This window comes from Lysobacter sp. Soil_N_23, from assembly GCF_057656135.1.
Window position 1 is genome coordinate 166518 of the sequence record NZ_JBDGKY010000003.1, and the last position, 57671, is coordinate 224188.

A 57671-nucleotide genomic window follows, 5' to 3' on the forward strand; every position below is an offset into this window, starting at 1 on the left:
CGGCAATGGTCTCAGTGGCTGGCGGCGAGCGTTGCCGCGCGCGGGTCCTGCACGCGCAGCACGCACAGGCCGGCGACGAACAGGCTGGCGGCACCTATCGTCAGTGCCTGGATCGGCTGTCCACCGAAGATGGTCTTGAGCAGGAAGCCGAGCAGGCTGGCCGCGACCAGCTGCGGGATCACGATGAAGAAATTGAAGATGCCCATGAACACGCCCATCTTCTCCGCCGGCACGCTGTCGGCCAGCAGGGCGTAGGGCAGCGACAGGATCGAGGCCCAGGCGAAGCCGACGCCGACCATCGACAGCAGCAGCCAGTGCGGGTCGCGGATGAAGAGGAACGAGATCAACCCGAGGCCGCCGAGCCACACATTCACCAGGTGGCTCATGCGCAGGCCGATGCGGCGCACCATCCACGGGATCACCACCGCTGCCAGCGCGGCGAAGCCGTTGTAGGCGGCGAACAGCACGCCGACCCAGTTGGCGCCTTCGTTGTAGAGGGCCGAACCGGTGTCGCTGGTGCCGTAGTGGACGCCGGTCACCGCACCGGTGGTGTAGATCCACATGCCGAACAGCGCGAACCAGGAGAAGAACTGCACCACCGCCAGTCGGCGCATCTCGGCGGGCATGTCGTGCATGTCGCCGATGATGTGGGCGAAGGCGCTGTCGCGCCGCAACAGCGTCACCACCAGCAGCGCCAGGCCGTAGCCGCCAGCCAGTCCGGCGAGCACGTAGAGCTGGCGGTCGAGGTTGTAGTGCATCACCACGTAGGCACCGGCCGCGCCGAGCAGCAGCCACAGCGCGCCGTTGCGGCGTGCGCGTGCGTGGTCGAGCGTGCGTTGCGGCGCGCGCTGCAGCGTGTCGTGTGCGCGCAGCACCTCCGGCGGGTACTCGCGGGTGCGGATGATCGTCCAGCCCACCGACAGCATCAGCACCGCGCCACCGAAGTAGAAGGCGTAGCGCACGGTGTCGGGCACCTCGCCCGGGCCGGCGGTGTTGCCGACGCCGACCTGCGCCAGGAACCAAGGCAGCAGGCTGGCGATCACCGAGCCGATGCCGATGAAGAAGCTCTGCATGGCGAAGCCGCTGGCGCGCTGCGAGGTCGGCAGCTGGTCGCCGACGAAGGCGCGGAACGGTTCCATCGAGATGTTGATCGATGCGTCCAGCACCCACAGCAGGCCGGCGGCGATCCACAACGTCGGCGAGTTTGGCATCGCGCACAGCGCCAGCGTCGCCAGCACCGCACCGATCAGGAAGTAGGGGCGGCGCCGGCCGAGTCCCGTCCATGTCCGGTCGCTGAGATAGCCGACGATGGGTTGCACGATCAGCCCGGTCAGCGGCGCGGCGATCCACAGCGCCGGGATCTCGTCCACGCTGGCGCCCAGGGTCTGGAAGATGCGGCTGACATTGGCGTTCTGCAGGGCGAATCCGAACTGGATGCCGAGGAAGCCGAAACACATGTTCCAGATCTGCCAGAACGACAGCTGCGGTTTGGTGGTCATTGGCTGGCCGGTCTCGTTGGAGTGGATGCGCGTCATGGGATGGCTTGCGGGGGAACCCGTAATTTGGATAACCCGTCGATGACGGCGGAAGTCACTGGGTCCCCGCCTTCGCGGGGATGACGGTCAAGAGCCAAAGTCACTGGGTCCCCGCCTTCGCGGGGATGACGGTCATGAGCCAAAGTCACTGGGTCCCCGCCTTCGCGGGGATGACGGTCAATGGCCAAAGTCACTGGGTCCCCGCCTTCGCGGGGATGACGACCAGCGAGGTGTCAGTGGGACCAAGCTGCACTACGTGCAGCTCCCCCAACTCCGCCGAGTTCAACGCCCCCGTCGCGCCACCGCTGCCGCCGGTGTAATGGGAAAAGTGGCTCAGATAACTCATGTTGAACCCGTCGCGCAGGTCGAAACGGCATTTCGCGCCGACCTTGGCGTCGAACACGACTGCGCTGGAAAGCTGCCGGGCCGGACCGTGCGGCATCACCAGTGTTCCGCTCTGCTGCGGCCGTCCAGGGCACTCCACCACCAGCGTCTTCACCGCCGCGGTGATGCCGGTGTTGATCGGACCGTGCGGATTGACGAAGTCCAGGCGCACCGAGAAGCGTCCGCCCGACGTCGCGGTCCATAGGCGCGGCCAGTCACCGGCGACCCGGGTCTCGTCTGCGATGCAATGGGTCGGACCGTGCAGCGACTCCACGCCGCTCTCGCCGATCCGCGTCAGGCTGAGGCACTGCTGGTACGGCTGCCTGGCCAGCGTCACCGCGGTCGATGACGTGCCGGCATCGGCGCGGCGCTGGCCATCGACGTACAGCCGCGTGCCCGGTGGCAGTGTGACCCGCCATTGCGCGCCGGCCGAGTGCACCAGCGGCGCCTGCGGCGACGCAGGCGCGAATGCCGCCGCGTCCGTGGCAAGCGTCGCCGGCGTGCTGCGGGTGGCGACCAGATCGACGACCGTGTCGGGGCCATCGACGTGCGTCGTGCCGGCGACCAGCAGGTCGCCCTCGATCGCACGCGGACGGCGCAGCGTGACCTTGCGCTGGGCAAGCTGCAACGAGATCTCGTCGCGGTCGCCGAACAGCATCGGCACCAGCTCGGCCGGCAGCATCGGCTTGACGCTGCCGTCCTCGCCGACGCCGAAGACGCCTTCGATCACCATGTCCAGGTACGCCGCCACCGACCACAGCTGCCGCGGCGAGTTGACCACCGGCCCGCTGAGCGCACCGTCGTCGGCATGCACAGCCTGGGTGACCAGCTCGAAGTTCTCCATGTTCGAACCGGCCAGCGCGGCACCGCGCATCAGCGAGCGGATCTCGTGGGCGATGCGCGGCGCGTGCCCGACCGAGCGCGCGGCGCGCAGCGAATACGCGCTGACGAACGGCCAGATCGCTCGGTTGTGATAGATCGCGGTGTCGGGCTGCTGCGGCCAGATCACCGGGCTGCCGCTTTCCAGCGCGGGGTAGCGCGACAGTGCACGGCGCGCGCGATCGGGCGGCGCGATACCGCTTTCGATCACCAGCGCCAGGCCGAGCAGGTCATACGCCTCGAACGGGACGCGATGCTCGGCCGTGCCGATGTAGCTCATGTACAGGCCGCGATCCTCGCGCCAGAACGCGCGGTCGATGGCCTTGGCCAGCGCATCGGCCTGGCGCGACCAGGTCGCCGCGCGGGCATCGCCACGGCGCTTGGCCATCTGCTCGCCCAGGCGCAGTGCCTGGTACTGCAGGACGTTGGTGGACAGGGCGAACGACTGCGCGATGAAGCCGACGTCGTTCGCGGTCCAGCGCGGGTAGGACTGCTCGCGCCAGTCGAGGTACGAGGTTTCGCCGCGATACAGCCCGACGTTTTCGTCGAAGACGAAGGCACGGTCCTGCGCCAGCGTGTCTGCCAGCGCGCGCCAGGTCTCGTCGGCGAAGCGGCGGCTGTCTGCGTCCGTGCCGTCGATCAGATGCCGCGCCGCCAGGAACCACACCACGCGGTCGCTGCTGATCGGCCAGCTGCCGCCCGAGCCGGTGTCCTGGGCGACGAAGAATCCGCCGGCGGCCGCCGGCGGCCTGACGCCGGACAACTTGAAGCGCAACGAGGCGCGCGTGCGTTCAGGCGACACCCGCGCCAAGGCAAGGTCTGCCGCATAGGAAACGTCGCGGGTCCAGACGTAGCGCCATTTCTCGCCGGTCTCGAAGCACGGACAGGCGATTGGCTTGCCGTTGTCGAAGGCGCCGTCGGTGATCGATTCCACCTGCGCCTGCTGCAACTCGAGCTGGGCCAGGGCGAACAGGCCGTCGAACAAGGGGCTTGCGGTCTGGCTGCGCAAGGACTGCGCCGGGATCGTGCGCGGCTTGGCAGCACCGGAAAGCACGTACCCCTGGCCACCGTCCACCATTTCGACGGACTGTGCGCGCCACGACAAACCGTGTTGCCATGCAGCATCGGATGGCGCGGCGGGAGGCTGCGCCAACGCGACCGAGCAGGCGATGGCGAGCGCACCCGCGACAAGCCCCGGAACCAAGGCCTGGCAGCGTGCGGTTGCGGCTTGACTCATGCATCGCCCCTTCTCGAACAGCGGCCATGGTAGTTCGCGGCGCGGATGCGCATGGGTTTGCTGCATACGTATTCATCGCCAAGCAGGCGGACCTGGCAATCCCAGCGGCTACCCGTCATGGAATAGTGCGCACCAATGCGTGCCCCCGGCGCGCCCAACGACACACAAGCGGCGCGCGGATGACGATGGCGGCAGTCACAACGGACAGGCAGGTGGCAATGTTGCAGGACGCAGCATGGTGGCGCGGCGCGGTGATCTACCAGATCTACCCGCGCAGCTTCCTCGACACCAATGGCGACGGCGTCGGCGATCTGCCCGGCATCATCGAGCGGCTGGACTACGTCGCCAGCCTCGGCGTCGATGCGATCTGGATCTCGCCGTTCTTCAAGTCGCCGATGGCCGACTTCGGTTACGACATCGCCGACTACCGCGATGTCGACCCGCTGTTCGGCACCCTGGACGACTTCGACCGCCTGCTGGCCAAGGCGCACTCGCTCGGCATCCGGGTGATGATCGACCAGGTGCTCAGCCACACCTCGGTCGAGCACGCGTGGTTCAAGGAGAGCCGCGAGAGCCGCGACAACGCCCGTGCCGACTGGTACGTATGGGCCGACGCGAAGCCCGACGGCACCCCGCCCAACAACTGGCTGTCGCTGTTCGGCGGCGTCGCCTGGCGCTGGGAACCGCGCCGCGGCCAGTACTTCCTGCACAACTTCCTGTCGTCGCAGCCGGACCTGAACTTCCACCACCCGGCCGTGCGCGAGGCGACGCTGGACAACGTGAGGTTCTGGCTCGACCGCGGCGTCGACGGCCTGCGCCTGGACGCAATCAACTTCTGCTTCCACGACCGGCAACTGCGCGACAACCCGCCCAAGCCGGCGGAACTGCGCACCGGGCGTGGCTTCAGCCCGGACAATCCGTACGCGTTCCAGTACCACCACTACAACAACACGCAGCCGCAGAACCTGGACTTCCTCGAGGACCTGCGCGCCCTGCTCGACCGCTACCCGGGCGCGACCACGCTGGGCGAGATCTCCTCGGAAGACTCGCTGGCGACGATGGGCGAGTACGTCAACGAGCAGCGCCTGCACATGGGCTACAGCTTCGAGCTGCTGACCGACGACTTCAACGCTGCCTACATCCGCGGCACGGTCGAGGACCTGGAAGCGAAGATGACCCGCGGCTGGCCGTGCTGGGCGATCTCCAACCACGACGTCCGTCGCGCGGTGACGCGCTGGGGCGGCGATGGTGCGTCCGACGACCTCGCCAAGCAGCTGGTGGCGCTGGTGTGCTCGCTGCGCGGCTCGGTCTGCCTGTACCAGGGCGAGGAGCTGGGGCTGACCGAAGCGGAGGTTCCGTTCGAATCGCTGCAGGATCCTTACGGCATCGCGTTCTGGCCGACCTTCAAGGGCCGCGACGGCTGCCGCACGCCGATACCGTGGAACGGCGGCACGCATTCAGGCTTCAGCGACGGCAAGCCGTGGCTGCCGGTGGCCGACACGCACAGCGCGCGCAGCGTCGCCGTGCAGGACGCGCAATCGGATTCGGTGCTCAATGGCGTGCGTCACCTGATGTGCTGGCGCAAGGCGCATCCGGCGCTGGTCGCAGGCGACATCGCCTTCGTCGATGCACCCGAGCCGGTGCTGGCCTTCACCCGCGGCAGCGAGGACGAATCCCTGCTGGTGGTGTTCAACCTGTCGGCGCAGCCACAGCAGTGGGAGATTCCCGCGCATCTGGGCGCGCTTGCGCCCGTCGACGACCACGGGCTGCTGGCCGGGCGCGTGGACGCTGGCCGGCTGCACCTGCCGGCGCACGGCGTGTTCTACGCACGCATTGGCTGATCGATTGGTGCGCGCGCGTGCTGCCCTCGCCGCGCGCGCACTTGCCACGTTCGTGCTGACCGCATCGCTCGCGCTGCCGCTGCGGGCCGAACCGGTCCGCGTGCAACTGGACGCGCCGGCCTTCGCGCCGGAGCAGGTGAAGGTCTCGCTGTACCTGCCGCCGGGCTACGACGACCAGACCGACCGCCGCTATGGCGTCCTCTATATCAATGACGGCCAGGACATGCCCGCCGTCGGGCTCGAAACGACGCTGTCGCGGTTGTACGCGCAGCAGGCGATCGAACCGGTGATCGTGGTCGCCATCGACATGCTCACCGATCGCATGGGCACCTATGGCCTGTCCGACCGCGCCGCCGGCGCCAGCCTCCCCGGCCGCTCGCGCTTCGGTCCGATCGGAACGCGCGCGCACGGCTACGCGCAATGGCTGGCGGGCACGCTGGTGCCGTACATCGATGCCCACTACCGCACCGTGCCGGACGCCTCCGGCCGCACCATGCTCGGTTGGTCGCTGGGCGCGTTGCAGGCCTTCGACATGGGCTGGCAGTACCCGGAGCTGTTCGGGCGCGTCGGTGCATTCTCACCCTCGTTCTGGCTACCGCCGCTGCAAGCCGGCGGCGATGATCGCCTCGCCCAGGGGCAGGTCGAGCGCGGCCCGAAGCGCGATGGCCTGCGCATGTTCATTGCCGTTGGCAGCAGCGAAGAGACCGACGACCGCGACCGCGACGGCGTGTTTGATGCCCTCGACGACGCCTTGACGCTGATACGGGGTGGCCGCGACGGCGCGCGCGACCAGCGCGGACTGGTCGGATCGGGTTACTCGGTGTCACTGGCGTATGCACCGTGCCGGCAACACTCCGACGTCGATTTCTTCCTGCTCGCCGACGGCCGCCACCAGCAGGCGTCGTGGGCGCGCATGTTGCCGGTGTTCCTGCATTGGGCGTACGCCACGCCTGCGGCCGCCGCGATGCCGCGCTGTCGCGATTTCCTGCCTGCGCCGGAGGCGCCAGCGACCTAGCCGCTGCACGGATGCAACCTGGCGTCCCCGGCGCCGCCAGCCCTGCGGCCGGCGGCAGGGGGCGAATTTGTCCCGGAAAACGATTGCACACGCTTCCTGTCTGCGCGCGCCGGCGATGAATACGTATGCAATGGAATTTGTGCAGCGATGCGGGCGTCTACCATCGCGCTACGTTCTGGAACGGTCTTTCATATTGCCAATCCTGGCGCGCGGGCTTCGACGATCGGCGGCGCAATCGCCGCGACGTACGCAAGCCGACTATAAAAACACTATGCAGTGGGAGGGGAGATGCAACTCAAGCGCAATCTGCTGAGCGTGGCACTGGCATCGGCGACGATGCTGATCGCCGCAGGCGCCCAGGCGCAGGAAACGAGCCAGCCGGGCACGCCGGGCCAGGACGCCACGACGCTGGACTCGGTGGTGGTCACCGGCATCCGCGCCGGTATCGAAAGCTCCATCTCGACCAAGAAGGAATCGACCTCGATCGTCGAAGCCATCTCGGCCGAAGACATCGGCAAGCTGCCTGACATCAGCATCGCCGAATCCATCGCCCGCCTGCCGGGCCTGGCCGCCCAGCGCGTGGCCGGCCGCGCGCAGGTCATCAGCGTCCGCGGCCTGTCGCCCGACTTCGCCACCACGCTGCTCAATGGCCGCGAAGTGGTCAGCACCGGCGACAACCGCAGCGTCGAGTTCGACCAGTACCCGTCGGAGCTGTTCAACGGCGTGACCGTGTACAAGACCCCCGATGCATCGCTGGTCGGCCAGGGCCTGTCGGCCACCATCGACATGCAGACCGTGCGCCCGCTGAGCTACAGCGAGCCGGTGGCCGTGTTCGGCGCCCGCTACCAGAAGAACTCGCTGGGTTCGGCCGCCGACAGCGATGGCGACGGCAACCGCATCAACGCCAGCTACATCGGCCAGTTCCTCGACAACACCCTGGGCTTCTCGATCGGCTACTCGCACCTTGAGACGCCGATCCAGGAAGAGCAGGTGGGTCTGTACGAGCCGTGGAAGGACCGGAACGATGATGGTTCGCCGCTCGATCGCCCCGGCGTTGCCGACTTCACCTACTACTCCGACGGCATCAAGGCCCTGCGCCGCACCGGCTATGCCGAACGCGACGGCATCATGGCGACGGTGCAATACCGTCCGTCGAACGCGTGGACCAGCACGCTGGACCTGTTCCACACCGAAGCTGAGCAGGTCGACACCGCCAACCAGTTCGAGGTCAACCTCGGCAACTATCCGAGCGGTCTGTTGATCAACGGCGCGCGGATCAATGGCAACGGCACTTTCGTTGGCGGCAGCGCCACCGGCATCTACCCGCTGGTGCGCGGCATGTACAACAAGCGCGAAGACGAAATCAACGCGTTTGGCTGGAACAACGACTTTGCCGTGGGCAATGCCCGCGTCAACGCAGACCTCAGCTATTCGAAGGCCAGCCGTGACGAGCTGAGTCTGGAAAACAACACCCAGCAACTTCCCTCGACGCTGCGCGACACGTTGAACCTGGCCTACTCCAGCAGCAACTTCTCGCAGCTGGCGCCGGGCTTGGACTATTCCGATCCGAGCGCTCTGTTCCTCTCGAACACGATCTACGGTTCGGGCTACGGCAAAGTGCCCAGCGTGGAAGACGAGCTCAAGGGTGCGCGCGTCGTCGTCTCGCTGCCGGCTCCGTCGGCGATGGGCTGGTTGTCGAACATCGACATCGGCCTGAACTATGCCGACCGCGAGAAGCAGAAGGCACAGCCCGAGGGAAACATCAACATCTGCCAGGATTGCGCAATCGCAATCGCACCTGACCTGCAGTACGACCCGGTCAACCTCGGTTTCGCTGGCATCGGCTACATCCCCGCGTGGAATGTCCCCGGCGCTGTCGGTCGTTACATGACCTTCAATCCGCAGTCCGACCTGTCGTATCTGGTCTCGAAGGCCTGGACGGTCAACGAGAAGATCACCACCGGCTACGTGCAGGCCGACATCGACACCGAATGGGGCTCGGTCGGTGTTCGCGGCAACGTCGGCGTGCAGATCCAGCACACCGACCAGTCGTCGAATGCGAACTACTGGGACGGCACGGCACCCGGCGGCGGCGCGCCCAAGCCGTTCGAGGACGGCACGACCTACACCGACGTGCTGCCGAGCCTGAACCTGGCGTTCTCGTTCGAGCATGACCAGACCCTGCGCGTCGCCCTCGCCCGCCAGGTGGCGCGCGCACGCGTGGACGACATGCGCGCCTCGCTCGAGTTCGGCGTCGATACCTCGACCGGCATTCCCGGCGCGACCGGCGGCAACCCGCGCCTGGATCCGTGGCGTGCCAATGCGTTCGACCTGTCGTACGAGAAGTACTTCGGCGACAACCGGGCTTACGTGGCTGCTGCCTACTTCTACAAGGACCTGCGCAGCTATATCTACAAGCAGACCCAGGACGGCTACGACTTCAGCGCCTTCGTCGCCGACTACGTGCCGCCGGAGAATGGCCTGCCGGCCCAGCCCACCGGCAACTTCACTGCGCCGTACAACGGCCAGGGCGGCATGCTGCAGGGCCTGGAGCTGAGCGCGTCGCTGCCGCTGGACATGCTGTGGGAGCCGCTGCAAGGCTTCGGCATCGTCGCCAACGCCAGCTTCAACGACAGCGACATCGAGATCGTCGATCCGGACAGCGCGAGCAGCGTCGGTTCCCAGCCGATCACGTTGCCGGGCCTGTCGGACGAGGTGTACAGCTTCACGGCGTATTTCGAGCGCGGCGGCTTCGAGGCCCGCGTGAGCCAGCGCTGGCGTTCGGACTTCATCGGCGAGATCGGCAACTTCAACGGCAACCGCACGCTGCGTTACGTGGTGGGCGACGACCAGCTCGATGCGCAGATCAGCTACGAGTTCGGCGAAGGCACGATGTCGGGCCTGAGCCTGTACCTGCAGGGCAGCAACCTGACCAACTCGCCGTACCAGACCTACGCCAGCAGCAAGGATCGTCCGCTCGAGTACATCGAGTGGGGCCGCACCTACCTGGTGGGCGCGTCGTACAAGTTCTGATCCCCCTCCCGGGCTCCAGAACACACCTCCGCCGGAGCGATCCGGCGGGGGTTTTTTATGGGCTGCCCGGCCTTCACCGTCATCCCGGCGAACGCCGGGACCCAGGCCGGTAGCCCATCAGCAATGTCACGTCGTCCCGGCGAACGCCGGGATCCATCTTGACGTTGCCTTTGCTCCGGAGCGGCGTTGTCCGCAGGGGCGGGGAGTGCTCCGCCCCTTCGTCGGACATCCTGTCCGAAGGCGGGGCGCGGGACATCCATGTCCCGCCGCGAAGCACTCCCCGCCCCTGCGGACAACGCTCTGGCGATTCGTTGCACGGTCTTCGGCAAGCGAAAAGCAACGACGCTGGGTTCCCGCCTTCGCGGGAATGACGGGCGGCCAACCGTCATCCCCGCGCAGGCGGGGATCCAAGGACGTTGGCTTTCGCTTTCGGCTTTGCCGCTCTGATGGCGGAAGCTGTTGCTGCCTTCAAGGGGCGAGAGCAACGGCAACAGCAAAATGGGATCCCGGCATGCGCCGGGATGACGTGACGATGCTGATGGGGGGCGGGTCTGGGTCCCGGCGTTCGCCGGGACGACGGGAGGCTTCAGAGGCCCAGCCAGCCAGCGACCACGGCGCGCGTCTCTTCCACACCCTGCTTCGACTCGCCCGAGAACGTCTGCACACTCACCGTGTCGCCAAAGGCACTGAACAGATCGCGCCTTACCGCATGCAGCGTCTGCGTCTGCTGCCCGCGCCCCAGCTTGTCGGCCTTGGTCAGCAACGCATGCGCCGGCAGGCCACGATTGACCGCATAACCGAGCATCTGCCGGTCGTACTCGCGCAGCGGATGGCGGATGTCCATCACCACCACTAGCCCCTTGAGCGACTCGCGGGTCTGGAAGTACTGGTGGATGAAGGCCTGCCAGTGCGCCTGCAGATCCTGCGGCACCTTGGCGTAGCCGTAGCCGGGCAGGTCGACCAGGTAGTTGCCGGGGACCGGCTCCTCGCTGGGCGGGGTGATGTCGAAATAGACCAGCTGCTGGGTCCGGCCCGGGGTCTTGGAGACCCGCGCCATCGCGTTCTGCTGGCACAACGCATTGAGCGCGCTGGACTTGCCGGCGTTGGAGCGGCCGGCGAATGCGACCTCGGTCCCGCCCTCGGGCGGCAGCTGCTTGTGGTTATGCGCCGCCAGCAGGTAGCGGGCGCGAACGAAGGGATTGGCCATGCCATAGGATCGCATGGCGACGCCCCCGACCGCCGGAATTGCCTCCCAAGCCAGCGACCCAGGCCCGCGCAAAAGGCCGAAAACACAGCAAAACGCCTGACTCGGGCAGCTCGTGCGCTTAATCCGCGTTGACCCGACCGGGAGCGGCGACGATAATTCCGCGGTTCCGGCGTCCGCAATCCTGGGCGCCTCTTGAAGTGTTTCGGAGCCCAGCTACATGAGCCAAGCCCGCGTCCTCGGCATGATCGGCCTCGCCGCAATGGCGGCCGCTGCCGTCGCCTATGCCCAGACCACCGTCACCCCGGTCCCGGACAACGCGCCGGTCCAGGCCGCCGCGCTGAACACCGCGCCGGAAAAGGTCGTCTGGGGCGACGCCAAGGCCGGCGCGACCAAGGCCGGCACCTGTGCCGCCTGCCACGGCCTCGATGGCAACCCGACCGATCCGCAGTACCCGCGCCTGGCCGGCCAGAGCGAGCGCTACATCGCCCACCAGATCGCCCTGTTCAAGAGCGGCGAGCGCAGTACCGGCATGGCCGCGGTCATGAAGCCGTTCGCCGACGCCCTCAGTGCCCAGGACGCGCGCGACATCGGCGCCTACTTCGCCACCCAGAAGGCCGGCGCCGGCGTCGCCGACGACACCGTCGTCGCGACCGGCCCGAACTCGGGCAAGAAGTTCTTCGAGGTCGGCCAGCAGCTGTTCCGCTCGGGCGACAAGGCCCGCGGCATCCCGGCCTGCATGGCCTGCCACGGCCCCGACGGCGCCGGCAACCCCGGCCCGGCCTACCCGCACATCGCGGGCCAGCAGTCGGCCTACACCCAGCGCCGCCTCGAGGAGTACCGCGCCGGCACCACGCCCCAGCGCGATGCGCACCTGTTCAACGTGATGGCCACGGTCGCCAAGCAGCTCAGCGACGAGGAAATCGGCTCGCTGTCGAGCTACCTGCAGGGCCTGCACCCGAGCCACGACGACCTGGCCGCGGCCAAGTCGCCGGAGCCAGCCGCCGCAGCGCCGGCTCCGGTCGCCCCGGCGGCGACGCCCGCTCCGGCGCCCGCCCCGACCCAGGAGCCGGCGGCACCCGCCACCGGTTCATAAAGGCGGAACTTTCGCCGCTGACCCACGGTCACAGCGATCATCTCCTCCTGTTGTTCGCTTGCGCCGGTCGTGTCCACACGACCGGCGTTTTGTTTTCATGTAGATGAGATCCGTCCCCCTCAGCCCTGACGAGACCCCGATCGATGAGCCGTCGTCCGTTCCTGCAGTCACTGCTTCTGCTTGCCCTGCTGCCCGCCGCGACGCTGGTCTCCGGCGCGATGGCGGCCGATGCCGCACCGGTCCCGGTCGAGGGCAGCGATTACGAGGTCATCGACGGCGGCAAGCCGTTTGCGCCGGTGAAGGGCAAGGTCGAGGTGGTGGAGGTGTTCGGCTACACCTGCCCGCACTGCGCGCACTTCCAGCCGCAGATCGCCAAGTGGCAGGCCAGCAACGCCAGGCAGGTCAGCTTCGTGCCGATGGCGGCGCCGTTCGGCGGCTTCTGGACGCCCTACGCCAAGGCCTTCTATGCCGCGCAGGAGCTGGGCGTGGCCGACCGGAGCCATGACGCGATGTTCCTGGCGCTGCACACCGACGGCACCCTGCCGTTGCGCAATCCGTCGGTCGACGAGATCGCGTCGTTCTATGCGCGGTACGGCGTCGACGCGCAGCGCTTTGCCAGCACCTACGACAGCCCGCAGGTGCAGGCACGCATGGACAAGGCCGAGCAGTTCATCCGCAGCAGTGGCGTGGAGAGCACGCCGACGCTGGTCGTGAACGGCAAGTACCGCATCCTCGGCCGCAATTTCGACGACACCCTGCGCATCGCCGACCAACTGGTCGCGCGCGAACGCGCCGCGACACGCTGACTGCGCACCGCGCAATACCGGTCAGCCCCGGCGGCCGGTATTCTTGCGGCAACACCTCTTGCATGGCCCGGACGCACACGCGCGCCGGCCACACCTTCCAGCCATAGCCACCTGCGGAGAATTCGATCCATGACCTCGCGCCTGCCCCACCTTGCCGTGGTTCTGACCGGCCTGCTCGTCCTGTCCGCCTGCTCCAAGCAGGCCCCGGCACCGGCGGATGCCGCTGCCCCGGCGGCCCCGGCGGCCACCACCACGGCACCGGCCGAGACCGCCCCCGCCGCACCAGCGGCACCGACCGAAACCGCACCTGTCGAGACCGCGCCTCCAGGAGCCCCGGCTCCGGCGGCCCCGGCGGCTGCCGCCACCCCGCCGGAGGGCCCGGCACCGGTCGCCGGCACCGATTACGTCGAGATCGCCGGCGGCCAGACCTATGAGCCCACCAGCGGCAAGATCGAAGTCATCGAAGTGTTCGGCTACACCTGCCCGCACTGCGCGCATTTCGAGCCGCTGGTCGAGGCCTGGAAGGCCAAGCAGCCTGCTGACGTGAAGTTCGTGCCGCTGGCCGCGCCGTTCGGCGGTTACTGGATGCCGTACGCCAAGGCGTTCTACACCGCGCAGGCGATGGGCGTGCTCGACAAGACGCACGAGGCGATGTTCAACGCCATCCACGTCGACCACACCCTGCCAGTGCAGCCGCTGCCGACCGACGCCCAGATCGCCGGCTTCTACGCCAAGTACGGCGTCGATCCCAAGCAGTTCGAAAGCACCATGAGCAGCTTCGCGGTCGATGCCAAGCTCAAGCGCGCGGGCAACTTCATCGCCCGCAGCGGCGTCGACTCGACCCCGTCGCTGGTGATCAACGGCAAGTACAAGGTCGTCGGCAAGAGCTTCGAGGACAGCCTGCGCATCGCCGACCACCTGGTCGCGCAGGAGCGCGCCAAGTCCGCTGCCCCGGCCCCGGCCGGCGGCTGACCTGGCAACCACGCCTCGAATGGAGACGCGCCGGCTCCGCCTGCTAAGCGCCAACATCCAGGCGGGGTCGAGCACGCGCGGCTATCACGACTACGTCGCGCGCAGCTGGTCGCACGTGCTGCCGGCCGGCAACAAGCGCGGCAGCCTCGACACGATCGCGCAGCTGGCCGGCGAACACGACATCGTCGGCCTCAACGAGAGTGACCCCGGCAGCCTGCGCTCCGGGTTCACCAACCAGACCCATTACCTCGCCCAACGCGGCGGCTTCGACTACTGGAGCCACCAGCCCAACCGCCGCGTCGGCGGCGTCGCCTCCAGCGCCAACGGCCTGCTGAGCCGGCTGGAACCGCGCGAAGTCATCGACCATCCGCTGCCCGGCCGCATCTCCGGCCGCGGCGTGCTGCTGGCGCGCTATGGCGAAGGCGATGCCGCATTGCTGGTCGCGGTGGCGCATCTCTCGCTCGGCGCGACTTCGCGCGCCGCGCAGCTCGGTTTCATCGCCGAACTGCTGCACGACCACCCGCATGCGGTGTTGATGGGCGACTTCAACTGCTCGATCGACCGGCCGGAAATGCAGGCGTTGTTCCGCAGCACCCGGCTGCAACCGCCCGAGGGCGATGTGCCGACCTTCCCGAGCTGGCGCCCGCAGCGCGCGATCGACCACATCCTGGTCGGCGACGGCCTGCGCACCTCGAACGCGCGCGCATTGCCGGCGGCGCAGTCGGACCACCTCGCGCTTTCGATCCAGCTCGACGTGCCCGACAGCGCATTGCGCTGACGGTGGGAACGGCTTCAGCCGCGAAGCTGCATGTGCCTGGTTGAGTCAGGTGCCGTGCGGCTCGACAACAACCGCCGTGCCATAGCACAGCACCTCTGTAAGCCCGGCCATGAGCTCGGTGGCGTCATAACGGACAGCGATGATCGCATTGGCGCCCAGCTGCCTGGCGTGCTGCACCATGTCGCGATAGGTCTCGTGACGAGCCTGCTCGCAAAGTTCCGTGTAGATGGTGATGTTGCCGCCGAAGATGGTCTGCAACCCGCCAAGAAAGTTGCCGACGATCGAGCGGGACCTGACGGTAATGCCGCGCACGAGACCAAGATTGCGAACGATCCGGTAGCCCGGGAGCTCGAACGCCGTCGTGACCATCGAGTCGTTCAGAAGTGACGCTGTCGAACGGATTGCAGCGGAGTTGTATGGGTCGGTCATTGGTTTTCCTTGGCCAGTTCCAGTCAGCGCAGCCCGACTAAGCCGGACCATCTTCTTCATGTCTTCCAACGAGTGAATGCTGCGGGAGGGCGACGGCTAATCAACGGCAGGGTCGAGGAAGATGGGCCCGACCGCGAGGTCGCTGGCATCGGCAGTCAGATCGGATGGAAATGGTGCGCAAGGCGGAGTGTTCTTGAGTGCCGCTACCAGTGACCCATCGGCCGATTCCATCCTGGAAACTGCACCGCCCTTCTTTACCCTGCCAATGTAAGGGACATCCACCACCCTTCCCGAGTGGTCAATCGTGACTTCCACTGTGACTGGCTGCATCAACACCGTCTTGGGGATGGCTGACGCAATGTGACGAGAGCACTGCAAGGCGTAAAGATTCTTCCGCTCTCGCTCTTCCACTGCTTTGACCCATTGCCTGTCGGAAGCAGCACTGTTCTCCGCGACACGCCGGTTGGATGCTTGTTCGGCGATCGATGCCCGATGATCCTCCTGCGTTGCCGCACGGAACACCATTCTCAGCTCACGTCGGAATTCCGCTTCGAATCCACGATACGGGAACGGGCTGGACCTGCGTACGGTTTCCGTGATCGCGTCTCTTCCTGCCTCGCTGAACTCACATTCTGGATAGAAGTCGACTGCCAGTACTTCTCCGCCGGGCAACTGCTTGATCCGGGCAGCACACGCTGAGCCGGAAACCAGCTCGTCACCCTCGGACCTGGACTCCCATTGTCTCTGGACGACCGTGTATACGGCCCGCGCATACTCCGTGGCCGCCGTTTGCTGAGCACGCGGGAAACCGCACATCGACAAGAGGACCACCGGAACCATGGCCAACGCCAGCGTCTTGGCCGAGAACGTCTTGAACACTGCGCGCTCCCGCATTTCAGTTCCAGAAGAACGTGCAGGCCGTTGGTCGCTGTGTGCTGCTTGGTTCCCGCTCGCGCACGAAGCTGGTGCCCTGGAGGGAAATCTTCTCGACCCTCACATAGCAATAGGCCCGATCCGTGCTGTAGGTCAGCTCATATTCGGAACCCACCTGGGGTAGGAACGATCCGCTGACATAGCAGACACCGTTGCTTTCCCCACCAGCGGCGGTGAAATGGAAGCGCGCCCCGGCATTCACGGTGGTCTCGAAATACTGGCCGGGTTGATAGGTGGCGGCGGGGTCCTTGGTCATCCCCAGGTCGCCGGTCTTCTTCGTCCCGCCTCCGATGTTGAGGAAGCCCCCTCCCATGCCTACCACCTTCTTCGGCGTCCCTCCACACGCATCGCCATCGTGCGCATACACGTTGAACGCAGAGCCGATGTCCTTGTGCTGAGCGGCAATGAAACGCACGCTGGCGGCGCCACCAGGGGCGAAGGCAGGACGTTGATAAGCGGGGTTGCACCCCGATACGGCCAGAGCCACGAAAAGGAAAGCAAGATTTCGCATTGTCCAGGCGCCCCCTGCGCCAGATCGAATCCACGTGCAGAGCCGAGGTCCGCGCTCCCTTCCGTCATCCCCATGATGGAAGTGCAGGTTGCATTGTGATGCCAACCCCACGCGCTTCCAAGCGGCCAATCCCGAAGAGGTGATCGCGGCGTGGACGCTTGCGGTGTCTCAGCCCGCGGCCGCCTCGGCCGGCTCCTCCGCCTTGGCGGGGTAGATGAGCAGATAGAGCAGCACCAGGATGCCCCCCACCGGCGCCAGCAATCTGGCCAGTTGCTCCTGCGACCAGTGACGGGCGGTGCGCAGTTCGGACCGGATCCGGCCCGTTTGCCCTCACCCCAGCCCCTCTCCCGCGAGCGGGAGAGGGGCTCGAGAAGCACTTACCATCAGAAGCGATAGTCGGCGCTCACGTACCAGAACGCACCGGGCAGGTCATAGGTACCGGCGTCGTAGCCGTTGAGCGAGCAGGTCAGGCACACCGGCGGCTCCTTGCCGAAGATGTTGTTGACGCCGACCGTCAGCTTCAGGCCTTCGGTGAACGCATTGGACCAGTTGAACTGCGCATCATTGAACGTGGTCGACCCAAGCTCGTTGAACTCCACCCCGCCCAGGCAACCAGGCGCATTGGCGACGGGCACGTTGTCGCACGACTCCTTCACCGACGAGATGTAACGCAGCGTCCAACCGGCGTTGAAATCGCCCTTGGTCCAACCCAGCTGCACGTTGGTCTGCCATTCCGGGATCGCACTGTCGTCGACCTCGATGCCGACCTCGCGCTGCGAACGGTTGCCGTCGACGTCGATGGCCTCGTAGTCGTTGACGTAGGTCGACTGCAACGAAGCATTCAAGCGGCCCCAGCTCCACTCCGGACCGGCCCAGTTGGCCTTGATGTCCACACCGTCGGTCTTGATCGAACCCAGGTTGTCGAGGAAGTTGTTGGGCGGAAGCAGGTTGCCACCGGCACCGCGGGCGAAAGGCGTGCAGTTGATCGAATTGACCCCGCCCTCGCGCAGACAGGTCGTCAGCAATGCCTGCAGGTCGCGGGCCTGGATCGCATCCTCGATCTCGATGTTGTAGTAGCCCACTTCGAAGTCGAGGCGGTCCGACCACGCCTGATCCGAACCCCAGCTCGGCGCATAGACCACGCCGACGGTCCAGCTGTCGGACGTCTCCGGCTGCAGATCGGGATTGCCGCCGGTGAAGGTGGTGATCTGCGTGTTGGCCTGGACGAAGTTCGGCGGCGCGCCCTGTGCCGCGCAACCTGCCGCCAGGTCAGGCGATGCCGGGCCCGGACGACCGGTCGAACCGCAGGGATCGACCAGCGTCGCGCCGAACTGGGTAAGGCCGAACAGCTCGCCCAGGTTCGGAGCGCGGAAGCCGGTCGAGTAGGTGCCGCGAAGGACGATGTCCTCGATCGGCTGCCAGCGGAAGCCGAGCTTGCCGGTCGTTTCGTTGCCGAAGGTCGAGTAGTCGGAATAGCGGACCGCGGCGCTGACATCGAGGGATGCCAGCAGCGGGAAGCTGAACTCGGTGTAGATCTCGTCCACTTCGTACGAGGCCGACACCGGCGATGCGAACGAGTCCTGCGATTCGCCGGTCTGGCGCAGCGGATCGGGGTTGAAGTCGCCGCGGTAACGACGGTGCTCCACGCCCGCGGCGAAGCCGGCAGTGCGATCGCCGATGTTGAACAGATCGCCGGTGATATTGCCCTGGAACAGGTCCAGCACCTGCTTGCTCGAGTCGATCTGGCGCGTGCGGATGTAGTCGATCTGGTCCTGCGTCATCGGCCGGCCCTGGCCGCCGAACAGATCGAGCGGCGTGCAGCCTGCGACCAGCGCGCAGATCGCCGGATCGCCCAGCGCGAGCTTCATCTTGGCCACGTTGTAGCCGTTGAGGAACTCCTGCGTGGCCTTGTTCTCGGAGTGGGCGTAATTGACGTCCCAGCCGAGCGTGCGGTCGCCGATGCCGAACGTACCGTCGAGGCCGACGTTGAAGTAGGTCGTGTCGACATCCTGGTGGAAGATGCGCGGACCGACTTCGACCGGACGCTTGGTCACCACCAGCAGGTTCGAGTTCGCATCGAGCGTGTAGCCGAACGGATTGAACGGGTTGTCCTGGTGGATGCTGATCGTGTCGGCGATTCCGCCGGTGCCGGCGCCGGGGCCGACGAAGATCGGCTCGGGTGCGGCCTGGTTGGTCGAGGTGCGGTTGTTGTACAGGCCCTTCACGTGCAGGCGGACTTCATCGCTCAGGTCATAGGTGGCGCTGGCGAAGATCGACTTGCGCTTGCTCGGCGTGAGCAACAGGTTGTATGGCGCGAAGTTGAAACGGTCCGGCAGGTCGAACTGGTGGTAGGTGCCGCCGTTGGGGCTTTCGGGATCGAACACCGGCGTGGTCGTGCCGTTGTTCAAGGTCATGTCGTACCAGTTCGCGGTGTCGGCATCGCAGCCGCCGACGCCGGTGGTCGCACGGGTCGGATCGCAGAAGAAGAAGCGGCCCTGCGGAATACCCGAGCTGCCGCCGGTGACGCCGGTTCCCGGCGTCGGGAACCGCGACTGCTCCCAGCTGCCCGATTCGATTTCCTGCTGCTCGAAATAGCTGGCGGTGAAGATGCCCGACCAGCGCTCGCCGCTGCCGCCGATGGTCAGACTGGCTTCGGTGGTCTCGCCGCCATCTTCGTACTCGCCGTAATAGGCATGCACTTCGGCGCCGTCGAACTTGCGGCGGGTGATGATGTTGACCACGCCGGCGATGGCGTCGGAACCGTAGATCGCCGAGGCGCCGTCTTCCAGCACTTCGATGCGCTCCACGATTGCCAGTGGAATGGTGTTGAGGTCGGCGCTGCCGCTCACACCCGAGGCGGAGGACTCGTTGACCCAACGCACGCCGTCGACCAGCACCAGGGTGCGCTGCGAACCGAGGTTGCGAAGGTCGACCTGGGCCGAACCGGCGCCAATGCCGCCGCCGTCGGGCGGATAGCCGAAGTTGCCGGACGAGTTGAACTTGGCGTTGAGCGCCTTGCCGCTCGAACTGAGCTGCTGCAGCAGGTCGCCCACGCTCTGCAGGCCGGTGGCCTCGATCTTGGCGCGGTCGAGCACGTACACCGGCTGCGCGGTGACGACGTTGGTCTGCTTGATGCGGCTGCCGGTGACGGTGACCGTGTCCAGGGTCGTGGCCGATCCGGGCTGCGCGGGTGCCGCCGCATCCTGCGCGGCCGCGAGACCAGGCAGGCTGAGCAGCAGTGAAAGTTGTATGGCTCTGGTGAGGGACTGCCGGCGTAGTGCTTTCATCGGACTCTCTCCAAAAGAAGAAAAAATCAGGCTGAACAGCTGTACGCGCCCACCCCCCTACAGGCGGCGTCCCTGAGTTGTAAACAATTCGTAAAGCCGCCACAAGCGGCAAAGAGTCAGCGTCACTTTCGGCACGGTGGGCCGAAAGGGCCGGAATTTCGGGCGTTGTGGGCCATCAGCACCCGAATTCCAAACCGTCTGAGCGACTTCGGTATGGAAACTCGGCGCGAAACTGGGATCCGTCGCTCGTTTCGTTGAGATGCGCGGGACAGGCCGTACGTCGGGAGGTCGAGAATCGATCAGCCGCCGAGCACCAGGCTGGTGCCGACCAGGGCGAGGAAGCCGGCAAACACCCGCTTGAGGGTGTCGCCGGGCAGGCGGTGAGCCAGTCGCATGCCATACGGCGCCGACAACACCGATGCGGCCGCCACGCCGATCGCTGCCGGCAGGTAGACGTAACCGATCGCATGCTCCGGCAATGCGCCGGCGGGCGCGTGCAGCGCATAACCGATCGCACTGGCCAGGCCAATGGCGACGCCGCAGGCCGAGGAGGTACCGACCGCGCGCACCGGCGCGATGCCGCGCCAGACCAGCAACGGCACGGTCATGCTGCCGCCGCCGATGCCGACCACTGCCGATACCGCACCGATGCCGATGCCGGCTGCCGTCATCGCCGCGCCGGTCGGCGCCGGCAGGTTGGCATCGGCCTTGCTGCGGCTGCGACCAAAGGTGAGCTGCGCTGCAGCGAGGAAGCAGTAGCCGGCGACGATCCAGCGCAACACGCTGTCGTCCACGCGCACCGCCAGGCCGCTGCCCAGCCAGCCGCCAAGCAGCAGCCCCGGCACCATCCACGCCACCGTCGGCCACAGCACGCTGCCGCGCGATGCATGCGCGCGCGCCGATGCCGCCGCGGTCAGGACGATGCTGGCCAGCGAGCTGGCCAGCGCCGCATGCATCGCTGCCTCCTTCGGAATGCCCATGCCCGGCAGCAGCCACGCGAGTGCCGCCACCAGCACCAGGCCACCGCCCACTCCGAGCAGACCGGCGAGGACGCCGGCGATGCAGCCGAGCGCGAGGAAGATGAGCAGTGCGGTGATCATTGGACTCCTTGAGAATTTTCTTGCAGACGACAACGGCAACTGACTGCATCGCACGTCGCGGCGACGGCCACTTCACAACGCTGGGCTATAGTCCCACGCATGCTCCCCCGCCCGTTCACAATCGTACTCGCTGCGTCCATTGCAGCGGTTGCCGCGACTGCCTGTGCACAGAGCACCGCAGCGGCACCGCCGGTGCAATTGCCCGCATTGCCCAAGGCCACCGTCGATCCGCAACTGCCACGCGTGCGTGCCGCGCTGGAGGCGGCCGAACTGGGCCGCTTCGACGGCGGCCAGTTCGCCGACATCCAACGCCATCCGCTCTACGGCTGGGTCGAGTACGCCAACCTGCGCCGCGACATCGACAATCTCGGTGCCAGCCAGGCGCAGGCGTTCCTGTCGCGCTACCGCGGCCAGGCCGTGGCCGAATCGTTCCGCGAAAGCTGGCTCACCGCGACCGCACGCCGCCAGGACTGGGCATCGTTTCTTGCCGCGTGGAGCCCGCAGATCAAGAGCCCGGCACTGCGCTGCGGCGAACTGAGCGCACGCCAGGCGCAGGGCCGCACCGATGCCCAGTGGACGAGCGATGCACAGGCGATCTGGCGCAGCACCGGCAAATCGCTGCCGGACGAATGCGACGCGCCGATGGCGGCGCTGGCTGCACAAGGCGGCCTTACGCCGGAACTGCGCTGGGAACGCATCGACCTGGCCGCCGCCGAATGGCAGCCGGGCGTGATGCGCGCCGCCGCACGCGGCCTGCCCGCCGATCAGCTGGCCCTGGCCAACGACTACGCCGCCTTCCTCGACGCCCCGCACGAGCGCGCGCTGACCTGGCCGAAGACCGCGCGCAGTCGCGCCATCGCCTCGCAGGGACTGGCGAAGTTCGGCAAGGCCTCGCCGGCATCGGCCGAGGCGATCCTGCCGCGCTATGCCGATGCGCTGGGCCTGAGCGACGAAGAGAGCGGTCGCGCGCTGTACCAGATCGCGCTTTGGTCGGTGGCGTCGTACGAACCCGATTCGGCGCGCCGCCTCAACGCCGTGCCCGAAGTCGCCTACGACGTGCGCCTGCACGAGTGGCGTGTGCGCGAGGCGATGGCGCGCTCGGACTGGCCGGCCGCGCTGGCCGCGATCAACAAGATGGGCGCCAAGCAGCGCGCCGACTCGCGCTGGATGTATTTCGAGGCACGACTGAACGAGCGCGCCGGCAGCAAGGCCAGTGCCGACCGCCTGTACCGCGAGGCGGCGAAGAAGCCCGATTTCCACGGCTTCCTGGCCGCCGACAAGCTCGACCTGCCCTATGTGCTGTGCCCGTGGCTGCCCGATGACAGCGCCTCGGCGCAGGCGGCGATCGCGCGTGATCCGGCGATCGTGCGGGCGATGGGACTGTTCCAGATCGATCGCGTCGGCTGGGCGGTGCGCGAGTGGGACGATGCACTGTCGCGTTTCAACGACGAGCAGCGTCGCATCGCCGTGGAGGTCGCGCAGGGCAATGGCTGGTTCGACCGCGCGGTGTTCTCTCTGGGCAAGGGCAATGCCGACGAGCTGCGCCTGTACGGCCTTCGCTTCCCGCTGCACCACGAGGCGACGATCCGGCGCGAGGCGGCGAGCAATCGCCTCGATCCGGCCTGGGTCGCGGCCGAGATCCGTGCCGAGAGCGTGTTCTATCCGCGTGCGCGCTCCAGTGCCAATGCGATGGGGCTGATGCAGATCCTGCCGGGCACCGGCGCCGGCGTGGCCGGCCGCATCGGTCAATCCTGGGGCGGTGCGGAAAGCCTCTACGATCCGGACACCAACATCATTCTCGGCACCGCCTACCTGCGCGAGCTGCTCGACAAGTACGGCGGCCAGCCGTACCAGGTGATCGCCGGCTACAACGCCGGGCCGTCGCCGCTGTCGCGCTGGCAGTCGCAGCGGCCGGGCATGGACCCGGACTTCTGGATCGAGACGATCAGCTACAAGGAAACCCGCGAGTACGTGGCCCGCGTGCTTGCCTTCAGCGTCCTCTACGACTGGCGGCTCAACGGAGACGCGGCCAGGGTCAGCGACCGCATGCGCGGTCGCGCCGACGGCAAGCGCACGCAGTTCGTCTGCCCGCAGCCGGCATCGCCGGCCGCACCGGCGCCGGCGCAAGCGCCCGCCCAACCACGGCGCCCATCACAGCGCTGAAGGCCTTGCGACCTTAAACTCGCGGCATGGCACAACGTCACGTCGTCGTCCTGGGTGGAACCGGTTTTGTCGGCCGGCATCTCGTCGCGCGCCTGTTGCAGGGCGGCGACCGCGTCACCGTGCTCAGCCGTGGCGTCGACGCCGGCAAGCGTGCGCTGCGACCGCAGGGTGCGAGCCTGATCGAGGGCGACGTCAGCGACCGTGGCTTCCTGTCGGCCGTGCTCGACGACGCCGATGCCGTGATCAACCTGATCGGCATCCTCAACGAGAAAGGCGATCGTGGCGACGGCTTCGAACGCGTCTTCGTCGGCATCACCGAGTCGCTGATCGCGGCGATGAAGGACATGGGCGTGCGCCGCCTGTTGCAGATGAGCGCGCTCAACGCCGGCCACGGCGACAGCCGCTACCTGCAATCACGCGGCCGCGCCGAACAACGGGTGCGCTCATCGGGTCTCGACTGGACCGTGTTCCGGCCCTCGGTGATCGCCGGCCCCGGCGATGGCCTGTTCTGCCGCTTCGACGGCCTGCTGCGATTCGCCCCGATGCTGCCGATCGGCCGCGCCGACGCCCGCTTCCAGCCGGTGTGGGTCGGCGACGTGGTCGAAGCGTTTGCGCGCGCACTCGATGACCGCCGCAGCATCGGCGACAGCTTCGATCTGGTCGGCCCGGACGTGATGTCGTTGCGGCGCATCGTGCGCCTGGCAGCGCGTGGGCGCGGCCGCTATCGCGTCGTCCTCGGCCTGCCTCAGAAGCTCGGCCAGCTCCAGGCCAGCATCGGCGAGTTCATCCCGGGCAAGCCGATCAGCCGCGACAACTGGCGCTCGCTGCAGCTCGACTCGGTGAGCTTCGAGGATGGGCTGCGCAGACTCGGTATCACGCCGACTGCGATCGAGCCGAAGCTGCCCGAGATACTCGCCGGCTGCTGACCTGGAACGATGCCGTCATCCCCGCGAAGGCGGGGACCCAGTGACGTTGTCCTGAACGTGACGAAAGCAAAGTCCCTGGGTTCCCGCCTTCGCGGGAATGACGGGCAATGGCTAAGATCACTCGCATGAAGACCTATCTAGTCGGCGGCGCCGTCCGCGACCGCCTGCTCGGCCTGCCGTCCGGCGACCGCGACTGGGTCGTCGTTGGCGAGACACAGGCCTCGATGGAGGCGGCCGGTTTCCGCGCTGTCGGCCTCGACTTCCCGGTGTTCCTGCATCCGCAAACCGGCGAGGAGTACGCGCTGGCGCGGACCGAGCGCAAGAGCGGTCGCGGTTACCGCGGCTTCGTCGTCGATGCCGATCCCTCGGTGACGCTCGAACAGGACCTGCAGCGCCGCGACTTCACCATCAACGCCATCGCCCAGGACGAACACGGCCAGCTGGTCGATCCTTACGGCGGCGCGCGCGACATCCAGGCGCGTGTGCTGCGCCATGTCGGGCCGGCATTCGCCGAGGACCCGCTGCGCGTGCTGCGTGCCGGGCGCTTCATGGCCCGCTTCGCACCGCTCGGCTTCACCGTCGCGCCGGAAACGATGGTGCTGATGCGCACGATGGTCGAGTCCGGCGAGCTGTCCGCACTGGTGCCCGAGCGCGTCTGGAAGGAACTGCGGCGCGCGATCACCAGCGCGGCACCGTCGGCGTTCCTGCGCACCCTGCACGATGCCGGCGCGCTCGCCGCGGTGCTGCCGGAGGTCGATTCGCTGTACGGCGTGCCGCAGCGCGCAGAGTTCCACCCCGAGGTCGACACCGGCATCCACATCGAGCTGGTCTGCGACATGGCCGCGCGACTGGCGCCCGGCGACGAGCTGATCGGCTTCGCCGCGCTCACCCACGACCTCGGCAAGGCGCTGACGCCCGCGAGTGAGCTGCCGCGTCACGTCGGCCACGAACATGCCGGCGTCAAGCCGCTCAAGGCCCTGTGCGAGCGCCTCAAGGTCCCGACCGAACACCGCCAGCTCGCCGAGGCTGTGTGCCGCGAGCACCTCAACGTGCATCGCTTCGACGAGCTCAAAGCCAAGACCGTGTATGAGCTGATCACGCGTTGCGATGGCTTCCGCAAACCCGCGCGCATCGCCCAGTTGGCCATTGCCTGCGAGGCCGACAAGCGCGGGCGCACCGGGCACGAGGGTGACGACTATCCGCAGGGTCGCGCGCTGCGCAAGGCGCATGCGGCGGCGATGGCGGTGCGCGCCGATCAGGTGGCGGCGGGAATGAGTGGGCCGGCGGTGGGCGAGGCGATGCAGAAGGCGCGGATTGAAGCCATCGCTGCGGCGACCGGGAAGCGCTAGAAGCGCGAGCAAAAGCGCCCTCATCCGCCCTCCGGGCACCTTCTCCCGCGAGCGGGAGAAGGGACTGCTTAAGCCCTTCTCCCGCTTGCGGGGTGAGAGGACACAGCTTGCGAGCCATTGGCTCGCGTGTCCTCGAACGCCCGAGCGCTATGCGCTCGGGCCGGGGTGCGGGTTGGGGTGAGGGCATGACGGCGAAGCAACGTCACTGGGTCCCCGCCTTCGCGGGGATGACGACATAGAGCCCCTCTCCCGTTTTACGGGAGAGGGGTTGGGGTGAGGGCCGCCGAAGACCGGGAAACAAAGCGCCGAAGCGTCGTCCGCCGGGCCGCAGACGCAAGCCCAACGCGCAACAGCACCAGCAAAGTTCAGGACGACAAGCTGGGAAGACCCCACAAAAAGCAACGCCGGGCGACCTCCCCGTCGCCCGGCGTTTCTCTCCCCTTTCGGTTCCTTGGATCCGCAAGCGGAGCCGGCCCCGCAAGGCCGACTCCCCACCACCGGGCGTCAATCAGGCTGACTAGAACCGGTAGTCGAAACGGACGTAATAGCTACCGCCGTTCATGCCGAACGGCATCGTCTCCCAACCGTACTTGAAGCCCAGCTGCGGGAACGGTGCACCGGTCACAGGATCCCACTTGTCCGGGTACTGATCGAAGATGTTGTTGCCGCCGACGGTCACCGCCATCGAGTCATTGATGGCATAGCGCACCTGCGCGTCGAACAGCCACTTGCCGTCCCAAGTCTGCTTGATGCCCGGCGTGAAGCCCTCGCCGGCGACCGAGCCGTAGTAGTTGGCGCGGCCGGTCAGCTGCCACGGACCGTCTTCCCAGATTCCCTGGAACACATGGTGCGCGCCCGGCTGGCCCTCTTCGAGCAACGTCACCTGGGTGTCGTCGAACAACTGCGTCGGCGACAGGATCGGCGACTGCGAACGGCGCGAGCGCACTTCGGTCTCGTTGAAGTGCACCAGCGCCGTCAGGTTCAGCGTGCTGCCGCCGGCGAAGGTGGTGTTGTGGTTGACGGTCAGGTCGACGCCGGTGGTGCGGGTGTCGATGGCGTTGGTGAAGAACAGCACCTGGCCGACGCCGATCGGGTCGAGGATGGCGTGGATCGGACAGTTGCTGTTGTCGGCCGCGCAGGCATTGCCGTCGGTACCGACCGACTCGGGCGCGATGTTGCTGGAGAAGATGATGCGATCGTCGATGTCGATCTGGAACACGTCCAGGGTCACCGACAGGCGGTCATTGGGCGTATAGACGAAGCCCAGCGTGCCGCTGGTCGAGGTCTCTTCCTGCAGCGGTTCGATGCCGAACGCACGCGTGACGTCGCTGTCCTGGCGCGCGGTCAGCGTGTCGGTCAGGATGCCGTCGGCGTTGAGGTTGGTCGAGCGCTGGCTGTAGAACAGCTGCTGCACGCCCGGGGCGCGGAAGCCGGTCGACAGCGTGCCACGCACGGCGAAGGTCTCGGTCGCGTCGAAACGCGCCGACAGCTTGCCGGTGGTGGTGTTGCCGAAGTCGGAGTAATCCTCGAAGCGCACCGCCGCGCCGAGCAGGAACTTCTCGCTCAGGTTGGTTTCGGCATCGAGGTAGACCGCCCAGCTGTCGCGACCGTCATCGACCGCTTCGGTCGGCGAGAAGCCCGGGAAGCCCTGCATGCCCGGCTGGGCGATCTCGCCGGTCTGGCCGACGATGACGATGTCGCGGTCGTTGTTGCGGCCATAGGTGTACGACACCGGATCGCCTGGACGGATCTTGTAATCGTCCTGGCGCCATTCCAGGCCGGTGGCCAGGTACAACGGCGTGCCGCCGATGCCGTCGACATAACCGCTGAAGTCGAGGTTGAACGTGGTCTGGTCGCTCTGCAGCTCGCCGGTGTCGGCCGAGGTCGGCGAGGCGCCGAAGATCGCGCTGTTCGGGTCGGCCGGATTGATCGGCTCGTACCACCAGCTGACGTTGACCGAGTTGCCTTCCTCGAATCCGAACTTGTTGCGCGCGGTGACCACCGACACGTCCCAGTCCCAGCGCTCGTTGATCGGCTGCTTGAAGCCGACCGCGATCGAAGCGTCCTCGACCGTGGTCAGGATCTGGGGCAGGAAACCATCGGGATAGAGGTCCGGTACGGTGCGGTTGTCGCCGGCACTGCGGAAGAAGCCCGACGAGTCGCCCTCGCGCTTGGAGGCGCCACCGAACAGGTACAGCTCGCCACCGGCCAGCGGCAGGCCGCTGTTGAACCACAGGTAATAGTCCTTGGCATCGGCATCGCCCAGGCGCTGGGTCACGCGCGGCGGATCCACGCGCAGGCTGTCCGGACCGGCGCGGTTGGTCTCGTTGCGGTTGCGCGCTTCGGCCGACAGGTTGATGAAGCCGTCGCCACCGACCTTGAAGCCGGTGTTGACCGAACCGTGCAGCATCTCGCCATCGCCGGCGTAGTACTGCGAACCTTCCACCGAGATGTCGGTGTGGTCGGTCTGTTCCTTGAGGATGATGTTGATCACGCCGGAGATGGCGTCCGAACCGTACTGTGCCGCGGCGCCGTCGCGCAGCACCTCGACGCGTTCGATCGCCGACACCGGGATCGAGTTGATGTCGGTACCGGCCGAACCGCGACCGATGGTCTGCTGCACATTCACCAGCGCCTGCTGGTGGCGGCGCTTGCCATTGACCAGCACCAGCACCTGGTCCGGACCCAGCGCGCGCAGCGTCGCCGGACGCAGGATGTCGGTACCGTCGCTGACGAAGGTGCGGGAGAAATTGAACGACGGCTCCAGCATCTGCAGGATCTGGCCGAGCTCCATCGCGCCGGTGGCGTTGAGCTCTTCCTTGCCGATGACGTCGACCGGTGCGGCGGTGTCTTCGGCAGTGCGGCCGCGCACGCGCGAGCCGGTGACCTGGATGCGGTCGAGGGTGGTGGCCTCGGAACGGACTTCGGCCGAGGTGGGTTCCTGGGCCAGGACGGCGGGGCTGAACAAACTGGCGGCCAGACTGGCCGTGACGGCCAGGGCCAAACGATTGCGGGTAATGGCAGGCATCTGTGGTTCCTTCACTCAGGGTGGGCGGACTCCCCCTGTTGAGCCCGCTCCGAGCTTTAACCATCTCTTAACCTTTGCGCAATACCCTCACTCGCCTTGCCGTGTTTGCCGTGATGGCGATCTTGTCGCCACTTGACGGCGGTCACACTATCGAAACCGGGTTTCCAGCCATTGCAGACCCCGCGAAACCGGGGTGGCGGCCAGGATCAGCCCGGCCAGCACACCCAGGGAATTGGCCAGGGCGTCGGCCGAGTCGGCCTGGCGGGAGGCGGTCAGGGCGCCCTGGGCGATTTCCAGACCGACGCCCAGGGCAATCAATCCAGCCGCCATCAGCGCCTGTGGCCGCCGCCGCTCGATCAGCATCACCCCGTAGGCGCTCAGGACCAGATAGGCGAAGAAGTGCTCGAACTTGTCGACGCCGTCGAACGGCGGCGGCGGCAGGTCCGAGGCAGCCAGCAGCGAGGTCACCACCACCGCCGCGATCATCAATAACCACACGAGCAGCCACAGCCAAGGCCAGCGCAGGTCCCGCAGCAACTTCGTCCCGGGCGGTCGCGTCACAGGCGGAAGCTCAGGTCACCGGCAAGGAAGGCCGCGCCGAACTCGACGCCCTTCTCGAAGCCCATCACCTGGAAGCGCTCGCCCATCTCCGACGGCAGGGTCAGGCGCTTGACCTCCTGGGTCCGGCGCAGGCGCTCGCCTTCGTCGGCGATGCGCTCGATGCGCGCGAGCACACCGGCCAGACCGTTGCCGAGCAGGAAGCTGGCCTGCGAGCAGTAGCCGGCGAAATCGAAGCCGGCCGACACGCCAGCTTCGGCCAGCGCGGTGAAGTCGACCGACGCGGTCAGGTCCTGCAGGCCCGGCCACAGCAGCGGCTCGTTGTGCATGCGGTGGCGGTAGAAGGCGCGCAGCGTTCCGTCGTTGCGCTCGGGCAGGTAGTACTCGCTGCGCACGTAGCCGTAATCGACGAACAGCATCGCGCCGCGGCGCATGCCGCCGGACACCGCCTGCACCCAGTAGGGCAACTGCGGCAGCGTCTCGGAGCGGAAACCGGGCTCTAACTCGCGCCCGAGGTTGCGTTCGAGGTGGCGCACGGCATTGCCCAGGAACGCGTCGGCCGGGCGCAGCACGCGGATCAGCGCACCGTCCTCGATCGCCACATGCTCCTCGTAGACCTCGCCGGCCTCCATGGCGAAGCGCGGCGTCGGCAGGGCATCGATGACTTCGTTGGCGAACAGCACGCCGTCCCAATCGTCGTTGAACGGCGCGTCGAGCCATTCGACCAGTTCGAACAGTGGTGGCGTCAGGCGCTGCTGCAAGCGCTCGCGCTGGCGCTCGCGCAGCTGCGCGCTGGGTTCGAGGATGGCGTAGCGGTCGGGCAGCGCATCGAGTTCCATCAGGCGCTTGAGGGCGACCTCGGCGAAGGCGCCGGTGCCGCCGCCCAGTTCGAGGAAGCGGCCGCCCGCACCGATCTGCCGCAGGACCGGGGCGAGGCTTTCGGCGACGCAGGCGGCGAAGATCGGGCCGATCTCGGGCGCGGTGACGAAGTCGCCGCTTTCGCCGAACTTGCTGGCGCCGGCGCTGTAGTAGCCCAGGCCGGGCGCGTACAGGGCCAGCTCCATGAAGCGCGAGAACGGGATGGCCCCGCCGTTGCCGGCGATCTGGGCGCGGATGAGGGTGTCGAGGCGGGCGCTGTGCGCCAGCGCGTCGGCGTCGGGGGGAGGCAGTGACGACATGGACGCGATTATCCCCGACTGCCCGCAGGAAAGGCGCTGCCCACGTAGGAGCGAGCTTGCTCGCGAAAGCTCGCCCCCTAGCAACCCCGGTTCGCCAGCACCCCGCCACCTGCATAGAATCGCCCCCATGCCAGCCCCCCGCCCCGTCGCCCTGATCACCGGCAGCGCCAAGCGCATCGGCGCGCAGATCGCGCGCACCCTGCACGGCACCGGCTACGACCTCGCCCTGCACTACCGCAGCTCGCGCGCCGACGTGGAGGCGTTGTCCGCCGAACTGGAAGGTATCCGCGCCGGCAGCACGCAGCTGTTGCAGGCCGACCTGGGCGAGTTCGACCGCCTGCCGGAACTGGTCGCGCAGACGGTGGGCCGCTTCGGCCGGCTCGACGCGCTGGTCAACAATGCCTCGAGTTTCACCCCGACCCCGCTCGGCACGGCGACGCCGGCGCAATGGGACCAGGTCTTCGCCAGCAATGCGCGCGCACCGTTCTTCCTCGCGCAGGCGGCCGCGCCGCACCTGCGCGCTGCGCACGGCGGCATCGTCAACCTCACCGACATCTACGGTGAGCGTCCCTTGCGCGGGCATTCGCTGTACTGCATGGCCAAGGCGTCGCTGCTGATGATGACGCGGTCGCTGGCGCTGGAGCTGGCGCCGGAGGTTCGGGTCAACGCGGTGTCGCCGGGCGCGATCCTGTGGCCGGAAGAGTCGGCCAATGTCGCTGCACAGGAGGCGATGCTCGGCCGCACACCGATGGGCCGTACAGGCACGCCGGCGGAAGTCGCCGAAGCCGTGCGCTGGCTGCTGGTGGATGCGCGCTACAGCACCGGGCAGGTGCTGCATCTGGATGGTGGAAGGCTGCTGAACGCTTGAGCCCCCTCTCCCTGGCGCTTCGCGCCTGTCCCTCTCCCACAAGGGGAGAGGGCAAGACAGCTACTCCCCCTCTCCCCTTGTGGGAGAGGGACAGGCCACGAACGTGGCCAGGGAGAGGGGACGCTCCGGTTTACTTCGCCGCGAACGCCTGCTCCAGGCGCAGGCTCTGGAACTCCGGCGGCGTCTCGCCCTGCGTCGCGTAGCGGTACAGCGCAGCCGAGTAGATGCCTGACAGCGCCGCCTGGTAGACACCCAGCAGCAGCAGCGCGATCACGAACACGATCACGATGGCCACCGCCAGGCCAATCGACAGCTGCGCGGCGACGAAAGCGATCAACGCACCGACCAGCCCCACGCCGATCATGATCAGGCTGAAGGCCAGGCCGATGCCGACATTGCCGATGGCGTTCTCGCCCCAGGTGTGGCGCAGCAGGCCGGCGCTCTTCTTCAGCGCCTCGAGCGGACCGATCTCCTCGCTGACCAGCACTGGCGCGACCAGGAAGGTCGCCAGCGTCCACGCCGCACCCAGGCCGCTGCCGAGCATGCGCACGAGGAAGTTGTTCTCCTTGTTGCGCAGCGCCTGCAGCAGCATGCCCACCGTTGCCGCGATCGCGGCATAACCGAGGATCGCCGGCAGTCGCGCCTTGGCGGCGTTGAGGCCGTCAGCGAGCGTGGGATCGCCGCCTTCCAGGCGGATCATCGCCGCGCCGACCAGGGCGCAGTTGAAGAAGATGATCACCGTGTACTGGCAGAAGTAGAAGATGAACATCCAGACCATGCCGGTCACGCCGAAACCGTGCTGGAAGATGCGCCAGCCCAGCATCGGCACCATGAACGTCGCCAGCACCACCAGCGTGGCCAGTGCCGACACGATCGGGAAGATCATCAGTTCCTTGTCCGAGCGCAGTACCGCCGCACTCGCCTTGACCAGCTCCCAACTGCGCGAGAACTTCTCGAACATCGCAATCCCCTTGCCGTCCCCCATGGACCGAGAGCGCATCCTCGGGCCGGGCGGCGGCGAGGGCAAGTGGGGTGGGGGCGAAAACCGGACGGCCGACCCATTTGCTCCAGAGGATTCCCGCGGAATCTCCTCTCACCTCGTCATTCCCGCGAAGGCGGGAATCCAAGGTCGTCGTCTTGTTACCCGTCATTCCCGCGAAGGCGGGAACCCAGCGTCGTTGGCTTTTGCCGCCATCGGCAGTCGGTTCTGGAAGCCGGAGCAAAGTCGCTGGGTTCCCGCCTTCGCGGGAATGACGGTTGAAAAAGGCTGCCGGGTAAAAAAGCGACGTCCTTGGGTTCCCGCCTTCGCGGGAATGACAGTGTCGGGGGTTAGAGCGGAACCGCCTCCCACACCGCGCCATGTTCCGGATGCACCGCCCAAAGCTGCGCCAGCGTCTGGCCGCTGCCGGGCACCACCACATCCGGCGCGATCTCCGCCAGCGGCCGCAGCACGAAGGCATGCTTGAGTTCCGGACGCGGGATGCGCAGGTTGCCGGCGCCTTCCAGCACACGGTCATCGAACAGCACGATGTCGATGTCGAGCGTGCGGTCGCCGTAGCGCGGACCGCTACGGTCGCGACCGTGCAGGTCTTCCAGTTCGTGCAACCAGGTATTGAGCGCCTGCGGTTCCAGGTCGGTGGCGATGATCGCCGCGGCGTTGTGGAAGTCGGGTCCGTCGAAGCCGACGGCGCGTGTGCGATACACCGCTGACAGCACAACGTCGCCGAAGCGCTCGCGCAATGCCACGACCGCGGCGCGCAAGTGGTTGGTGGCGTCGACGTTGCTGCCGAGGCTCAGGTAGGCAAGGCTCATGCGCGACGTCAGCCCGCCGGACGGACGATGGACACGCCGACCGCGCGCGCACCGCGCACCGCGCCGGGTTTGCTGAGCTTGAGGCGGACCTGCTTGACGCCGAACTCTTCGATGATGATCGCCGCCACGCGCTCGGCCAGCGTCTCCACCAGGCCGAAGTCCGACTGCGACACGTAGTCGACGATGCGCTTGCTGACCGCCTTGTAGTTGAGCGTGTCCTCGATGGCATCGCTGGCCGCCGGGACGCGGTTGTCGAAGGCCATCTCGATGTCGAACACGAGTGGCTGGCGGATGCGCCGCTCCCAGTCGTAGATGCCGATCAGCGCCTCGATCTCGAGGCCTTCGATGAAGACGTGGTCCATGGGGGCAATGGCCGGAACGGAATCTGGGGTGGGGAATGTAGCGTTGTCGCGCGGGAACTGCATTCACTCAACGTCATCCCGGCGAATGCCGGAAACCAGAAGGACTCTACCGCCGTCATCCCGGCGAACGCCGGGATCCAGGTCGAAGCGTCGGACAGTACGGTCACCGTGAATACAAGGCCTGCCAGCCTGGATCCCGGCGTTCGCCGGGATGACGGGAGCGGAGGTTACGGCGAACCCACCACGTCCAGCGTCGCCATGTCCCACCGCGGCGTCACCCGCACCGCCAGGTCGCCATGCTGCCCGGCCTGCAACCGCAGCGCACCGGCGAAGGCGATCATCGCCCCGTTGTCGGTGCAGAACGCCGGCCGCGGGAAGCTGACGCGGCCGCCGCGCTTGCGCGCCATCTCCTCCAGCCGCGCGCGCAGACGCTTGTTGGCGCCGACGCCGCCGGCCACCACCAGGGTCTCGCAGCCGGCCGCATCCAGCGCCCGCTCGCACTTGATGGCCAGGGTCTCGACGACCGCATCCTCGAAGCCGCGGGCGATGTCGGCGCGGGTCTGCTCGGCCTGGTCGCTGTCGCGCCAGGCCAGCAGCACCTGGGTCTTGAGGCCGCTGAAGCTGAAATCCAGTCCGGGCCGGTCGGTCATCGGCCGCGAGAACCTGAATGTCCCCGGCCGGCCCTGTTCGGCCAGCGCGGCCAGTTGCGGCCCGCCCGGGTATGGCAGGCCCATCAGCTTGGCGGTCTTGTCGAAGGCCTCGCCGGCGGCATCGTCCAGGGTCTCGCCGAGCAGGCGGTACTGGCCGATCGCCTCGACGTGGACCAGCTGGGTATGGCCACCGGAGACCAGCAAGGCCACGAACGGCGGCTCCGGGCGACCACGCCCGGGGTCGTCCTCGAGCAGCGGCGCCAGCAGGTGGCCCTCCATGTGATGGACGCCGATCGCCGGAACGTCCAGCGCCCAGGCCATCGAGCGGGCCACGCCGGCACCGACCAGCAGCGCCCCGACCAGGCCGGGGCCGGCGGTGTAGGCGACGCCGTCGAGGTCGGAGGTGGTCATGCCGGCCTCGGACAGGGTCTGGCGGACCAGCGGCAGCAGCTTGCGGACGTGGTCGCGACTGGCCAGCTCCGGCACCACCCCACCGTACTCGGCGTGCAGGGCGATCTGGCTGTACAAGGCATGCGCGCGCAGACCGGTGTCGGTGTCGTAGACGGCCACACCGGTCTCGTCGCAGCTGGTTTCGATGCCTAGGACTTTCAAAGGTCGGGTTCCGGGGGGATTGGAATGTGCCGGCAGCGCCGATAGAAGCGGTTCCGGACTGAGGTCGAGGGTCAGAGCTGGGACCTGAGCCCTTGATGGGGGAACCATGTTGCACCTTCAAGGCAGCCATCGCTATAATGCGCGGCTCTTCCCCGGCCTGCCCGGGCCGGTTCCCGAAACGAGATTACGTATGCCCAGCGTCAAAGTCCGCGAAAACGAGCCTTTTGAGTTTGCTCTGCGTCGCTTCAAGCGCACCTGCGAGAAGGCCGGTGTCCTGGCCGAGACCCGCAAGCGCGAGTTCTACGAGAAGCCGACCCAGGAACGCAAGCGCAAGGCCGCCGCAGCGGTGAAGCGCCAGGCGCGTCGCGCCTCGCGCGACGTGACCAAGCGTCAGCGCCTGTACTGATCGCCCCAGCGGGCCCCGCGCAACGCGCGGACCCGTCACCGAGCGCATCACACAAGCCGGCCGCGCCCATGCGCCGCCGGCTTTTTGTGTTTCCGAGTTTTTACCTCGCGTCGCCCCAACCGGGCCGGCGCCATGCCAGGGAGCAGCCCGATGAGCCTCAAGACGCGACTCACCGATGACATGAAGGCCGCGATGAAGAGCGGCGACAAGCACAGCCTGGGCGTGATCCGCCTGATCAACGCCGCCATCAAGCAGCGTGAAGTCGACGAGCGCATCGAGCTCGACGACACCGCCGTGATCGCCGTGCTCGACAAGATGGTCAAGCAGCGCCGCGACTCGGTCAGCCAGTACGAGGCGGCCAACCGCGAGGACCTGGCCCAGGTCGAGCGCGAGGAGATCGTGGTGATCGAGCGCTACGTGCCGGCCAAGATGGGCGAGACCGAGATCCTGGCCGCGATCGACGCCGCCATCGCCGAGACCGGCGCCACCGGCCCGGCCGACATGGGCAAGCTGATGGGTCCGCTCAAGGCCAGGCTGGCTGGTCAGGCCGACATGGGCCTGGTGTCGGCGCTGGTGAAGAAGCGCCTGGCGGGCTGATTGCTCTTGCCCCTCCCCCTGCAAGCAGGGGGAGGCTGGGAGGGGGTGTGAGGCGCGCCAGCGCCGAGCATCGCCGCTGCGCGGCTCAACCCCTCCCCAACCCTCCCCTGCACGCAGGGGAGGGAGTAAATCCACCCTCCCGCGCCAACGCAGGACGCGGTACAAAGCTCCGATGGCCCGCATCCCCGACGCATTCATCGACGACCTGCTCGCCCGCGCCGACATCGTCGAGCTGATCGGGTCGCGCGTGCCGTTGAAGCGCCAGGGCAAGGAGTACTCGGCGCGCTGCCCGTTCCATGACGAGCGCTCGCCCAGCTTCACGGTCTCGCCGACCAAGCAGTTCTATCACTGCTTCGGCTGCGGCGCGCACGGCACCGCGATCAGCTTCCTGATGAACTACGACCGCCTCGAGTTCCTCGACGCGGTCGAAGAACTGGCCAAGCGCACCGGCATGGAAGTGCCGCGCGACACCCAGCAGCGCAACGTCAATCCCGACAGCGTCGACCTCTATGCCGCCGTCGAGGCCGCATCGAAGTTCTTCCAGAAGCAGCTCGCCGGCAGCCCCAAGGCGCAGGCCTACCTCGATGGCCGCGATGTCAGCGCCGCGGTCCGCGCCCAGTTCGGCATCGGCTACGCGCCCGACGGTTTCAACGCACTGCGCGATGCGCTCGGCACCGACGCGCGACGCATGTCGCTGCTCGAACGTGCCGGCCTGTTCTCGAAGAACGACAGCGGCCGCGTCTACGACAAGTTCCGCGACCGGGTGATGTTCCCGATCCACGACCGCCGTGGGCGCACGATCGCCTTCGGCGGTCGCGTACTGGATAAAGACGACGGCCCCAAGTACCTCAACTCGCCCGAAACCGCGCTGTTCCACAAGGGCCGCGAGCTGTACGGCCTGTGGCAGGTGCGCCAGGCGCACAACAAGATCGAAAAGCTCATCGTCGTCGAAGGCTACATGGACGTCGTCGCGCTGTTCGAGCACGGCGTCGACTGCGCCGTGGCGACGCTGGGCACGGCGACCACGCCCGACCACGCCGAACTGCTGTTCCGCAACGCACCGGATGTGTACTTCTGCTTCGACGGCGACCGCGCCGGCCGCGGCGCCGCATGGAAGGCGGTGGAATCGGTGCTGCCGCGCATGAAGGACGGCCGCCAGGCGTTCTTCCTGTTCCTGCCCGAAGGCGAGGATCCCGATTCGCTGGTGCGCAAGGAAGGCCGCGACGGCTTCGAGCTGCGCCTGCGCGAGGCCACGCCGTTGTCGAAGTTCTTCTTCGACTCGCTCTCCAGCGACGTCAATCTCAGCACGCTCGAAGGCCGCGGCCGCCTGGCCGAACGCGCCAAGCCGCTGCTGGCACAGATCCCCGACGGCGCCTTCGGCGACCTGATGAAGCAGCGCCTGACCGAGCTGACCGGCGTGGGTGCGCGCGCCAACAGCCCGGAGTCGACCGCGCAGCGCCCGCAGCGCGCGAGCGCACCGACGGCCAACAAGCCCTCGCTGGTGCGCAGCGCAATCACGATGCTGCTGCAGCAACCGGCCATTGCGCTGGCCGTTCCCTCGTCACTGCATTTCGCCTCGCTCGACCAGCCTGGCGTCGGGCTGCTGGTGGAACTGGTGGAGCTGGTGCACGAGCGCCCCGACATCTCGACCGGGCTGATCCTCGAGCACTTCGCCGATCGCAGCGAAGCGCCGGCGCTGACCAAGCTGGCGACTGCGCGCGCGGTGGAGACCACGGCGGCGACACCGCTCGATGCACGCGTTCTCGACGATGCCGACAAGCGCCAGCAGTCGTTCCTCGATGCGGTCTCGCGACTGGAGGAGCAGGCGATCCAGCAGCGCATCGAGGCGCTGCAGTCGCGGCGCACCTCGGAGCTGGACGAGGCCGAGAAGCACGAAATGCGCGAGCTGCTGAGCCTGCGCGCGAGCCGGGCGCGGGCCATCCCGCGCGGCTGAAGGCACTGAGCTCCTCTCCCGCTAGCGGGAGAGGGGTTGGGGTGAGGGCAAGCGGCCGACATACATCGCCCCGCTCTCATCCGCCTGCCGGCACCTTCTCCCGCAAGCGGGAGAAGGGCCGCTTCGGCAAGGTCCATCACTCACGAGCCCCTCTCCCGCAAGCGGGAGAGGGGTTGGGGTGAGGGCAAGCGGCCGACACGCACCGCACCGCCCTCATCCGCCTGCCGGCACCTTCTCCCGCAAGCGGGAGAAGGGCCGCTTCGGCAAGGTCCATCACTTCTGTCGCCCTTCGCCGCCACGGTAAGCTCGGCCCTTCATCCCTGGGGACCGACGCGATGTCGCCACGCTTTTCCATCCTCCTGCCCACGCTGCTGCTGGCCTGCGCCCTGCCCGCCGCGGCGCAGTCGCCGTCGCCGCAGTCCACGTCGCCGCAGGTCAGGCGCGAGCAGGTCGGCAACCGCACCAGCGAGAACATCCCGGCGATTCCGCCGGCCCTGGTCGAACAGCTCAACCGCTACCAGAACACCCGCGGTGCGACCTTCGCCGGCTGGACTGGCGACTGCATGCTGATCAGCACGCGCTTCGCCGAGACCGCGCAGGCGCACCGCGTCTGCCAGCCGCTGGGCATGCGCGAACAGCTCACCTTCTATCCCGAACCGCTGGCTGCTATCGAATCCGCACCGGCCGCATCCAAGCTCGAAGGCTTCGTCTTCGGCAAGGACGTCGGCGGCAACGAGTTCTGGCAGCTGCACTGGTTCGACCTGAAGACGCGCGCCACCACGCTGCTCAGCGATGGCAAGGCGCGCAACCAGGGGCCGCTGTTTGCCCATGACGGCAGCCGCTTCGCCTGGAGCAGCACCGTGCGCAACGGCAAGGACACCGACCTGTGGGTGATGGACTTCGCCACGAAGAAGTCGCGCGCGCTGATCACCGAAGGCGGCCTGTGGAATGCGATGGACTTCTCGCCGGACGGCAGGCAGCTGCTGGTGATGAAGTACGTCTCGGCGGCCGAGGCCTATCCGGGGCTGGTCGATGTCGACAGCGGCAAGCTGACGATGTTCCCGGTGGACGGGGGCAAGGCGTCGTTCAAGGGATTCAAGTTCGCACCCGACGGCAAGTCGGTGTACTTCATCTCCAACGAACAGTTGCATGCCGATGAAGGCGTGGGCAAGCCGCAGGAATTCCACAGCCTGCGCTTCCACAACCCGGCCACCGGCAAGTTCGAGGTTCTGACTGCCAACACGCCGTGGGACGTCGAGGACCTGGAGATCGCCGACGACGGCCGCCACCTGGCCTACACCACCAACGAAGACGGCATCTACAAGCTGCACGTGCTCGCCCTGCCCTCGCACAAGCCGGTGAAGTTGCCCGAGCTGCCGATCGGCCTGGTCGTGAACCTGGGCTTCTCGCCCGACGGCAAGCGCCTTGCGGTGACGATGAACTCGGCGACCTCGCCCAGCGATGTCCACGTGGTCGACCTGGGCAAGGCATCGCTCACGCGCTGGACGCGCAGCGAAGTCGGCGGCCTGGATCCGGCGAAGTTCGTCGCCCCGACCCTGGTCCACTACCCGACTTTCGACACCGTCGATGGCAAACCGCGCATGATCCCGGCGTTCTACTACCGCCCGGCCAACGTGCCGGCCGGCAGGCGCATCCCGGTGGTGATCAACATCCACGGCGGCCCGGAAGGGCAGTCGCTGCCGACGTTCAACCCGACGGCGCAGTTCCTCGCCAATGAACTGGGCGTGGCGATGCTGCTGCCGAACGTGCGCGGCTCGGAAGGCTACGGCAAGACCTTCCTCGACCTCGACAACGCCGCCAGGCGCGAGGACTCGGTCAAGGACATCGGCGCCCTGCTCGACTGGGTCGGCCGGCAGCCCGAGCTCGATGCCAAACGCGTCGGTGTGTACGGCGGCAGCTACGGCGGCTACATGGTGCTGTCGTCGCTGATGCACTACAGCGATCGCATCAAGGCCGGCATCGACGTGGTCGGCATCTCCCACTTCGGCACCTTCCTGAAGAACACCGAGAGCTACCGCCGCGACCTGCGCCGGGCCGAGTACGGCGATGAACGCGACCCGCAGATGGCGCAGGTGTTCGAGCAGATCTCACCGCTCAACCATGCCGACCGCATCGCCTCCAAGCTGTTCGTCGCCCAGGGCAAGAACGATCCGCGCGTGCCCTACAGCGAGGCCGAGCAGATCGTGAAGGCGGTGCGCGGCAACGGCCAGCCGGTCTGGTACCTGCTGTTCGACGACGAGGGCCATGGATTCAGGAAGAAGTCCAACGTCGACTACTTCGGCGCCGCCTCGATCCTGTTCTGGCAGCAGAACCTGATCGGCGCGGAGTGATCGGTTCATGATCGGTGCCGTGATCGAGTCTTGATCCAACGCCGGGTCGACGTCGCCGACGTTGACCCGGCCGCGACACGCAGGCGCCTAATCTGGCCACATTCACCGGAGTGTGGCCATGCGAATCCTGTGGTTGGTCATTCCCCCTGCTTTCCTGCTAGTCAGCTTGCTGGTCGGCGGGTGCGCGAAGCATTCCACCACCACCGTCCCTCTCGCCATTCAGGCACCGGCGCCGATGAACGAGAAGGAGCGCGCGCAGGCGGCACTGGCGGCCTTCCTGGCCGCACGCGGGATCCGTGAGATGCCGGCGCACCGCGACGGCAGCGTCGATCTCGACGGCGATGGCATCGATGACCTGCTGATGCTGCTGGACGACCCGAACTGGTGCGATGCCGGCGGCTGCACGCTGCTGGTATTCCGCGGCGACGCGGCCGGCTATCGGCTGGTCAGCGACTCGGTGTCCACGCGTGCACCGATCGCGGTCGCCGACCGCCGCAACCGCGGCTGGCGCGACCTGCTGGTGACGGTCGGCAGCGAGGGCGAGTCAGGCCAGGTCGCACTCGAATTCGACGGCACGCGCTATCCGAACGATCCGACCATGGGCGCGCTGCTGGATCCGGCGCGCCTGGTCTCGGCCAAGCCAGTCATCGTCGGCTCGCCGGCCGCCACCGCCGCGGCGTACTAGCCGCATCGATGTAGGAGCGAGCTTGCTCGCGAACAGCCGTGGAGTCCCTGAGGCGCTGCTCGCGAGCAAGCTCGCTCCTACAAGACACGCGTTCCGCTTATTGCGCGGCAGCGTCCTTCACCACCACGCCGCCCTTCATCACGAACGGCACCGACTCCAGCAGGCTCACGTCCCGGGTCGGATCGCCGCTGACGGCGATCAGGTCGGCCCAGCGATTGGCCTCGACCAGACCCACGTCCTCGCGACCCAACGCCTGCGCGGCGTTGACCGTCGCCGCCTGGATCGCCTGCGCCGGCGTCATGCCGTAGCGGACCATCACCGCGAACTGCTTGCCGTTGTTGCCGTGCGGATAGACGCCCGCGTCGGTGCCGTAGACCATCTTCACACCGGCCTTGTTGGCCTTGCGGAAGTTCTCGCGCTGGATGTCGGCGACCTCGCGGTCCTTGCGCAGGTTGTCTTCCAGCACGCCGTTCTTCTTGCCTTCGGCCTGGGTGTAATCGGTGTTGTAGATGTCCATCGACAGCCACGCGCCACGCTCGCGGGCGAGGCGGATGCCTTCGTCGTCGATCAGGCTGGCATGCTCGATGGTGTCGATGCCGGCGCGGATCGCGTCCTTGATGCCGTTGGCCCCGTGCGCATGCGCGGCGACCTTCAGGCCCCACAGGTGCGCCTCGTCGGCCACCGCCTTCATGTCCTCGAAGCTCATCTGCTGCTGGCCCGGCTCGGTGTTGCGCGAGAACACGCCGCCGGTGGCGCAGATCTTGATGACCTGGGCGCCGTACTTGCGCAGCTCGCGCACGCGCTTGCGCGCTTCTTCCGGGCTGTCGGCGTTGAACTCGCTCTGCTGGTGCATCGACGGCGGGAAGAAGGTCGAGTCGCAATGGCCGCCGGTGGCGCCGAACGCATAGGCGGCGGTGACCACGCGCGGGCCGACGACCTTGCCCTCCTCGATGGCCTGGCGGAGGCCGACGTCGTTCCAGGCATCGGAGCCGACGTTGCGCACGGTGGTGAAGCCCGCCATCAGGGTGCTCTGCGCGTGCGGCACGGTCAGGATCGACCAGAAGCGGTCGTTGAACTGCAGCCCGGTGTAACCGCCGTAGCTCGGGTCGCTGTCGAGGTGCACGTGCATGTCGATCAGGCCCGGCAGCAGGGTCATGCCGGGCAGGTCGACGCGACGTGCGCCGGCCGGCGCGGCATCGCCGGCATGGCCGACGGAGACGATGCGGCCATCGCGGATCAGCACCTGCGGGCTGTCGACATAGCGGCCGTTGCGCGCATCGAACAGGCGCTGCGCCGTCACCACCACTTCGCCCTTGCCTTCGGCGGGCTGGCCTGGGGTGACGGGTTGCGCCGGCGCGGCGCCGGCGAAAGCCAATGCAACAAACAGCGAGGACAACGACAGGGTCAGGCGGTCTCGCTGTTTCAGCATAAGGGACTTCCGCTTAAGGGTTGAAGAGGTTGGATGAGCCAATCCGCTGCGCGTCCATCATGCCGCGGGTTGCAGCCACGGCCGCAACCAGTGGTCGACCAGCAGAAATGCGAACAGCGCCATCAGGTAGACGATGGAGTAGTTGAAGACCTTCATCGCGTACAGCTCATCAGGCGGATTCATCAGTTTCCACGCGTGCCACAGGAACACCGCGCCCAAGACCAGTGCGCCGCCAAGATAGAAGTTTCCGCTCATCTCAGTCAGGCGGGGCAATACGGTCACGACCACGAGAAGGACCGTGTAAAGGAGAATCTGCAAACGCGTGTATTCGACCCCATGCGTGACCGGAAGCATGGGCACCATCGCCCGGGCATAGTCGGCACGGCGGAAGATCGCCAGCGCCCAGAAGTGCGGCGGCGTCCAGACGAAGATGATCAGCACCAGCAGCAGCGCATGCGGCCAGTCCCACTCGCCGCGCATGCCGGTGATCGCCGCCCAGCCCAGCAGCGGCGGCGCCGCGCCGGCGATGCCGCCGATGACGATGTTCTGCGGCGTGGCGCGCTTGAGGAACACGGTGTAGACCACCGCGTAGCCGATCAGCGAGGCGAACGTCAGCAGCGCGGTGATCGTGTTGACCCACACCACCAGGATGGTCATCGACAGCGCGGCCAGGATCAGCGCGAACACCAGCGCCTGCGCCGGCGTGATCTGGCCGGCGACGATCGGGCGCCACGAAGTGCGCGCCATCTTGGCGTCGATGCGCGAGTCCAGCAGCTGGTTGATCGTCGCCGCGCTGGAGGCCGCGAGCCAGATGCCGAGGAAGCCCAGCACCGATTCCTTCAGCGGCGGCAGTCCCGGCACCGCCAGGAACATGCCGACCAGCGCGGTGAACACGATCAGCGCGACCACGCGCGGCTTGGTCAGGTCCCAGTACTGCTTGACGGTGCCGTGCGGCATGGGAGCTTGGGGCATAGACGTTGCCATCACGGCTCCGGCGTGCGCAGGCGCGCGAGCAGCGAGACCAGCACGAACAGCAGCAGCACCGCGCCGGCGTTGTGCAGCACGGCCACGGTCAGCGGCAGGCCGAGCTTGACGTTGCCGATGCCCAGGCCGACCTGCACCAGCACCAGCAGGCCCAGCAGCGTCGCCCAGCCGCGCATGCCCGGCGTGCGCGCCAGCTTGATCGCCAGCCACATCAGGTACACGAACACCACCAGCGCCATCGCCCGATGCGCGAGCTGGATGGCGATGCGCGCCTCGCCGTCGAGGATGCCGCCTTCGTAATCGACGCCGATGCCGCGCCACAACACGAAGGCTTCGCGGAAGTCGTGCGCCGGCATCCACTGGCCGACGCAGCGCGGGAAGTCGTTGCCGCAGGCGAGCGCGGCGTAGTTGGCGCTGGTCCAGCCGCCGAGCGCGATCTGCACGCCGAGCAGCACGATGCCGGCGATCACCAGCCGGCGCACCGTCACCGCTTCGGCCAGGCGGATCGGCAGGTCGGTTGCGCGCCAGGCCATCCACAGCAGCAGCGAGAACGTCAGCAGCCCGCCGAGCAGGTGGCCCATCACGACGATGGGCTTGAGCAGCCAGGTCACCGTCCACATGCCGAGCAGGGCCTGGAAGATGATCACCGCCAAGGTGATCACGGCGACGCGGGCCAGGTCGAGGTTGCTCCAGCGCAATGCGGCGAACAGCAGGATCGCCTCGCCGGCGATTGCCAGGACCGAGGCGGCGACGTGTTCGCCGTGCATGTACATCGCTATGCCGATCGCCACCAGCGCGGCCGCGGCCAGCACCTGGGCGATGCCGTAGCGGCGTTTGCGCGCGGCCAGCAACGCCAGGGTCAGGGTCAGCACGCCCAGCGCGCCGGCGATCATGCGGTGGAACTGCTCGCGCCAGGCCTTGTGCACTTCGACCGGGCGGATGGCGGTGGCGGCGTGGTCGACGATCTCGTGGGCGACGGTCGGCCAGGCGGCACGGCCGTAGCAGGTCGGCCAGTCCGGGCAGCTCAGGCCGGCGTTGGACAGGCGCACGAACGCGCCGAACACGATCACGCCCAATGCCAGCGCGACGGCCAGCCAGGCGATCCGATGGAAGTGACGATAGGTCGCCGGCCGGTATTGCACCGCACGCGGGGCGCGGCTGTCGGCGGGCTTGGAGTCCACGGCTTGGTTCATGGTTGGCGTCTTGATGAGATCACTTCAGCTTGAGCAGCTTGGCGACATCGGCGCGCAGCCCGGCCGGATCGAAGCCGGGAGGGTAACGCAGAATGACGAAGCCGTACGGGTCGACGACGTAGACGGGCAGATCGCCTTCCTTGCCGGGCACGCGCTCGTCCAGGCGCGGCAGGCCCGCGCGCAGGCGGGAGTCGGGCTGCAGCAGCTTGAGCGTGGCCGGTGTCGGCGTGCCCGCCGGCCATTTGCAGTCGGCCGTGGCGCACGACCACAGCACGTGCACGTCGCCGGCATCCTTGCCGAACAGCTGCCACACCGTGTCGATGTCGTGGGCGAGCTTGCTGCACCCGGCATCGCAGTCGGGTGGCGGCGCAACCACTATCCGCCACGTGCGCTCGCCGCTCTTCCAGGTGTACTCACCGCCATCGAGCAGGCGCGGCGACAGCGCGCGCAGGTCGCCCGGCGGCTGCAGCAACTCACCGAAGTTCTTGCTGCCCTGCGGGCGCCAGCCGGAGAAACGCAGCAGCCCGGCGACCAGCATGGTGCCGAAGAACAGGCCGAAGATCAGCAGCAGCGCGACGCGGTTGCGGTTGCGCTTGCGGTCGTGCTCGTGGGCGTTGGGTTGGTCTTGCATGTTCGTCCTTCAGGCCTGGCGGCGCTTTCGGAAAGTCAGGATCAGTGCGGTGGCGAGTACCGCCAGGGCCAGTGCGAACCACTGCACGGCATAGCCGCGGTGTTTCTCCGGCGGCAGGGTGTTGGGCAACAACTCCAGGTCGCGCTCGTAGCCCATCTTCATCGCCGGATCCAGGCGCAGCACCCGCGGCGCCAGCGGCACCGACAGACCGGTGGCCTTTTCCATCGCACCCAGGTCGACGCGCGTCATCAGCCAGGCCTCATGGTCTCGACCCAGCGCCGGTCCCAGTGCCAGCCCGGTCGACGGCGGCGGCGCCAGCAGGCCGCGCAGTTCGAGCGTGCCCTCCGGTCGCGGCACCTGCGGCAGCTTGCGGTCACCGGGCAACGGCAGCCAGCCAAGGTCGACCAGCAACGGGCCGCCGTGTCCGGGCACGAAGATCCGGTAGGCGCGCACGCCCGCCTGGCCATTGCGCTGCTGGTTGTCCAGCAGGAACACGTCGCGATGGTCGAACTCGCCGCGGCCCAGCGCCCAGTCGTAGGCATGGGCCCGCGTGACGTCGTCGGCCACGGCCAGCGACTGCGGATCGCGCCGTTCGAGCACCTTCGCGGCGGCATCGAGCATCGCTTCCTTCTCGACGGCGCGGTGCGTCTGCCACAGCCCCAGGCGCACGAACAAGGCGATGACGAGCGCGGCCAGGACCCAGCCGACGACGAGGTTGCGGCGCCTGCTCACGCGTTCGCTCCGCGCGGCTGCGATAATGAACGCCTCGCCCTGCCATGGAGCCGACTGGAGGCCGCCATGAACGATTCACTCAAGACCCTGGTGATCATCGCCTTCCTGATCGTCATTCTCTGGAACCTGGGCGCCGGCCTCTACTACATGCTCGTGGACAAGGGCGAGAGCAAGCGCACCGTCAATGCGCTGACCCGCCGCATCGCGCTGTCCATCGCGCTGATACTGCTGGTGGTGCTGGCCAACTACATGGGCTGGATCAAGTTCCACGGCGTCGGGAGCTGAGGGCAGAGCGACAGCGGGAACAGGGAACGGGGAACCGCAAAAGCAAAAGAGCGACGGCATGCCGTCGCTTTTTTGCGTGAGGCAACCCAGCGGCAGCGGTCTTGGCTGTTCCGGTTCCCTGTTCCCGGTTCCCTGTTCCCGCTTCTGCTCCGCTTACAGCACGTAAACGAACAGGAACAACCCCAGCCAGACCACGTCGACGAAGTGCCAGTACCAGGCCACCGCTTCGAAGGCGAAGTGGTTGTCCTTGGTGAAGTGGCCCTTCAGGCAACGGAACCAGATCACCGCCAGCATGATCGTGCCCAGCGTGACGTGCGCGCCGTGGAAGCCGGTGAGCATGAAGAAGGTCGAACCGTAGATGCCCGAGCCCAGCGTCAGGTTCAGTTCCTTGTAGGCGTGGATGTACTCCTCGGCCTGGAAGAACAGGAACAGCGAGCCGAGCAGGACGGTCAGGCCGAGGAACACCAGCAGCTGCTTGCGATGGCCGGCCTTCAGCGCGTGGTGCGCGATGGTGACGGTCATGCCTGAGGTCAGCAGGATCAGCGTGTTGAGCAGCGGCAGGCCCCAGGCCGGGATGGTCTGGTAGACGCCACCGATCGCGCCCGGGCCGTTGCTCGGCCATGCGGCGCTGAATTCCGGCCACAGCAGCGCGTTGGTCATCACGCCGTCGCCGACGCCACCCAGCCATGGCATCGCCAGCTGGCGGGCGTAGAACAGCGCGCCGAAGAAAGCGCCGAAGAACATCACTTCCGAGAAGATGAACCAGATCATCCCCATGCGGAACGAGGTGTCGACCTGCTTGTTGTAGTGTCCGCGCACCGACTCGCGCACGACGTCGCTGAACCAGTAGAACAGCACGGCGACCATCAGCGCGATGCCGAAGAAGAACACCGGCTTGCCCCAGCTGACCTCGTTGAACCAGCTGGCGAGGCCGATCATGGTGGTGAACAGCGCGATCGAACCGAGGAACGGCCAGCGGCTGTGATGCGGCACGTAGTAGTGGCTGGCGTCTGGCGAATGGGCTTGGGCCATGGCGGCGTTCCGTCTGAGTGGTGCGATTACGAGGAAAGGGGCAACGTCACGGTGCCGACACCGGCGTGGTCGCGGCCTTCGCCGTGCCTTGCGCCTGTGCGGTGAGCGTGTCGTTCTTGAAGAAGGTGTACGAGAGGGTAATCGTCTTCACGTCGGCCGGCAGGTTCGGATCGACGATGAAACGCACCGGCATCTCGCGCGCTTCACCGGCCTGGAGGGTCTGGGCGGTGAAGCAGAAGCATTCGGTCTTGCTGAAGTAGCCCGAGGCGCGCGCCGGCGCGACCGACGGCACCGCGCTGCCCACGATCGTGCGCTGCGCGGTGTTGCGGGCGTGGTAGGTGGTCTCGTACTGCTCGCCGGGCACGACCTGCATCGTGACCTGGTTGGGGGTGAAGTCCCACGGCAGCTTCGAGTTGACGCCACCGTCGAACTGCACGGTGATCACGCGCTTGGCCGCCGGCGTCCTGGCGTCGGCGACGCCTTCCGCCGCGGTGCGCTCCAGGCGGATGCCGAAGACCTTCTCGCAGGCGATGCGGTACAGCGGCACCAGCGCGAAGGTCAGGCCGAAGGCGAAGATCGCCACGACAACCATCTTGGCCAGGCCGGCGCTGTTGCGCTTGGCCTGCACGGGCGTGTCCTGCGGCGCGTCGCTCATTTGCCGAGCACTCCGCTGAGCAGGAACAGCGCATAGATCGCGACCGCGACCGCCGCCACCCAAATGGCGGTGCGACGCGCCGCCTTGCGGCGCGTTGCAACGTCAGTGGGGTCGTTGATCTGGGTCATGTCGTCGACTGCTTCGATTAATGCGTGATGTCGCCGTGGGCGAGGTCGCCATCGCGGATGACCGGCGGCGTGCTGAAGGTGTGGTGCGGCGCCGGGCTCGGCACGGTCCACTCCAGGCCACGCGCGGTCGGCCAGGCGCGGGCTTCGGCCTTGACGCCGGCCACCTTCGAGCGCCACAGGATGAAGGCCATCATGAAGGGCGTTGCGAACATGCCGAACGCGCCGATCGAGCTGACCAGGTTCCAGTCCGCGAACACCACGTTGTAGTCCGGGATGCGGCGCGGCATGCCGGCCAGGCCCAGGAAGTGCTGCGGGAAGAACAGCAGGTTGACGAAGATCATCGTCCACCAGAAATGGAACCTGGCCATGCCTTCGTTGTACATGCGGCCGGTCCACTTCGGCCACCAGTAGTACACCGCGGCGATGATGCCGAACAGCGCGCCGGTCACCAGCACGTAGTGGAAATGCGCCACCACGAAGTAGGTGTCGTGGTACTGGAAGTCGGCCGGCACGATCGCCAGCATCAGGCCCGAGAAACCGCCGATGGTGAACAGGACCACGAACGAGATCGCCCACAGCATCGGCGCCTCGAACGAGATCGAGCCGCGCCACATCGTGGTGACCCAGTTGAACACCTTCACGCCGGTCGGCACCGCGATCAGCATGGTGGCGAACATGAAGTAGATCTCGCCACCGAGCGGCATGCCGACGGTGAACATGTGGTGCGCCCAGACGATGAACGAGAGGAAGGCAATGGATGCCGTCGCGTACACCATCGCCTGGTAGCCGAACAGCGGCTTGCGGCTGAAGGTCGGGATGATCTCCGAGACCACGCCGAAGGCCGGCAGGATCATGATGTAGACCTCGGGGTGACCGAAGAACCAGAAGATGTGCTGGAACATCACCGGGTCGCCGCCGCCGGCGGCGTTGAAGAACGAGGTGGCGAAGAACTTGTCGGTCAGCAGCATCGTCACCGCGCCGGCCAGCACCGGCATCACGGCGATCAGCAGGAACGCGGTGATCAGCCAGGTCCAGCAGAAGATCGGCATCTTCAGCAGGTCGATGCCCGGGGCGCGCATGTTGAGCACGGTGGCGATCACGTTGATCGCGCCCATGATCGAGCTGATGCCCATCATGTGGATGGCGAAGATGGTGAAGGCGACGTTGCTGCCACCCTGCAGCGACAGCGGCGGGTACAGCGTCCAGCCGCCGGCGGGGCCGCCGCCGGGCAGGAACAGCGTCAGCAGCAGCAGGCTGAAGGCGAACGGCAGGATCCAGAACGACCAGTTGTTCATGCGCGGCAGCGCCATGTCCGGCGCGCCGATCTGCAGCGGGATCATCCAGTTGGCCAGGCCGACGAAGGCCGGCATGACGCCACCGAAGATCATCACCAGCGCGTGCATCGACGTCATCTGGTTGAAGAATTCGGGACTGACGTGCTGCAGACCCGGGACCGCCAGCTCGGTACGGATCACCACCGACATTCCCGCGCCGATGATGAACATGATGAAGCTGAAGATCAGGTACAGCGTGCCGATGTCCTTGTGGTTGGTCGAAAAGAACCAACGCTCGATGAAGCCCTGCTTGTGGGCGTGATCATCGTGATGGGTATCAGCGTGCGTGACGGCCATGGCCTACCTCAGGATTGCGTGACGATCAGCCGGCAGCCGCGACAGCGGCGACGGCTTCGGTGTTCGGGGTGGTGCCTTCCGGCTGCGGCTGTTCGGCCGGGGCAGCGGCAGGCTCGGCAGGAGCGGGGGCAGGCGCGGCGGGAGCCGGGGCCGGGGCGTTCTTGGCCTTCTCGGACGCCAGCCACTGCTGGTACTCCGCCTTCGGCACGGCCTTGACCACGATCGGCATGAAGCCATGGTCCTTGCCGCACAGCTCGGCGCACTGGCCGCGGTAGATGCCCGGCTCCTTGATGTCGGTCCAGGCCTCGTTGACGATGCCCGGAATCGCATCCTGCTTCCAGCCCAGGGCCGGCACCCACCAGGCGTGGATCACGTCGTCGGCGGTGATCACGAAGCGGATCTTGGTCTCGGTCGGCAGCACCAGGACGTGGTCGACGTCGAGCAGGTAGTGCGGGTTCTGGGCGGCGGTCGGGACGGCCTTGCTCTGGCGGACCTCGTCGCTCTTGCGGTCGAGGCGGCTGGTGAAGGCCACGCCCTCGCCCAGGTACTCGTACTTCCACATCCACTGGTAGCCGGTGACCTTGACGGTCATCTCGGCATTGCGGGTGTCGTACATCTTGATCAGCTTGCTGGTCGCCGGGAAGGCCATCGCCACCAGCAGCACCACCGGGACCACGGTCCAGATGATCTCGAGCTTGGTGGAGTGGGTGAAATCCTTGTCCGGCACCGCGCCCTTGGAGTGGCGGAACTTGAACATGGCCACGGCCATCGCGCCGAACACCAGGATGCCGATGATCACGCAGATCCACAGCGCGAGCATGTGGGCCTCGTAGGCATTGACGGACTGGGCGGTGACGCCCCTGCCCATGTTCAGCTGCCACGGCTTAGGGTCGGCCGCCTGCGCAAACGCAAGGACCGGCAGCGCCATCGCGGCGATGCCCGCTGCCCACTGCTTGAAACGACCGACTTTCATCTGTTCGAGCCCCAGAAATATCAACTAGGTAAGTATTGACCGAGCAATCAACCCAGCCAGGCTGATTGTCGTGCTCCGCGGGCTGCCTCTCCCGGCACCGGCCGCGCAACACGCGGGGACCGTCCGGACGGAGGTGGCTGGCGAGCCCCTGACACGTGATTGGGGCCCATCACGCCGGGGCGGACAGCCCCATAGCGCTACGGATAACTGAGAAATGGTAGCGGTCGACCACTGTTGCGGCAACCCGCGCGATGCATGAAGACCTCCACAGACCTTGCAAAAACGGCTCTTTGCCACGGTTGAGGGCGTTTCGGACTTCGGCGGGGCGTCGTCCGCCGGGCCGGGGATCGCTCCGCCCCTCAGGACGCCATCCTGGCTTTATTCGGGGCGCGGGCCATCCATGGCCCGCTGCTACGCAATCCCCGGCCCGGCGGACGACGCTTCGGCGTTTCGCTGCATGGTCTTCGGTGGGCTGGAAATACCGTCATCCCCGCGTAGGCGGGGACCCAGCGACGTTGCCCTGCCGCCGTCGGCGACCCCGTTCCAGCCCGCAGCGCACAGGCCAGCGACGCCCATAGCCTCTAAACTAGTGGGCTCCCCACGGCAGTCTCCCCGGGCCCGATGACCATCAACGCTTCCCCCGCCGTCGCCAGCGATGCCCCGCCGCCCTCACGCGCGCTGCTCAGCCCCGAACTCCCGCCGTCGCCGGCCGCCCCACGTGCCGCAATCACCGCCGGCTGGGTCCGTGACGAAGCCGGGCATGTTCGCGCCCTGCTCGAACTGGCGCGCCTGCCCGATGCCGAGCGCGAGGCCGCCCAGGCCACCGCCGCCGGCATCGTCCAGCGCGTGCGTGCCCGCGCCAAGGACCAGGGCGCGATCGAAGCCTTCATGCGCCAGTACGACCTGGGCAGCGAGGAGGGCGTGCTGCTGATGTGCGTGGCCGAGGCGCTGCTGCGCATCCCCGACCAGGACACCGCCGACAAGCTGATCCGCGACAAGCTCGGCGATGCCGACTGGAAGCGGCACATGGGCCAGTCCGACTCGGTGCTGGTCAACGCCTCCACCTGGGGCCTGATGCTGACCGGCCACCTGGTCGACCTCAACGACGAGACCAAGCGCGACGTGCACGGCGCCTTCAAGCGCCTGCTCGGCCGCGTCGGCGAACCGGTGATCCGCCTGGCCGTGCGCCAGGCCATGAAGATCATGGGCCACCAGTTCGTGATGGGCCGCACCATCGGCGAAGCGTTGGCGCGTTCGACCAAGGGCGCCAACGCCAGCTACCGCTATTCCTTCGACATGCTCGGCGAAGGCGCGCTGACCACCAAGGACGCGCTGCGCTACCAGCAGGCTTACCGCGACGCGATCCATGCAATCGGCAAGAGCGGAAGCTTCGTCGGCAGCGACGTGTTCGCCGCGCCGTCGATCTCGGTCAAGCTCTCGGCGCTGCATCCGCGCTACGAGCATGCCAAGCGCGAGCGCGTGTTCGCCGAGCTGACGCCGCGCGTGCTCGAACTGGCCCAGCTGGCCAAGTCCTACGGCATCGGCTTCACCATCGACGCCGAGGAAGCCGATCGCCTTGAACTCTCGCTGGACGTGATCGCCGGCGCCTACGCCGACGCCTCGCTTGACGGCTGGGAAGGCTACGGCCTGGCGATCCAGGCCTACCAGAAGCGCGCGCCGGAAGTGATCGCCTTCATCGCCGACCTTGCCCGCCGCCACGGCCGCCGCATCCCGGTGCGCCTGGTCAAGGGCGCGTACTGGGACAGCGAGGTCAAGCGCGCCCAGGTCGACGGCCAGTCCGGCTACCCGGTGTTCACGCGCAAGCCCAACACCGACGTCAGCTACCTGGCCAACGCGCGCCGCATGCTCGAGGCCGGCGACGCCATCTACCCGATGTTCGCCACCCACAACGCGCAGACCATTGCCACCATCCACCAGCGCGCCAAGTCGATGGGCCGGGCCAGGCACTTCGAGTTCCAGAAGCTGCACGGCATGGGCGACGACCTCTACGCCGAAGTGATCCCGGCCGAGCGCCTGGACGTGCCGTGCCGCGTGTACGCGCCGGTCGGCAGCCACGAAGACCTGCTGCCGTACCTGGTGCGCCGCCTGCTCGAGAACGGCGCCAACTCCAGCTTCGTCAACCGCATCACCGACGAGGACATCGCCATCGATGACCTCATCCACGATCCGGTTGCCACCGTTTCCGCATTCGACTCCATCGCGCATCCGCGCATCCCGCAGCCGGTCGATCTGTACCGCAGCTACGGCATCGACAGGACCAATTCCATGGGCATCAACTTCGCCAACGACGATCAACTGCGCGCACTCGCCGAGCAGGTCAACCAGGCCACCCGCAGCGACTGGCGTGCCACCCCGCTCGTGCCGGGCGCGACCATCGGCGGCGCCAGCATTGCCGTGACCAACCCCGCCGACCGTCGCGAGACCGTCGGCCAGTGGCAGGCCGCCGACGCCGCCACGGTCGAGCTGGCACTGAAGAATGCCGTCGCCGCACAGGACGCCTGGAACACCCTGCCGGCCGCCAGCCGCGCCACGATCCTCGAATACGCCGCCGACCTGCTCGAGCAGCGCATGCCGCAGTACCTGGCGCTGTGCACGAAGGAAGCCGGCAAGACCCTGCCCGACGGCGTCGCCGAAGTGCGCGAGGCGGTCGACTTCCTGCGCTACTACGGTGGCCAGGCGCGCAAGCTGTTCGCGGCCGAAGCGCTGCCGGGCCCGACCGGCGAGTCCAACACGCTGCAGCTGTCCGGCCGCGGCGTGTTCGTCTGCATCAGCCCGTGGAACTTCCCGCTGGCGATCTTCGCCGGCCAGATTGCCGCCGCGCTCGCGGCCGGCAACACCGTCATCGCCAAGCCGGCCGAGCAGACCAACCTGATCGGCTACTACGCCGTGAAGCTGCTGCACGAAGCCGGCATCCCCGAGGCCGTGCTGCAGTTCCTGCCGGGCGACGGCGCCACCGTCGGTGCCGCACTCACCCGTGACCCGCGCATCGCCGGCGTCGCCTTCACCGGCTCGACCGACACCGCGCGCGCGATCAACCGTGCGCTGGCCGCACGCGATGCCGCGATCGGTGTGCTGATCGCCGAGACCGGCGGCCAGAACGCGCTGATCGCCGACTCGTCCTCGCTGCCGGAACAGGTGGTCAAGGATGCGATCGGTTCGGCCTTCACCTCGGCCGGCCAGCGCTGCTCGGCCGCGCGCGTGCTGTTCGTGCAGGACGACATCGCCGACAAGGTGACCTCGATGCTGGCCGGCGCCATGGCCGAACTGAAGGTCGGCGACCCGGGCCTGCTGTCGACCGACGTCGGCCCGGTGATCGACGAGGACGCGTTGAAGATGCTGGTCGACCATGCGGCGCGCATGGACGTGGAAGCGACGAAGATCGGCGAGGTTGCCGTTGATGCAGACTCCGCACACGGCAGCTTCTTTGCTCCGCGTGCGTACGCGCTGAAGTCGCTGGACCAGCTGCACAAGGAAGTCTTCGGCCCGGTGCTGCACGTGATCCGCTGGAAGGCCGACCAGCTCGATGCGGTGATCGATGCGATCAACGCGACCGGTTACGGCCTGACCCTGGGCATCCACTCGCGCATCGACGAGACGATCGAAAAGATCAGTTCTAGGGTGAAGGTGGGCAACTGCTACGTCAACCGCAACCAGATCGGCGCGGTGGTCGGCGTGCAGCCCTTCGGCGGCCAGAACCTGTCCGGCACCGGTCCCAAGGCCGGCGGCCCGCACTACCTGCCGCGCTTCACCACGGAGAAGACGATCACCGTCAACACGACGGCGGCGGGTGGCAATGCGTCGCTGCTGACGCTGGGCGACTGAGACCCTCTCCCTGGTCGCCTTCGGCGACCTGTCCCTCTCCCACAAGGGGAGAGGGCAACGCGGATGCTGCCAGGGCTGCTGCAATCCTCCCTCTCCCCTTGTGGGAGAGGGACAGGCGCGAAGCGCCAGGGAGAGGGGAAGCAGTTACCCCACCCCCATCCCCTTCAACGCCACCACCACCAGCTGCAGCGCCAGCGCCACCTGCTGCACGGCCAGCACCGCGCCGAAGATCTGCAGCAGCATCGGCCCGACGCCGCGCATCACCTGGCGCACGAACATCATCGCCAGCAGATTGATCGCCATCACCGCCATCACGCCGGCGAGCAGCGTCGTCGAGCGCGAGGCGTCGCTGCTGAGCGCCATCAACGCGATCAGCGCGGCGATACCGTAGGGTGTGACGACGATCGGAAAGACCAGGTGCATCAGCCGCGGCTCGGAATCCGCGGGCGGCGCGGGGTCGCCGTACTGCTCCAGCACCTGCTTGAGCGCGACCAGCAGGAAGACGATTCCGCCGGTCAGTTCCATCACCGGAACCGTGATGCGCCACTTCTGCATCATCGCGCTGCCAACCAGTCCAGCGATCAGCAGCGTGACCGCGCTGATCAGGGCGACCTTGATCGCCATCCTTCGTACCGCCCTGGGCTCCATCGTCGCGGTCGCGCGGTGGAACGGCGCCAGTATCTTCACCGGCCCCAGCATGATGAAGAACAGCAGCATCACGTTGGCCGTCGTAAGGATGTAGACGCTCTCCTGGGGTGCCTGCTGGAGCATCGCCTCACCTCATCGCACGAAAAGCCACACGGCGGTCAGGCCGCCAAGCAGGAGCAGGCCGATGCTGGCGGCGATCGTTCCCCGCTGGTGTGAGATGTACCGCCCGCGCTCGATGTCCCTGCCGACCGCCCAGTACCGGTAGATCGACCAGATCAGCAGCAGCAGTCCGAGCACGACCATGCCCAGGCCGGCGTTGCCGGCGTCACGAAGAAAATGCCGGGAATGCTGTTCGGCGAGTTCCTTCTGCTGGACCAGGTACATGCTGAAGCGGTTGAGGGTGATGCCGAAGCCGACCAGCGACACGGTCGTGCGCAGGTAGCTCAGGTGGGTGCGTTCGTTGGCCAGGTGCGAGCGCAGGTTCGATACCTGCGTGCGGTACACCGAAAGACGTGTGCGATAGATCGACAGCCGCGTCGACGAACTGGCGACGTCCGGCTTGCCATCGATCTCGGAGGCGATATCGGCGGGAAGCTGCGGCGGTGCGGGGACGTCCATGACAGCTCCTGATTGCGATGCAGGGGATTCCGACCGTGCTGCGACGGAACTGCTTCGGATTAATCGACCGCACGAACAGAATTGCGAAAGCATCTGCCGGGGAAAGTTGTAATCGTGTGAAATCGCAACAGATCACGTCCAACCCAACGTCCATGGGTTCCCGCCTTCGCGGGAATGACGGCATCAGAGCAACGACGCTGGGTTCCCGCCTTCGCGGGAATGACGGCATCAGAGCAACGACGCTGGGTCCCCGCCTTCGCGGGGATGACGGGCTTCCAATGACGGTGGAAGCCCCTCTCCCGCTTGCGGGAGAGGGGTTGGGGTGAGGGCCACCGAAGACCGTGCAACGAAACGCCGAAGCGCAGAAGCACAAGCAGGTCCCTCGCTACCCTCGGGACGACGACAGATGACACCAACGCAGAACAAAAAAAGCCCCGCCGAAGCGGGGCTTTTTCATGCAGCAATGAACCGCCCGATCAGAAGTTGTACTTGGCCGAAACGCCGTACAGATTGATCGTTGCGTCGTACTCGCCGAACAGCGTGTGACCGCCTTCGCGCAGGCCGACCTGCGGGTTGCTCACGTCGAGGTAGGTGTAGGCGAAGTTGACCTCGAGGTTCTGGGTCGCCTGCCAGCTGGCGCCGACCGAGTACCAGGTACGGTCCTCGTCCGGCAGGCGCGGGGTGCGCGTGGCGAACGTGGTCGGGGTCTCGTCGTAGGCCCAGCCGGCACGGAAGGTCCATGCCTCGTTGAACTTGTACTCGCCACCGATCGAATAGAAACGCGTGTCGTCCCAGCGGAACTGCTCGATCGAGTTCGGGTCCGGGTTGGTGAAGTCGATGTTGATTTCCTGCAGCGACTTCCAGCCGGTCTCCGAGTAATCGGCCAGCAGCGTGAACTGGTCGGTGAACTGGTAGGACACCGAGACCGTCATCACCGACGGCGTGGTCAATGCGGCCTTGGCGCCGCCGTCCTGGAACAGGACGCGGGTCGTCGGGCTCGCACCGAGCACGGCGGCGACGTTGCCCGGAACGGTCCAGTCGACATTGCCTTCGATGTCGTGGTCGATTTCCGAACGGTACGAAACGCCGATGCCCAGCTTCTCGGTCGGGCGCAGCGTGGCGCCGATCAACCAGCCCATGCCGTTGGAATCGCCTTCAACCTCGGCGTGGCCATCAGCCGCCTGCGGGAGTGCGAACGGCAGCGGGCGCGTGGCCGGGTTGGCGAACAGCAGGCTGCCGAAATCGACCGCCTTCGACAGCGTCACGTCGGCGCGCTCGTAGATCAGGCCCATGCCGACCGAGAACTTGTCCGGGATGATGTCCAGCGCGGCCGACAGGGTCAGGTCGACGGTCTTGAGGTCGGACTTGTCGGCGTAGTAGCGGCCAATCCAGCCAGCTTCGTATTCGGTCTTCAGGCCGAACGGAGCATCGACCTGGGCGCCAAGGGCAATGCCGTTGTCGAACTTGTGGATGAAGGCCATCGACGGGACCGGGATCACGTCGCCGGCGTCGCCGCCGTCACCGCCGGTGATCGGACGGCCCAGGGCGTCCTGACCGTTGCCGGTGAACTCGAACCCGAGGTCGATCACGGTGACGTCAGCCTGGAAAGAGGTGCCTTCGAACTGCGCCATGGCGGCCGGGTTGTTGGAAACAACCGAGACATCGCCCGGGGCGATCGCCGAACCGGCAAACGAGCGGCCCTGTGCCTTGACGCTGTTTTCCTTGATCTGGAACGCAGAAGCGTGGACCTGACCGATTGCCAGTGCGCCGGTGATGCCCAGAGCCAGCGCCGACAGGCGGGTGAAGCGGTGAACGTGTTGCATGCGTGTAGTCTCCATTGGAGTATTTATGTCTTCCGCGGCCGTCATTGCCTTGGCACCCGGCCGATTCGGGCGCCAGATGCGCGCCGGAAACCCCTCCCGACGTACGACGCCGTATGCACTATAGCGCGGCAGTTAACCCGAAGCTAACAATAGCCGGCATGCCCGTCCGCACTTGCACGCAGCCCAAAACGCGGTCCGTCCAGCGCCTCCCGGGCGGGGGGGCCTGAGGGATGTTCGTCTCGATCCCGACCCGCGAGCGCACCCCGCTCCGCTGGGCCACCCCAGCCCTGTTCAGCATCCTCTGGCTGTGCTTCATAGGGGTCGAACTGCTGCCGGACTCCGATCAGCGGCGGCTGCTGCTGGAGTGGGGTGCGCTCTCCGGGGGACTGGCCTCGCCCGACGAGTGGTGGACGTCCCTGCGCACCGGTGCAGCACTGCGCCTGTTCACCGCCTTGTTCCTGCACGCCGACTGGGCGCACCTGCTGGGCAACCTGGTGTTCCTGCTGATCTTCGGGTTGCCGGCCGAG

47 protein-coding genes (1 of these 47 only partly in view) are annotated in these 57671 nt (G+C 67.2%); 19 read left to right on the top strand and 28 right to left on the bottom strand.

Translation table 11 applies throughout. The annotated features are described in order from the left end of the window. Positions 1-11: 11 nt before the first annotated feature. Both AC3A3X_RS04040 and AC3A3X_RS04045 read right to left on the bottom strand, forming a co-directional pair. Positions 12-1499: an MFS transporter gene (locus AC3A3X_RS04040; RefSeq protein ID WP_487581818.1), complete on the bottom strand. Its 1488-nt coding sequence runs from the start codon at positions 1497-1499 to the stop codon at positions 12-14. 226 nt (positions 1500-1725) lie between these two features. Beyond that, positions 1726-4035, bottom strand: a complete 2310-nt coding sequence (locus AC3A3X_RS04045) for a glucosidase family protein (protein WP_487581767.1) — start codon at positions 4033-4035, stop codon at positions 1726-1728. Positions 4036-4253: 218 nt separating this feature from the next. On the opposite strand from AC3A3X_RS04045, the gene AC3A3X_RS04050 reads away from it, so the two are divergent. From AC3A3X_RS04050 to AC3A3X_RS04060, 3 genes are all read left to right on the top strand, one after another. After that, a complete protein-coding gene (locus AC3A3X_RS04050) occupies positions 4254-5876 on the top strand; it encodes an alpha-glucosidase family protein (RefSeq protein ID WP_487581768.1) in 1623 nt (540 codons plus the stop codon). Next, positions 5869-6891, top strand: coding sequence for an alpha/beta hydrolase (locus AC3A3X_RS04055; protein ID WP_487581769.1), 1023 nt, complete (start codon positions 5869-5871; stop codon positions 6889-6891). The genes AC3A3X_RS04050 and AC3A3X_RS04055 overlap by 8 nt, the downstream gene beginning before the upstream one ends. 288 nt (positions 6892-7179) lie before the next feature. Then, complete coding sequence (locus AC3A3X_RS04060; protein WP_487581770.1) at positions 7180-9924, top strand: TonB-dependent receptor; 2745 nt, start codon at positions 7180-7182, stop codon at positions 9922-9924. 586 nt (positions 9925-10510) lie between these two features. On the opposite strand, the gene yihA is transcribed toward AC3A3X_RS04060, so the two are convergent. Then, positions 10511-11131: a ribosome biogenesis GTP-binding protein YihA/YsxC gene (gene yihA / locus AC3A3X_RS04065; RefSeq protein WP_487581771.1), complete on the bottom strand. Its 621-nt coding sequence runs from the start codon at positions 11129-11131 to the stop codon at positions 10511-10513. A gap of 217 nt (positions 11132-11348) precedes the next feature. On the opposite strand from yihA, the gene AC3A3X_RS04070 reads away from it, so the two are divergent. From AC3A3X_RS04070 to AC3A3X_RS04085, 4 genes are all read left to right on the top strand, one after another. Continuing rightward, positions 11349-12224 (top strand): c-type cytochrome, encoded by an 876-nt coding sequence (locus AC3A3X_RS04070; RefSeq protein WP_487581772.1) that lies wholly within the window; start codon positions 11349-11351, stop codon positions 12222-12224. Between the two features lie 143 nt (positions 12225-12367). Beyond that, on the top strand, positions 12368-13030 hold the full coding sequence (locus AC3A3X_RS04075) for a thiol:disulfide interchange protein DsbA/DsbL (RefSeq protein WP_487581773.1): 663 nt from the start codon (positions 12368-12370) through the stop codon (positions 13028-13030). Between the two features lie 129 nt (positions 13031-13159). Beyond that, positions 13160-14002, top strand: coding sequence for a thiol:disulfide interchange protein DsbA/DsbL (locus tag AC3A3X_RS04080; protein ID WP_487581774.1), 843 nt, complete (start codon positions 13160-13162; stop codon positions 14000-14002). Positions 14003-14021: 19 nt separating this feature from the next. Continuing rightward, the gene (locus tag AC3A3X_RS04085; protein ID WP_200609119.1) at positions 14022-14780 is read left to right on the top strand and encodes an endonuclease/exonuclease/phosphatase family protein; all 759 of its coding nucleotides are present in this window, start codon (positions 14022-14024) and stop codon (positions 14778-14780) included. 45 nt (positions 14781-14825) lie between these two features. Here AC3A3X_RS04085 and AC3A3X_RS04090 read toward each other — a convergent pair whose 3' ends face one another. From AC3A3X_RS04090 to AC3A3X_RS04110, 5 genes are all read right to left on the bottom strand, one after another. Then, complete coding sequence (locus tag AC3A3X_RS04090; protein WP_487581775.1) at positions 14826-15209, bottom strand: YbjQ family protein; 384 nt, start codon at positions 15207-15209, stop codon at positions 14826-14828. Between the two features lie 96 nt (positions 15210-15305). After that, entirely contained in the window at positions 15306-16088 is a 783-nt protein-coding gene (locus AC3A3X_RS04095) for a hypothetical protein (protein ID WP_487581776.1), read from the bottom strand. A 16-nt stretch (positions 16089-16104) separates the two neighbouring features. Further along, positions 16105-16653 carry a hypothetical protein gene (locus AC3A3X_RS04100; RefSeq protein ID WP_487581777.1) on the bottom strand — a complete coding sequence of 183 codons (549 nt, stop codon included), beginning with the start codon at positions 16651-16653 and terminating at the stop codon, positions 16105-16107. 383 nt (positions 16654-17036) lie between these two features. Continuing rightward, a complete protein-coding gene (locus AC3A3X_RS04105) occupies positions 17037-19940 on the bottom strand; it encodes a TonB-dependent receptor (RefSeq protein ID WP_487581778.1) in 2904 nt (967 codons plus the stop codon). A gap of 299 nt (positions 19941-20239) precedes the next feature. Continuing rightward, positions 20240-21040: a sulfite exporter TauE/SafE family protein gene (locus tag AC3A3X_RS04110; protein ID WP_487581779.1), complete on the bottom strand. Its 801-nt coding sequence runs from the start codon at positions 21038-21040 to the stop codon at positions 20240-20242. A 120-nt stretch (positions 21041-21160) separates the two neighbouring features. Here AC3A3X_RS04110 and AC3A3X_RS04115 point away from each other — a divergent pair, with 120 nt between their 5' ends. From AC3A3X_RS04115 to AC3A3X_RS04125, 3 genes are all read left to right on the top strand, one after another. After that, positions 21161-23203: a lytic transglycosylase domain-containing protein gene (locus tag AC3A3X_RS04115; protein ID WP_487581819.1), complete on the top strand. Its 2043-nt coding sequence runs from the start codon at positions 21161-21163 to the stop codon at positions 23201-23203. A 26-nt stretch (positions 23204-23229) separates the two neighbouring features. Further along, entirely contained in the window at positions 23230-24129 is a 900-nt protein-coding gene (locus tag AC3A3X_RS04120) for a complex I NDUFA9 subunit family protein (RefSeq protein WP_487581780.1), read from the top strand. 125 nt (positions 24130-24254) lie between these two features. Continuing rightward, a complete protein-coding gene (locus AC3A3X_RS04125) occupies positions 24255-25478 on the top strand; it encodes a multifunctional CCA addition/repair protein (protein WP_487581781.1) in 1224 nt (407 codons plus the stop codon). A gap of 517 nt (positions 25479-25995) precedes the next feature. Here AC3A3X_RS04125 and AC3A3X_RS04130 read toward each other — a convergent pair. From AC3A3X_RS04130 to AC3A3X_RS04140, 3 genes are all read right to left on the bottom strand, one after another. Then, the gene (locus AC3A3X_RS04130; RefSeq protein WP_487581782.1) at positions 25996-28506 is read right to left on the bottom strand and encodes a TonB-dependent receptor plug domain-containing protein; all 2511 of its coding nucleotides are present in this window, start codon (positions 28504-28506) and stop codon (positions 25996-25998) included. Positions 28507-28653: 147 nt separating this feature from the next. Further along, complete coding sequence (locus AC3A3X_RS04135; RefSeq protein WP_487581783.1) at positions 28654-29043, bottom strand: VanZ family protein; 390 nt, start codon at positions 29041-29043, stop codon at positions 28654-28656. 20 nt (positions 29044-29063) lie between these two features. Beyond that, entirely contained in the window at positions 29064-30242 is a 1179-nt protein-coding gene (locus AC3A3X_RS04140; protein WP_487581784.1) for a class I SAM-dependent methyltransferase, read from the bottom strand. A gap of 127 nt (positions 30243-30369) precedes the next feature. Between AC3A3X_RS04140 and AC3A3X_RS04145 the strand changes: the two genes are divergently transcribed. Further along, positions 30370-31110: a pteridine reductase gene (locus tag AC3A3X_RS04145; protein ID WP_487581785.1), complete on the top strand. Its 741-nt coding sequence runs from the start codon at positions 30370-30372 to the stop codon at positions 31108-31110. 130 nt (positions 31111-31240) lie between these two features. Here the strand turns inward: AC3A3X_RS04145 and AC3A3X_RS04150 are convergent, their stop codons facing one another. The 4 genes from AC3A3X_RS04150 to tsaD form a co-directional block, all read right to left on the bottom strand. After that, positions 31241-32071, bottom strand: coding sequence for a DUF6159 family protein (locus AC3A3X_RS04150; RefSeq protein WP_487581786.1), 831 nt, complete (start codon positions 32069-32071; stop codon positions 31241-31243). A 368-nt stretch (positions 32072-32439) separates the two neighbouring features. Next, entirely contained in the window at positions 32440-32922 is a 483-nt protein-coding gene (folK, locus tag AC3A3X_RS04155; protein WP_487581787.1) for a 2-amino-4-hydroxy-6-hydroxymethyldihydropteridine diphosphokinase, read from the bottom strand. Between the two features lie 8 nt (positions 32923-32930). Further along, entirely contained in the window at positions 32931-33284 is a 354-nt protein-coding gene (folB, locus tag AC3A3X_RS04160) for a dihydroneopterin aldolase (protein WP_487581788.1), read from the bottom strand. 227 nt (positions 33285-33511) lie between these two features. Next, positions 33512-34546 carry a tRNA (adenosine(37)-N6)-threonylcarbamoyltransferase complex transferase subunit TsaD gene (gene tsaD / locus AC3A3X_RS04165; protein WP_487581789.1) on the bottom strand — a complete coding sequence of 345 codons (1035 nt, stop codon included), beginning with the start codon at positions 34544-34546 and terminating at the stop codon, positions 33512-33514. 190 nt (positions 34547-34736) lie between these two features. On the opposite strand from tsaD, the gene rpsU reads away from it, so the two are divergent. The 5 genes from rpsU (at position 34737) to AC3A3X_RS04190 (ending at position 40539) form a co-directional block, all read left to right on the top strand. Continuing rightward, the gene (gene rpsU / locus AC3A3X_RS04170) at positions 34737-34952 is read left to right on the top strand and encodes a 30S ribosomal protein S21 (RefSeq protein ID WP_031371286.1); all 216 of its coding nucleotides are present in this window, start codon (positions 34737-34739) and stop codon (positions 34950-34952) included. A 150-nt stretch (positions 34953-35102) separates the two neighbouring features. Next, on the top strand, positions 35103-35549 hold the full coding sequence (locus AC3A3X_RS04175) for a GatB/YqeY domain-containing protein (RefSeq protein WP_487581790.1): 447 nt from the start codon (positions 35103-35105) through the stop codon (positions 35547-35549). Between the two features lie 172 nt (positions 35550-35721). Next, entirely contained in the window at positions 35722-37503 is a 1782-nt protein-coding gene (gene dnaG, locus AC3A3X_RS04180) for a DNA primase (protein WP_487581791.1), read from the top strand. Positions 37504-37838: 335 nt separating this feature from the next. Next, the gene (locus AC3A3X_RS04185) at positions 37839-39854 is read left to right on the top strand and encodes a S9 family peptidase (RefSeq protein WP_487581792.1); all 2016 of its coding nucleotides are present in this window, start codon (positions 37839-37841) and stop codon (positions 39852-39854) included. Positions 39855-40089: 235 nt separating this feature from the next. Next, on the top strand, positions 40090-40539 hold the full coding sequence (locus AC3A3X_RS04190; RefSeq protein WP_487581793.1) for a hypothetical protein: 450 nt from the start codon (positions 40090-40092) through the stop codon (positions 40537-40539). A 97-nt stretch (positions 40540-40636) separates the two neighbouring features. Here AC3A3X_RS04190 and AC3A3X_RS04195 read toward each other — a convergent pair whose 3' ends face one another. Genes AC3A3X_RS04195 through AC3A3X_RS04215 form a run of 5 tightly spaced genes read right to left on the bottom strand, consistent with a single transcriptional unit; the run spans position 40637 to position 45508 of the window. Further along, on the bottom strand, positions 40637-41968 hold the full coding sequence (locus AC3A3X_RS04195; protein WP_487581794.1) for a Xaa-Pro dipeptidase: 1332 nt from the start codon (positions 41966-41968) through the stop codon (positions 40637-40639). Positions 41969-42025: 57 nt separating this feature from the next. Next, a complete protein-coding gene (locus AC3A3X_RS04200; protein ID WP_487581795.1) occupies positions 42026-42925 on the bottom strand; it encodes a heme o synthase in 900 nt (299 codons plus the stop codon). A gap of 26 nt (positions 42926-42951) precedes the next feature. Next, positions 42952-44145, bottom strand: a complete 1194-nt coding sequence (locus AC3A3X_RS04205; RefSeq protein WP_487581796.1) for a COX15/CtaA family protein — start codon at positions 44143-44145, stop codon at positions 42952-42954. Positions 44146-44164: 19 nt separating this feature from the next. After that, positions 44165-44776 carry a hypothetical protein gene (locus tag AC3A3X_RS04210; RefSeq protein WP_487581797.1) on the bottom strand — a complete coding sequence of 204 codons (612 nt, stop codon included), beginning with the start codon at positions 44774-44776 and terminating at the stop codon, positions 44165-44167. 9 nt (positions 44777-44785) lie between these two features. Continuing rightward, positions 44786-45508, bottom strand: a complete 723-nt coding sequence (locus AC3A3X_RS04215; protein WP_487581798.1) for an SURF1 family protein — start codon at positions 45506-45508, stop codon at positions 44786-44788. A 66-nt stretch (positions 45509-45574) separates the two neighbouring features. On the opposite strand from AC3A3X_RS04215, the gene AC3A3X_RS04220 reads away from it, so the two are divergent. After that, on the top strand, positions 45575-45793 hold the full coding sequence (locus AC3A3X_RS04220) for a twin transmembrane helix small protein (RefSeq protein ID WP_487581799.1): 219 nt from the start codon (positions 45575-45577) through the stop codon (positions 45791-45793). A 153-nt stretch (positions 45794-45946) separates the two neighbouring features. On the opposite strand, the gene AC3A3X_RS04225 is transcribed toward AC3A3X_RS04220, so the two are convergent. The 5 genes from AC3A3X_RS04225 to coxB are packed head-to-tail and all read right to left on the bottom strand — an operon-like array spanning position 45947 to position 50212. Continuing rightward, positions 45947-46825 (bottom strand): cytochrome c oxidase subunit 3, encoded by an 879-nt coding sequence (locus tag AC3A3X_RS04225; RefSeq protein ID WP_487581800.1) that lies wholly within the window; start codon positions 46823-46825, stop codon positions 45947-45949. 46 nt (positions 46826-46871) lie between these two features. Next, entirely contained in the window at positions 46872-47480 is a 609-nt protein-coding gene (locus AC3A3X_RS04230) for a cytochrome c oxidase assembly protein (protein WP_487581801.1), read from the bottom strand. Continuing rightward, entirely contained in the window at positions 47477-47608 is a 132-nt protein-coding gene (locus AC3A3X_RS04235; RefSeq protein WP_487581802.1) for a hypothetical protein, read from the bottom strand. The genes AC3A3X_RS04230 and AC3A3X_RS04235 overlap by 4 nt, the downstream gene beginning before the upstream one ends. Positions 47609-47625: 17 nt before the next feature. Beyond that, positions 47626-49239 (bottom strand): cytochrome c oxidase subunit I, encoded by a 1614-nt coding sequence (gene ctaD, locus AC3A3X_RS04240; protein WP_487581803.1) that lies wholly within the window; start codon positions 49237-49239, stop codon positions 47626-47628. Positions 49240-49264: 25 nt separating this feature from the next. After that, entirely contained in the window at positions 49265-50212 is a 948-nt protein-coding gene (gene coxB, locus AC3A3X_RS04245) for a cytochrome c oxidase subunit II (protein ID WP_487581804.1), read from the bottom strand. Positions 50213-50833: 621 nt separating this feature from the next. Here coxB and putA point away from each other — a divergent pair. Continuing rightward, positions 50834-54055 (top strand): bifunctional proline dehydrogenase/L-glutamate gamma-semialdehyde dehydrogenase PutA, encoded by a 3222-nt coding sequence (putA, locus tag AC3A3X_RS04250; RefSeq protein ID WP_487581805.1) that lies wholly within the window; start codon positions 50834-50836, stop codon positions 54053-54055. Between the two features lie 144 nt (positions 54056-54199). On the opposite strand, the gene AC3A3X_RS04255 is transcribed toward putA, so the two are convergent. The 3 genes from AC3A3X_RS04255 to AC3A3X_RS04265 all read right to left on the bottom strand — a co-directional run bounded on the left by AC3A3X_RS04255 (position 54200) and on the right by AC3A3X_RS04265 (position 57144). Beyond that, the gene (locus AC3A3X_RS04255) at positions 54200-54826 is read right to left on the bottom strand and encodes a MarC family protein (RefSeq protein ID WP_487581806.1); all 627 of its coding nucleotides are present in this window, start codon (positions 54824-54826) and stop codon (positions 54200-54202) included. 9 nt (positions 54827-54835) lie between these two features. Next, the gene (locus AC3A3X_RS04260) at positions 54836-55321 is read right to left on the bottom strand and encodes a DUF202 domain-containing protein (RefSeq protein WP_487581807.1); all 486 of its coding nucleotides are present in this window, start codon (positions 55319-55321) and stop codon (positions 54836-54838) included. 476 nt (positions 55322-55797) lie between these two features. Further along, positions 55798-57144 (bottom strand): OmpP1/FadL family transporter, encoded by a 1347-nt coding sequence (locus tag AC3A3X_RS04265; RefSeq protein ID WP_487581808.1) that lies wholly within the window; start codon positions 57142-57144, stop codon positions 55798-55800. A 230-nt stretch (positions 57145-57374) separates the two neighbouring features. Here AC3A3X_RS04265 and AC3A3X_RS04270 point away from each other — a divergent pair, with 230 nt between their 5' ends. Next, positions 57375-57671, top strand: partial view of a rhomboid family intramembrane serine protease gene (locus tag AC3A3X_RS04270; RefSeq protein WP_386701643.1) — the 5' portion only. Its footprint extends 396 nt past the window's final position; 297 of the gene's 693 nt are visible here — the first part of the coding sequence; it begins with the start codon at positions 57375-57377; the stop codon falls past the right edge of the window.

Bases quoted from the DNA above. Each gene is read 5' to 3' on its own strand.
- AC3A3X_RS04040 (WP_487581818.1), bottom strand. From the start codon at position 1,499: ATGACCACCAAACCGCAGCTGTCGTTCTGGCAGATCTGGAACATGTGT.
- AC3A3X_RS04045 (WP_487581767.1), bottom strand. From the start codon at position 4,035: ATGAGTCAAGCCGCAACCGCACGCTGCCAGGCCTTGGTTCCGGGGCTT.
- AC3A3X_RS04050 (WP_487581768.1), top strand. From the start codon at position 4,254: ATGTTGCAGGACGCAGCATGGTGGCGCGGCGCGGTGATCTACCAGATC.
- AC3A3X_RS04060 (WP_487581770.1), top strand. From the start codon at position 7,180: ATGCAACTCAAGCGCAATCTGCTGAGCGTGGCACTGGCATCGGCGACG.
- yihA (WP_487581771.1), bottom strand. From the start codon at position 11,131: ATGGCCAATCCCTTCGTTCGCGCCCGCTACCTGCTGGCGGCGCATAAC.
- AC3A3X_RS04070 (WP_487581772.1), top strand. From the start codon at position 11,349: ATGAGCCAAGCCCGCGTCCTCGGCATGATCGGCCTCGCCGCAATGGCG.
- AC3A3X_RS04075 (WP_487581773.1), top strand. From the start codon at position 12,368: ATGAGCCGTCGTCCGTTCCTGCAGTCACTGCTTCTGCTTGCCCTGCTG.
- AC3A3X_RS04080 (WP_487581774.1), top strand. From the start codon at position 13,160: ATGACCTCGCGCCTGCCCCACCTTGCCGTGGTTCTGACCGGCCTGCTC.
- AC3A3X_RS04085 (WP_200609119.1), top strand. From the start codon at position 14,022: ATGGAGACGCGCCGGCTCCGCCTGCTAAGCGCCAACATCCAGGCGGGG.
- AC3A3X_RS04090 (WP_487581775.1), bottom strand. From the start codon at position 15,209: ATGACCGACCCATACAACTCCGCTGCAATCCGTTCGACAGCGTCACTT.
- AC3A3X_RS04100 (WP_487581777.1), bottom strand. From the start codon at position 16,653: ATGCGAAATCTTGCTTTCCTTTTCGTGGCTCTGGCCGTATCGGGGTGC.
- AC3A3X_RS04105 (WP_487581778.1), bottom strand. From the start codon at position 19,940: ATGAAAGCACTACGCCGGCAGTCCCTCACCAGAGCCATACAACTTTCA.
- AC3A3X_RS04110 (WP_487581779.1), bottom strand. From the start codon at position 21,040: ATGATCACCGCACTGCTCATCTTCCTCGCGCTCGGCTGCATCGCCGGC.
- AC3A3X_RS04120 (WP_487581780.1), top strand. From the start codon at position 23,230: ATGGCACAACGTCACGTCGTCGTCCTGGGTGGAACCGGTTTTGTCGGC.
- AC3A3X_RS04125 (WP_487581781.1), top strand. From the start codon at position 24,255: ATGAAGACCTATCTAGTCGGCGGCGCCGTCCGCGACCGCCTGCTCGGC.
- AC3A3X_RS04130 (WP_487581782.1), bottom strand. From the start codon at position 28,506: ATGCCTGCCATTACCCGCAATCGTTTGGCCCTGGCCGTCACGGCCAGT.
- AC3A3X_RS04140 (WP_487581784.1), bottom strand. From the start codon at position 30,242: ATGTCGTCACTGCCTCCCCCCGACGCCGACGCGCTGGCGCACAGCGCC.
- AC3A3X_RS04145 (WP_487581785.1), top strand. From the start codon at position 30,370: ATGCCAGCCCCCCGCCCCGTCGCCCTGATCACCGGCAGCGCCAAGCGC.
- AC3A3X_RS04150 (WP_487581786.1), bottom strand. From the start codon at position 32,071: ATGTTCGAGAAGTTCTCGCGCAGTTGGGAGCTGGTCAAGGCGAGTGCG.
- folK (WP_487581787.1), bottom strand. From the start codon at position 32,922: ATGAGCCTTGCCTACCTGAGCCTCGGCAGCAACGTCGACGCCACCAAC.
- folB (WP_487581788.1), bottom strand. From the start codon at position 33,284: ATGGACCACGTCTTCATCGAAGGCCTCGAGATCGAGGCGCTGATCGGC.
- rpsU (WP_031371286.1), top strand. From the start codon at position 34,737: ATGCCCAGCGTCAAAGTCCGCGAAAACGAGCCTTTTGAGTTTGCTCTG.
- AC3A3X_RS04175 (WP_487581790.1), top strand. From the start codon at position 35,103: ATGAGCCTCAAGACGCGACTCACCGATGACATGAAGGCCGCGATGAAG.
- dnaG (WP_487581791.1), top strand. From the start codon at position 35,722: ATGGCCCGCATCCCCGACGCATTCATCGACGACCTGCTCGCCCGCGCC.
- AC3A3X_RS04185 (WP_487581792.1), top strand. From the start codon at position 37,839: ATGTCGCCACGCTTTTCCATCCTCCTGCCCACGCTGCTGCTGGCCTGC.
- AC3A3X_RS04190 (WP_487581793.1), top strand. From the start codon at position 40,090: ATGAACGAGAAGGAGCGCGCGCAGGCGGCACTGGCGGCCTTCCTGGCC.
- AC3A3X_RS04195 (WP_487581794.1), bottom strand. From the start codon at position 41,968: ATGCTGAAACAGCGAGACCGCCTGACCCTGTCGTTGTCCTCGCTGTTT.
- AC3A3X_RS04200 (WP_487581795.1), bottom strand. From the start codon at position 42,925: ATGCCGCACGGCACCGTCAAGCAGTACTGGGACCTGACCAAGCCGCGC.
- AC3A3X_RS04205 (WP_487581796.1), bottom strand. From the start codon at position 44,145: ATGAACCAAGCCGTGGACTCCAAGCCCGCCGACAGCCGCGCCCCGCGT.
- AC3A3X_RS04210 (WP_487581797.1), bottom strand. From the start codon at position 44,776: ATGCAAGACCAACCCAACGCCCACGAGCACGACCGCAAGCGCAACCGC.
- AC3A3X_RS04220 (WP_487581799.1), top strand. From the start codon at position 45,575: ATGAACGATTCACTCAAGACCCTGGTGATCATCGCCTTCCTGATCGTC.
- AC3A3X_RS04225 (WP_487581800.1), bottom strand. From the start codon at position 46,825: ATGGCCCAAGCCCATTCGCCAGACGCCAGCCACTACTACGTGCCGCAT.
- AC3A3X_RS04230 (WP_487581801.1), bottom strand. From the start codon at position 47,480: ATGAGCGACGCGCCGCAGGACACGCCCGTGCAGGCCAAGCGCAACAGC.
- AC3A3X_RS04235 (WP_487581802.1), bottom strand. From the start codon at position 47,608: ATGACCCAGATCAACGACCCCACTGACGTTGCAACGCGCCGCAAGGCG.
- ctaD (WP_487581803.1), bottom strand. From the start codon at position 49,239: ATGGCCGTCACGCACGCTGATACCCATCACGATGATCACGCCCACAAG.
- coxB (WP_487581804.1), bottom strand. From the start codon at position 50,212: ATGAAAGTCGGTCGTTTCAAGCAGTGGGCAGCGGGCATCGCCGCGATG.
- putA (WP_487581805.1), top strand. From the start codon at position 50,834: ATGACCATCAACGCTTCCCCCGCCGTCGCCAGCGATGCCCCGCCGCCC.
- AC3A3X_RS04255 (WP_487581806.1), bottom strand. From the start codon at position 54,826: ATGCTCCAGCAGGCACCCCAGGAGAGCGTCTACATCCTTACGACGGCC.
- AC3A3X_RS04260 (WP_487581807.1), bottom strand. From the start codon at position 55,321: ATGGACGTCCCCGCACCGCCGCAGCTTCCCGCCGATATCGCCTCCGAG.
- AC3A3X_RS04265 (WP_487581808.1), bottom strand. From the start codon at position 57,144: ATGCAACACGTTCACCGCTTCACCCGCCTGTCGGCGCTGGCTCTGGGC.